The organism is Moraxella sp. E33BD (assembly GCF_041807865.1).
Lineage (GTDB): Bacteria > Pseudomonadota > Gammaproteobacteria > Pseudomonadales > Moraxellaceae > Moraxella > Moraxella haemolytica.
The window spans coordinates 57,672-115,342 of the sequence record NZ_JBGTZD010000010.1; the positions used below are offsets into that span (position 1 = coordinate 57,672).

The 57,671-nt window shown below is 41.8% G+C and carries 55 protein-coding genes and 1 tRNA gene (1 of these 56 only partly in view); 31 read left to right on the forward strand and 25 right to left on the reverse strand.

All coding sequences use genetic code 11. The features are described 5' to 3' along the window. Positions 1 to 109: 109 nt before the first annotated feature. From ACERC6_RS07405 to rpmA, 3 genes are all read left to right on the forward strand, one after another. Positions 110 to 628 carry a TPM domain-containing protein gene (locus tag ACERC6_RS07405; RefSeq protein WP_373628398.1) on the forward strand — a complete coding sequence of 173 codons (519 nt, stop codon included), beginning with the start codon at positions 110 to 112 and terminating at the stop codon, positions 626 to 628. 215 nt (positions 629 to 843) lie between these two features. Next, entirely contained in the window at positions 844 to 1,155 is a 312-nt protein-coding gene (gene rplU / locus ACERC6_RS07410; protein ID WP_036366243.1) for a 50S ribosomal protein L21, read from the forward strand. 53 nt (positions 1,156 to 1,208) lie between these two features. Next, positions 1,209 to 1,466, forward strand: a complete 258-nt coding sequence (gene rpmA, locus ACERC6_RS07415; protein WP_003659274.1) for a 50S ribosomal protein L27 — start codon at positions 1,209 to 1,211, stop codon at positions 1,464 to 1,466. 170 nt (positions 1,467 to 1,636) lie between these two features. Here the strand turns inward: rpmA and ACERC6_RS07420 are convergent, their stop codons facing one another. The 3 genes from ACERC6_RS07420 to ACERC6_RS07430 all read right to left on the reverse strand — a co-directional run bounded on the left by ACERC6_RS07420 (position 1,637) and on the right by ACERC6_RS07430 (position 4,330). Then, the gene (locus ACERC6_RS07420) at positions 1,637 to 2,257 is read right to left on the reverse strand and encodes a DUF2057 family protein (protein ID WP_373628399.1); all 621 of its coding nucleotides are present in this window, start codon (positions 2,255 to 2,257) and stop codon (positions 1,637 to 1,639) included. Positions 2,258 to 2,309: 52 nt separating this feature from the next. Next, positions 2,310 to 3,074 (reverse strand): DnaA ATPase domain-containing protein, encoded by a 765-nt coding sequence (locus ACERC6_RS07425; protein ID WP_373628401.1) that lies wholly within the window; start codon positions 3,072 to 3,074, stop codon positions 2,310 to 2,312. Positions 3,075 to 3,232: 158 nt separating this feature from the next. Continuing rightward, positions 3,233 to 4,330, reverse strand: coding sequence for an AI-2E family transporter (locus ACERC6_RS07430; RefSeq protein ID WP_284673013.1), 1,098 nt, complete (start codon positions 4,328 to 4,330; stop codon positions 3,233 to 3,235). A 190-nt stretch (positions 4,331 to 4,520) separates the two neighbouring features. Here ACERC6_RS07430 and purM point away from each other — a divergent pair, with 190 nt between their 5' ends. Both purM and purN read left to right on the forward strand, forming a co-directional pair. Then, the gene (gene purM / locus ACERC6_RS07435; protein ID WP_373628402.1) at positions 4,521 to 5,564 is read left to right on the forward strand and encodes a phosphoribosylformylglycinamidine cyclo-ligase; all 1,044 of its coding nucleotides are present in this window, start codon (positions 4,521 to 4,523) and stop codon (positions 5,562 to 5,564) included. A gap of 96 nt (positions 5,565 to 5,660) precedes the next feature. Continuing rightward, positions 5,661 to 6,308, forward strand: coding sequence for a phosphoribosylglycinamide formyltransferase (purN, locus tag ACERC6_RS07440; RefSeq protein ID WP_284673011.1), 648 nt, complete (start codon positions 5,661 to 5,663; stop codon positions 6,306 to 6,308). Between the two features lie 75 nt (positions 6,309 to 6,383). On the opposite strand, the gene fdx is transcribed toward purN, so the two are convergent. The 8 genes from fdx to ACERC6_RS07480 form a co-directional block, all read right to left on the reverse strand. Next, positions 6,384 to 6,722 carry an ISC system 2Fe-2S type ferredoxin gene (fdx, locus tag ACERC6_RS07445; RefSeq protein WP_284673010.1) on the reverse strand — a complete coding sequence of 113 codons (339 nt, stop codon included), beginning with the start codon at positions 6,720 to 6,722 and terminating at the stop codon, positions 6,384 to 6,386. Between the two features lie 68 nt (positions 6,723 to 6,790). Continuing rightward, on the reverse strand, positions 6,791 to 8,647 hold the full coding sequence (gene hscA, locus ACERC6_RS07450) for a Fe-S protein assembly chaperone HscA (RefSeq protein ID WP_373628404.1): 1,857 nt from the start codon (positions 8,645 to 8,647) through the stop codon (positions 6,791 to 6,793). Positions 8,648 to 8,804: 157 nt separating this feature from the next. Next, on the reverse strand, positions 8,805 to 9,320 hold the full coding sequence (hscB, locus tag ACERC6_RS07455; RefSeq protein WP_373628405.1) for a Fe-S protein assembly co-chaperone HscB: 516 nt from the start codon (positions 9,318 to 9,320) through the stop codon (positions 8,805 to 8,807). A gap of 2 nt (positions 9,321 to 9,322) precedes the next feature. Then, positions 9,323 to 9,643 (reverse strand): iron-sulfur cluster assembly protein IscA, encoded by a 321-nt coding sequence (gene iscA, locus ACERC6_RS07460; RefSeq protein ID WP_284673007.1) that lies wholly within the window; start codon positions 9,641 to 9,643, stop codon positions 9,323 to 9,325. Between the two features lie 46 nt (positions 9,644 to 9,689). Beyond that, a complete protein-coding gene (gene iscU / locus ACERC6_RS07465; RefSeq protein ID WP_284673006.1) occupies positions 9,690 to 10,073 on the reverse strand; it encodes a Fe-S cluster assembly scaffold IscU in 384 nt (127 codons plus the stop codon). A gap of 287 nt (positions 10,074 to 10,360) precedes the next feature. Then, on the reverse strand, positions 10,361 to 11,584 hold the full coding sequence (locus ACERC6_RS07470) for an IscS subfamily cysteine desulfurase (protein WP_284673005.1): 1,224 nt from the start codon (positions 11,582 to 11,584) through the stop codon (positions 10,361 to 10,363). Beyond that, complete coding sequence (locus ACERC6_RS07475) at positions 11,581 to 12,111, reverse strand: Rrf2 family transcriptional regulator (protein ID WP_373628406.1); 531 nt, start codon at positions 12,109 to 12,111, stop codon at positions 11,581 to 11,583. Before ACERC6_RS07475 ends, ACERC6_RS07470 begins: the two co-directional genes overlap by 4 nt. 278 nt (positions 12,112 to 12,389) lie before the next feature. After that, a complete protein-coding gene (locus ACERC6_RS07480; protein ID WP_373628407.1) occupies positions 12,390 to 13,070 on the reverse strand; it encodes a hypothetical protein in 681 nt (226 codons plus the stop codon). Between the two features lie 544 nt (positions 13,071 to 13,614). On the opposite strand from ACERC6_RS07480, the gene ACERC6_RS07485 reads away from it, so the two are divergent. Beyond that, positions 13,615 to 13,887 carry an HU family DNA-binding protein gene (locus tag ACERC6_RS07485; protein ID WP_373628408.1) on the forward strand — a complete coding sequence of 91 codons (273 nt, stop codon included), beginning with the start codon at positions 13,615 to 13,617 and terminating at the stop codon, positions 13,885 to 13,887. A 200-nt stretch (positions 13,888 to 14,087) separates the two neighbouring features. Next, positions 14,088 to 15,932, forward strand: a complete 1,845-nt coding sequence (locus ACERC6_RS07490) for a SurA N-terminal domain-containing protein (protein WP_373628409.1) — start codon at positions 14,088 to 14,090, stop codon at positions 15,930 to 15,932. A gap of 201 nt (positions 15,933 to 16,133) precedes the next feature. Here ACERC6_RS07490 and ACERC6_RS07495 read toward each other — a convergent pair whose 3' ends face one another. The 3 genes from ACERC6_RS07495 to ACERC6_RS07505 form a co-directional block, all read right to left on the reverse strand. After that, positions 16,134 to 17,342, reverse strand: a complete 1,209-nt coding sequence (locus ACERC6_RS07495; RefSeq protein WP_373628410.1) for an L-lactate dehydrogenase — start codon at positions 17,340 to 17,342, stop codon at positions 16,134 to 16,136. Between the two features lie 223 nt (positions 17,343 to 17,565). Then, positions 17,566 to 19,323 (reverse strand): L-lactate permease, encoded by a 1,758-nt coding sequence (locus ACERC6_RS07500; protein WP_373628411.1) that lies wholly within the window; start codon positions 19,321 to 19,323, stop codon positions 17,566 to 17,568. Between the two features lie 440 nt (positions 19,324 to 19,763). Next, entirely contained in the window at positions 19,764 to 20,144 is a 381-nt protein-coding gene (locus ACERC6_RS07505) for a hypothetical protein (RefSeq protein WP_284672998.1), read from the reverse strand. 96 nt (positions 20,145 to 20,240) lie between these two features. Here ACERC6_RS07505 and mtgA point away from each other — a divergent pair, with 96 nt between their 5' ends. The 5 genes from mtgA (at position 20,241) to apt (ending at position 25,813) form a co-directional block, all read left to right on the forward strand. Beyond that, a complete protein-coding gene (gene mtgA, locus ACERC6_RS07510; RefSeq protein WP_284672997.1) occupies positions 20,241 to 20,915 on the forward strand; it encodes a monofunctional biosynthetic peptidoglycan transglycosylase in 675 nt (224 codons plus the stop codon). 184 nt (positions 20,916 to 21,099) lie between these two features. After that, positions 21,100 to 23,235 carry a polyphosphate kinase 1 gene (gene ppk1 / locus ACERC6_RS07515; RefSeq protein WP_373628445.1) on the forward strand — a complete coding sequence of 712 codons (2,136 nt, stop codon included), beginning with the start codon at positions 21,100 to 21,102 and terminating at the stop codon, positions 23,233 to 23,235. Further along, positions 23,232 to 23,687 (forward strand): YchJ family protein, encoded by a 456-nt coding sequence (locus tag ACERC6_RS07520; protein ID WP_373628412.1) that lies wholly within the window; start codon positions 23,232 to 23,234, stop codon positions 23,685 to 23,687. The genes ppk1 and ACERC6_RS07520 overlap by 4 nt, the downstream gene beginning before the upstream one ends. Positions 23,688 to 23,782: 95 nt before the next feature. Beyond that, positions 23,783 to 25,228, forward strand: coding sequence for a tRNA uracil 4-sulfurtransferase ThiI (thiI, locus tag ACERC6_RS07525; protein WP_373628413.1), 1,446 nt, complete (start codon positions 23,783 to 23,785; stop codon positions 25,226 to 25,228). A gap of 51 nt (positions 25,229 to 25,279) precedes the next feature. Beyond that, positions 25,280 to 25,813, forward strand: coding sequence for an adenine phosphoribosyltransferase (gene apt / locus ACERC6_RS07530; RefSeq protein ID WP_284672994.1), 534 nt, complete (start codon positions 25,280 to 25,282; stop codon positions 25,811 to 25,813). Between the two features lie 85 nt (positions 25,814 to 25,898). Here the strand turns inward: apt and ACERC6_RS07535 are convergent, their stop codons facing one another. The 4 genes from ACERC6_RS07535 to ychF all read right to left on the reverse strand — a co-directional run bounded on the left by ACERC6_RS07535 (position 25,899) and on the right by ychF (position 29,534). Then, on the reverse strand, positions 25,899 to 26,735 hold the full coding sequence (locus tag ACERC6_RS07535; protein ID WP_284672993.1) for an exodeoxyribonuclease III: 837 nt from the start codon (positions 26,733 to 26,735) through the stop codon (positions 25,899 to 25,901). Positions 26,736 to 26,882: 147 nt separating this feature from the next. Beyond that, positions 26,883 to 27,590, reverse strand: coding sequence for a TetR family transcriptional regulator (locus ACERC6_RS07540; protein WP_284672992.1), 708 nt, complete (start codon positions 27,588 to 27,590; stop codon positions 26,883 to 26,885). A 167-nt stretch (positions 27,591 to 27,757) separates the two neighbouring features. Then, complete coding sequence (locus ACERC6_RS07545; RefSeq protein ID WP_373628414.1) at positions 27,758 to 28,222, reverse strand: hypothetical protein; 465 nt, start codon at positions 28,220 to 28,222, stop codon at positions 27,758 to 27,760. 220 nt (positions 28,223 to 28,442) lie between these two features. Next, complete coding sequence (ychF, locus tag ACERC6_RS07550) at positions 28,443 to 29,534, reverse strand: redox-regulated ATPase YchF (RefSeq protein WP_373628415.1); 1,092 nt, start codon at positions 29,532 to 29,534, stop codon at positions 28,443 to 28,445. 287 nt (positions 29,535 to 29,821) lie between these two features. Here ychF and ndk point away from each other — a divergent pair, with 287 nt between their 5' ends. From ndk to der, 8 genes are all read left to right on the forward strand, one after another. Beyond that, the gene (gene ndk / locus ACERC6_RS07555) at positions 29,822 to 30,253 is read left to right on the forward strand and encodes a nucleoside-diphosphate kinase (RefSeq protein WP_373628417.1); all 432 of its coding nucleotides are present in this window, start codon (positions 29,822 to 29,824) and stop codon (positions 30,251 to 30,253) included. 221 nt (positions 30,254 to 30,474) lie between these two features. Next, on the forward strand, positions 30,475 to 31,668 hold the full coding sequence (gene rlmN / locus ACERC6_RS07560; protein WP_373628418.1) for a 23S rRNA (adenine(2503)-C(2))-methyltransferase RlmN: 1,194 nt from the start codon (positions 30,475 to 30,477) through the stop codon (positions 31,666 to 31,668). A 28-nt stretch (positions 31,669 to 31,696) separates the two neighbouring features. Further along, positions 31,697 to 32,347 carry a hypothetical protein gene (locus tag ACERC6_RS07565; RefSeq protein WP_373628419.1) on the forward strand — a complete coding sequence of 217 codons (651 nt, stop codon included), beginning with the start codon at positions 31,697 to 31,699 and terminating at the stop codon, positions 32,345 to 32,347. Between the two features lie 54 nt (positions 32,348 to 32,401). Continuing rightward, on the forward strand, positions 32,402 to 33,520 hold the full coding sequence (gene ispG / locus ACERC6_RS07570; protein WP_284672986.1) for a flavodoxin-dependent (E)-4-hydroxy-3-methylbut-2-enyl-diphosphate synthase: 1,119 nt from the start codon (positions 32,402 to 32,404) through the stop codon (positions 33,518 to 33,520). Between the two features lie 291 nt (positions 33,521 to 33,811). Continuing rightward, complete coding sequence (gene hisS / locus ACERC6_RS07575; RefSeq protein ID WP_373628420.1) at positions 33,812 to 35,089, forward strand: histidine--tRNA ligase; 1,278 nt, start codon at positions 33,812 to 33,814, stop codon at positions 35,087 to 35,089. Positions 35,090 to 35,234: 145 nt separating this feature from the next. Beyond that, entirely contained in the window at positions 35,235 to 36,047 is an 813-nt protein-coding gene (locus tag ACERC6_RS07580; RefSeq protein ID WP_373628421.1) for a YfgM family protein, read from the forward strand. A gap of 108 nt (positions 36,048 to 36,155) precedes the next feature. Continuing rightward, positions 36,156 to 37,331, forward strand: a complete 1,176-nt coding sequence (gene bamB, locus ACERC6_RS07585; RefSeq protein WP_373628422.1) for an outer membrane protein assembly factor BamB — start codon at positions 36,156 to 36,158, stop codon at positions 37,329 to 37,331. 170 nt (positions 37,332 to 37,501) lie between these two features. Next, on the forward strand, positions 37,502 to 38,923 hold the full coding sequence (gene der / locus ACERC6_RS07590; RefSeq protein ID WP_284672982.1) for a ribosome biogenesis GTPase Der: 1,422 nt from the start codon (positions 37,502 to 37,504) through the stop codon (positions 38,921 to 38,923). 100 nt (positions 38,924 to 39,023) lie between these two features. Here der and ACERC6_RS07595 read toward each other — a convergent pair whose 3' ends face one another. Both ACERC6_RS07595 and lpxB read right to left on the reverse strand, forming a co-directional pair. Next, the gene (locus ACERC6_RS07595; RefSeq protein ID WP_373628423.1) at positions 39,024 to 39,770 is read right to left on the reverse strand and encodes a ribonuclease HII; all 747 of its coding nucleotides are present in this window, start codon (positions 39,768 to 39,770) and stop codon (positions 39,024 to 39,026) included. A gap of 21 nt (positions 39,771 to 39,791) precedes the next feature. Then, on the reverse strand, positions 39,792 to 40,964 hold the full coding sequence (gene lpxB, locus ACERC6_RS07600; protein WP_373628425.1) for a lipid-A-disaccharide synthase: 1,173 nt from the start codon (positions 40,962 to 40,964) through the stop codon (positions 39,792 to 39,794). Positions 40,965 to 41,187: 223 nt separating this feature from the next. Here lpxB and ACERC6_RS07605 point away from each other — a divergent pair, with 223 nt between their 5' ends. Together ACERC6_RS07605 and ACERC6_RS07610 are read left to right on the forward strand one after the other, a co-directional pair. Then, entirely contained in the window at positions 41,188 to 41,526 is a 339-nt protein-coding gene (locus ACERC6_RS07605) for a P-II family nitrogen regulator (RefSeq protein ID WP_284672979.1), read from the forward strand. A 22-nt stretch (positions 41,527 to 41,548) separates the two neighbouring features. Beyond that, positions 41,549 to 42,829 (forward strand): ammonium transporter, encoded by a 1,281-nt coding sequence (locus ACERC6_RS07610; RefSeq protein ID WP_373628427.1) that lies wholly within the window; start codon positions 41,549 to 41,551, stop codon positions 42,827 to 42,829. 56 nt (positions 42,830 to 42,885) lie between these two features. Here ACERC6_RS07610 and ACERC6_RS07615 read toward each other — a convergent pair whose 3' ends face one another. The 5 genes from ACERC6_RS07615 to ACERC6_RS07635 all read right to left on the reverse strand — a co-directional run bounded on the left by ACERC6_RS07615 (position 42,886) and on the right by ACERC6_RS07635 (position 47,943). After that, positions 42,886 to 43,596: a Smr/MutS family protein gene (locus ACERC6_RS07615; protein ID WP_373628428.1), complete on the reverse strand. Its 711-nt coding sequence runs from the start codon at positions 43,594 to 43,596 to the stop codon at positions 42,886 to 42,888. A gap of 18 nt (positions 43,597 to 43,614) precedes the next feature. Then, positions 43,615 to 44,253 carry a DedA family protein gene (locus ACERC6_RS07620; protein ID WP_373628429.1) on the reverse strand — a complete coding sequence of 213 codons (639 nt, stop codon included), beginning with the start codon at positions 44,251 to 44,253 and terminating at the stop codon, positions 43,615 to 43,617. 317 nt (positions 44,254 to 44,570) lie between these two features. Beyond that, on the reverse strand, positions 44,571 to 45,353 hold the full coding sequence (locus ACERC6_RS07625; RefSeq protein ID WP_373628430.1) for a hypothetical protein: 783 nt from the start codon (positions 45,351 to 45,353) through the stop codon (positions 44,571 to 44,573). A gap of 523 nt (positions 45,354 to 45,876) precedes the next feature. Then, the gene (locus ACERC6_RS07630; protein WP_373628431.1) at positions 45,877 to 46,746 is read right to left on the reverse strand and encodes a DMT family transporter; all 870 of its coding nucleotides are present in this window, start codon (positions 46,744 to 46,746) and stop codon (positions 45,877 to 45,879) included. Positions 46,747 to 46,863: 117 nt separating this feature from the next. Next, positions 46,864 to 47,943: a 3-deoxy-7-phosphoheptulonate synthase gene (locus tag ACERC6_RS07635; RefSeq protein ID WP_284672974.1), complete on the reverse strand. Its 1,080-nt coding sequence runs from the start codon at positions 47,941 to 47,943 to the stop codon at positions 46,864 to 46,866. A 310-nt stretch (positions 47,944 to 48,253) separates the two neighbouring features. On the opposite strand from ACERC6_RS07635, the gene ACERC6_RS07640 reads away from it, so the two are divergent. From ACERC6_RS07640 to ACERC6_RS07680, 9 genes are all read left to right on the forward strand, one after another. Continuing rightward, entirely contained in the window at positions 48,254 to 49,240 is a 987-nt protein-coding gene (locus tag ACERC6_RS07640; RefSeq protein ID WP_284672973.1) for a polyprenyl synthetase family protein, read from the forward strand. A 94-nt stretch (positions 49,241 to 49,334) separates the two neighbouring features. Further along, positions 49,335 to 49,628, forward strand: a complete 294-nt coding sequence (locus tag ACERC6_RS07645) for a hypothetical protein (protein WP_373628432.1) — start codon at positions 49,335 to 49,337, stop codon at positions 49,626 to 49,628. Next, a complete protein-coding gene (locus tag ACERC6_RS07650; RefSeq protein ID WP_373628433.1) occupies positions 49,615 to 49,833 on the forward strand; it encodes a hypothetical protein in 219 nt (72 codons plus the stop codon). Before ACERC6_RS07645 ends, ACERC6_RS07650 begins: the two co-directional genes overlap by 14 nt. Before the next feature lie 270 nt (positions 49,834 to 50,103). Beyond that, positions 50,104 to 52,137, forward strand: coding sequence for a UvrD-helicase domain-containing protein (locus ACERC6_RS07655; RefSeq protein WP_373628434.1), 2,034 nt, complete (start codon positions 50,104 to 50,106; stop codon positions 52,135 to 52,137). A 226-nt stretch (positions 52,138 to 52,363) separates the two neighbouring features. Then, positions 52,364 to 54,604: a site-specific recombinase gene (locus tag ACERC6_RS07660; protein ID WP_373628446.1), complete on the forward strand. Its 2,241-nt coding sequence runs from the start codon at positions 52,364 to 52,366 to the stop codon at positions 54,602 to 54,604. 144 nt (positions 54,605 to 54,748) lie between these two features. Further along, a tRNA-Pro gene (locus ACERC6_RS07665) sits at positions 54,749 to 54,825 on the forward strand. A gap of 186 nt (positions 54,826 to 55,011) precedes the next feature. Then, the gene (locus tag ACERC6_RS07670; protein ID WP_373628435.1) at positions 55,012 to 56,355 is read left to right on the forward strand and encodes a tyrosine-type recombinase/integrase; all 1,344 of its coding nucleotides are present in this window, start codon (positions 55,012 to 55,014) and stop codon (positions 56,353 to 56,355) included. A 901-nt stretch (positions 56,356 to 57,256) separates the two neighbouring features. Beyond that, positions 57,257 to 57,526 (forward strand): DUF1778 domain-containing protein, encoded by a 270-nt coding sequence (locus ACERC6_RS07675; RefSeq protein ID WP_373628436.1) that lies wholly within the window; start codon positions 57,257 to 57,259, stop codon positions 57,524 to 57,526. Then, on the forward strand, positions 57,513 to 57,671 hold the 5' portion of the coding sequence (locus tag ACERC6_RS07680) for a hypothetical protein (RefSeq protein ID WP_373628437.1). It continues 30 nt past the right edge of the window; only the first 159 of its 189 coding nucleotides appear in the window; the start codon lies at positions 57,513 to 57,515; its stop codon lies off the right edge, out of view. The genes ACERC6_RS07675 and ACERC6_RS07680 overlap by 14 nt, the downstream gene beginning before the upstream one ends.

Here is a 57,671-nt window from a genome sequence, read left to right on the forward strand (position 1 = left end):
TTGACCTTTGGTGCTAGACTTAAGACTGATTGACAATTCTACTTGTTGGCGTCATCATTGCATTAAATGATTTGTATTTGGTAGAGATTAAAAAAGGATGGTAAGTTAGATGCAGTATATTCATTCAATCAAAAGTTTATCTCGGCTTTGGCGACAGCTAAGTTTTGTTCCAATTTTGCATAATCAATGGTTAACTGATGAGCTGAAAGTCAGGCTTGCCCAAGCCATTACTCATGCCGAATCTGGGCATCGTGGTGAGATTTATTTGGTGATTGAAAACCACCTACCTATTAGTCAGGCTTATCGGGTGGATTGTCGTGAGCGTGCATTGGGGTTATTTGGTACACACCGAGTATGGGATACCGCTGAGAACACAGGTGTGATGATTTATGTTAATATCTGTGAACATAATCTTGAGATCATCGCCGATAGGGGGATTGATGATTGTGTGGGTGAAACAGTATGGACAAACCTTACTCAGACCGCCTTGCAATCTTGTCAATCAGGCGACTTCGCCACTGCTTTAATGACTTTGATCGCTCAAATTGGTGAACTGTTACGCCGGTATTATCCTGGCGATGATGTCAGTGGTAATGAGCTTGATAATGAAGTGGTGTTTTTAAAATAAATCATCATTATAAAGATGGAGAAATAATAAAACCGGCATGGTTAATATGTTTTAAGATGGATTTACTCAAAAATTTTTATATTTATGTGTTAATTTTATTGTATTTTAAATGAATTTTTGATAGAATACCGTTTCATTTTTATGTCCTAGTCGTGTTCGTTATCAAGTGCCACCAAGGGGTGGTCACGACACACAGGTTTTTATGGAGAATGTAGATGTACGCAGTAATCAAAAGTGGTGGTAAACAACACCGTGTTAGCGTTGGCGAGACTCTGAAAGTTGAGCTATTAAAAGCTGAAAAAGGCGAAACGCTAAAGATTGAAGATGTACTAATGGTTGTGAATGGTGCTGACATTAAAATTGGTCAGCCAGTTGTTGCTGGTGCCAGCGTTGAAGCAGAAGTGGTTGAGCATGGTCGTGGCAAAAAGGTGCGTATCGTTAAGCACCGCCGTCGTAAGCACTACCACAAAGAGCAAGGTCATCGTCAGTGGTTTACCGAGCTAAAAATCAAAGCAATCAACGCTTAATTACCATCATTGATGACTTTAGATTCTAAAGCATCCACATAGGAGATATTCTCATGGCACACAAAAAAGCCGCAGGTTCTACTCGTAACGGTCGTGATTCTAACCCAAAAATGCTTGGTGTAAAAGTATTTGGTGGTCAAGATGTTGTTGCAGGCAACATCATCGTTCGCCAGCGTGGCACCGAATTTCACGCAGGTGAAGGTGTAGGTATGGGTCGTGATCACACTTTATTCGCTCTAACTGAAGGCGTTGTAAAGTTTGAGACCAAAGGTCAATTTAACCGCCGTTATGTATCAGTATTAGCAAAATAATCTAATACCAACCATAACCAAAAACCATCACAAATTTTGTGATGGTTTTTTATTTTATGAGTTTTTGTTTCTACGCCATCTTGTTATTAAGCCTGTATTTACTGGTAATCAATACCCATAAAAAAGCAAACCTAATGATAGGCTTGCTTAAAAACGATGAAATTACGAAGTTACTTACCGATCCATTGGCGGATTTTTTCACGCTCTTCTTCACTAGAGTTTAGCCAAAGTTGCATAAAGCTATCTAGATTTTCCTTGTTATTAGAGTGTTGTGTGGTAGGAGTCCCTAATGCAGAAATGGCTTTTTGATTGGATATTATTGCACTGTCGCCACGACCAAATATACCACCGATGCTTTGGGTGATGGAGCTTAATATGCCTGTGCGTTCTTCTGCGATGCTTTCTTGAGAGAGTACTTGACCATTTTGTACGATGGCAAGCGTTGGGGATTTGATGAATTCTTTGGCGGCGGTATAGTTGTTTGGCTGATTTGGCATGATTAACTGATAGCTTTGCTTATCTTGTAAGTTGCCAACGACACTGATATTGCCAGATTTTAGATAGTCATGGTCGCCACGAGTTAGGTCAAATAGACGATCATAGCGAGCAGTGATGACATGACGACCCGCTTGTAAGGTGAATTCACGCTTTAAGGGCTGTAGGACGCTGTGGTGAATTTCTTGCCCATTGATGGCAGTAACTTTAATGTTGTCATCAACCAATAGATGCACCTCAGCATAAGCAGAGCTTGCTAATAAGGCAGTGATGATGCCTGCGGTCAAAACTTTCATAAAACATCCTTAAAAAATTAACCTCTTTTATGAAATATCTTAAATAAAAGGGTTATGAAGTGGTTTGTTTGTGTTCTGAGATTTCAAGCAAGAAGGTCTCTTTGTTAATGATTGTCTTTGCCTCATCAATGGTCTTTTTTGGCACTTGAATGCGAGATAAATGTGTTAATAAGGGTGAAATTTCATCTAAAACTTGGATCATGTCGCCTGCATTGCGTGGACCATTGGTGAGCATATAGTCAAATATTTGTTCAGGAAGTTTCCAGTGCTTTCGTTTCAGTACTGAACTTAATAGTGCTTGCCTGTCTTCAATATTCTCGTTGGTTGGCAGTCGAAAGGTTGGTGCTAAAGATAGGCGAGTAACCAAATCTAATAGTCCAATCTCAAGCTCTCTGGCAGGAGCGGTTGCCAAAAAGACCATCTGTTTGTTTTGTTCACGGATGCGATTGATGAGATGAAAGAGTCCTTCTTGCCATTCACGACTGCGATGAATAAAGTGTAAATCATCAATGATGACCAAATCAAACATTTCAAGCCCAACCAACGCACTGGCATTCTCATCGGTATCAATGATATCACCTAAGGCAAGTGTGATGGCGGTTTTTTTGTAGGTCTGAGTGTAGTTGCGATAAATGGCGGCAGCAAGATGTGTTTTGCCAAAGCCATAATCACCGATGATAAAAATTTCTCTTAGGTTGCCAAGTCCTAATTTTCGTATGGCATTGAGCACAGGGGTGAATCCCTGACTACTAAAATCAGATAGGCTAGCGTCCTGTTTGACATCTAGGTTCAGTGAAGGTTGCGTCAAATCATTCATCAATTAAAAATACCCATCAATGTGCGTTGTTATTATTCATGCCCTAAGTCGCCGTTTGCTATTGAACGGCTTTTTGATGTGTCTATATATAGCACATTTTTAGAAAAAATGCCAAGCGGATTTACTACTTTTTATTTTAAACTATGGTAATTGTTGTTTTACCATAGTTTAGATTGCTTATATCCTAAATACCAGTTGCTTTGTAGGTATGCAGCATAAGCATGGCGGAATAATACATTGATAAGTGCGGACACAGGCAGGGCAATGAGCATACCGATAAAGCCAAAGAGAGATGCTCCTGCCAGTACTGAGAAAATCACCCACAGTGCCGATAATCCGATTTTATTCCCCAGTAACAGTGGTTGTAAGACATAACCTTCCAAAATTTGTCCAATGCCAAAAGCACCAACAATCAATAATAGGTATTTCCAGTCAAGACCAAACTGAAAAAATCCTGCAATCAGTGTAGCAATAATACCAACACCAAAGCCTAAATAGGGTACAAAACTGGCAATACCTGCACCAATACCAATGATAAGTCCTAGCTCTAGACCAATCAGCTCAAGCTGTATGGCATAAATTGCCCCAAGTAGAATCATGACGCTAAATTGTCCTTTGGCAAAATTCATGAGTGCTTCATCACAGTCTTTGACGATGGCGGTGATTTTGTGTTCATAATCACGGGGAATGGCGGTTTGCCAAGTTTGTAGTCGCTCGTGCCAATTGGCTAAAAAGTAAAAAGTCAAAATCGGAATCATGATGATGAGTCCTAGATTGTTGGCGACATTCATGCCTGAGCTTAATACTCGTTTAATGACTACTTGTGCATCAGAGAATTGATAATTTGTTTGAACAAAGTTACTTAGTTCACTAGAGATTACCTCAAGGTCTATTTTTAAGAGCTTATTGGAAGTAAATTGACCCAACCAAGGTCTAACAACCTCATTATACCATTTCAATGAAGCGGGTAGAGACTCCCATATCAACTGAAGCTGTGCCCATAACAAAGGAGCAAGCCAAATCATTAAAGCAGTGAGTAAGACAATAATGGATAAGTACACTGCCATGATGGATGGGATTCTGGGCAAAAACCGATTGAAGATATTGACTAAAGGGTTTAAAAAATACGCCAAGATAAATGCTGCCAAAAATGGTGCAATGACAATTCTCATCAAATATAAAGCATAAAGAAGTAGGCATAGAGCAGCTGTAATGAATAAGCGGCGAAAAAATGGATCGATGGTACGGTGCATCATAAGAATATTTTGGTTTATTTAACAGTGGATATATGATAAACAAAAATAATAGATAAATACATACGGTTTTTGAAATTATTTTGAAAAAGTTTATATTTTTTAGGGGTGGTGTTTTTTGCAAGGTTTTTGGTGGAAATTTTTGGTATAATGGGGTATATTTAACAACTTCTCAACTTCAAAGGAAAGAGACATGACCGAGCAAATTTCACTTAGCTATAAAGATGCAGGCGTAGATATTGATGCAGGCGAGATGTTGGTACAACGCATCAAATCTGTAGCTAAAGCGACTTCACGCTCTGAGGTTGTTGGTGGTTTGGGTGGTTTTGGTGCGTTGTGCCGTATTCCACAGGGTTACAAATCACCACTTTTGGTGTCAGGGACGGACGGTGTAGGCACAAAATTAAAGTTAGCACTTGACCTAAATCGTCATGATACTATTGGTCAAGATTTGGTGGCGATGTGTGTCAATGACCTACTGGTGTGCGGTGCAGAGCCATTGTTTTTCTTGGATTATTATGCCACAGGCAAGCTAAATGTTGATACAGCAGAAGCGGTCATTAAGGGCATTGGCGATGGCTGTAAGTTGTCAAATTGTGCCCTAATTGGCGGTGAGACTGCCGAGATGCCCGGTATGTATCAAGATGAAGATTATGACTTGGCGGGTTTTTGTGTGGGTGTGGTTGAGGAGTCTGAGGTCATTACAGGTGAGCATGTGCAGTCAGGCGATGTGCTGATTGCTTTAGCATCTAGTGGTGTACATTCTAATGGTTATTCTCTTGTGCGTAAAGTCATTGAGGTAACGGGCGTTGATGTTGAAAATGAGCGGGTTGGCGATGTGTCGTTAGCAAGTGCCTTGATGGAGCCGACTCGTATTTATGTCAAGTCAGTGAATGCTTTGCAAAAGTCATTAGGCAACACCAATATTCACGCCATGGCACATATCACAGGTGGTGGCCTGACAGAGAACCTACCCCGTGTTTTGCCAGAGAGTTTGTCGGCTAGAATAGATACGAATAGCTGGCAGTTACCAGCAGTATTTGCATGGCTACAAAAGGGCGGTAATATTGATATGCTTGAGATGTATCGTACCTTTAACTGCGGTGTTGGCTTTATTTTGGTTGTTCCACAAAAGAAAGCGAATGAAGCATTAAAATTCCTACAAACTCAAGGGGAAGATGCTTGGGTTATTGGTGATATTGTCTCTCGTGAGCGTGATGCGGTGGTGTATGCCTAATAATTAAAACCGTCAATTATTTGGCGGTTTTATTTTATATTTGCTAAAAATATTCAAAGAGACTGTATAGGGTCGTATAAAAACAGGGTACAACAGATGAAAACCTTAAAAATCGCCGTCTTGGTATCAGGTAATGGCTCTAATCTACAAGTTGTGATTGATGCCATGCAAGCAGGTTGTTTGCCGATTGAGATTGTTGGTGTGATTAGTAATGTGGCAGATGCTTATGCGATTACTCGTGCCAAAAATGCCAACATTCGTACCGCTGTGTTATCACACACAGCTAATGGCAAAAAAATGGGCATTAAAACCTTTGAGAAGCACGCTTTGGAGCTACTAGGTGAATGGTCTCCTGATTTGGTGTTGCTTGCAGGATTCATGCGAGTGTTGTCAGCGGAATTTATTGATGGCGTGTCATGTCCAATGATTAATCTACACCCATCGCTACTACCCAATTATAAAGGCTTGGATACGCACAAAAGGGTGCTAAAGTCTGGCGATGTTGTGCATGGCTGTAGCGTGCATATGGTAACAACTGAGCTTGATGCAGGACAGGTGCTAACGCAGGCGGTGCTGTTTGTGTCGCCATCAGATACGATAGAATCTTTAAGGTTGCGTGTACAAAAATTAGAGCATTATGTTTTGCCTTTGACGATTGAGTTGATTGTTAAAGACTTGATAGGGCTTGGCAATGTAGGTGCTGTAAGCAGTTTGCCATTGCCATTTAAGTTTTATTTGGACTGATAAAGATGAATAAAAAACCCAGCCAGATTTTGGTTAGGTTCTTTTGATGACTGCCAAGTTTGGGCGGGTATCGCCTTAATGGTTTTCTTTAGCGTGATTGAGTGTGTATTTTGGGATTTCAATGGTAAGATTCTCATTGGCGATGATACACTGACAAGACAGGCGTGAATTTGGTTCAAGCCCCCATGCTCTGTCAAGCAAATCGCCTTCAATATCATCCATCTCTTCTAGGCTGTCAAAGCCCTGACGAACGACCACATGACAAGTGGTGCATGCTTTTGACATATCACAGGCGTGTTCAATTTTGATGCCATTTTTGTGCAGACCTTCGCATAGGTTTTCACCTTCGTTTAGTTCAACAGTAGCACCTTCTGGGCAGATTTCATGATGGGGTAGGACGGTTACGGTTACCATAAATTCTCTCAATTTGTGTTGATTTTTTAAATGTATTAAATTTTTAAACACCAATTTAAATTAACCCATTACCAATCGGCTGTATTTGTGCCTTTTAGAGCGGACTTGATGTTTTGATCCATGATGATGGCAGCCAGATTATCACTGAGTGGTTTTAGGTTGGCGTTAGCGGTATCAATGGCTTTTTTGTCATCGCCATTGATGGCGTCTTTAAGTGCTTGCATGGCAGATAGCAGGCAAGATTTTTCATCATCTGTCATCAAGCTAGAAAACTCAGTCAATGCTGAATCCAATGCAATCAGCTCACGCTCTGCTTCAACTTTTGCTTCAATTAGCATACGCAGGCGTTTATCTTCATTGGCATACAAGAATCCTGCTTGTAGTAGCTGTTCTTGTTGTTCAATACTAAGTCCATAGCTTGGGCTGACCTGAATCTGGCTGCGTGCCCCTGTCGTGGTCTCTTGGGCAGAGACGGTTAGTTGCCCATTGGCGTCAATCTGAAAACTGACTTCAATGCGTGCATGACCTGCTTTCATGGGTGGAATGCCGTGTAGCTCAAAGCGTGCCAAAGTGCGACAGTCTGCAACTGTTTCTCGCTCGCCTTGTACGACATGAACGACCATGCCTGTCTGACCGTCTTGATGTGTGGTGAATACCTGACGGCGTGCCACAGGAATTGGCGTATTTCTTGGGATAATAACTTCGGTCAAACCACCCATCGTTTCAAGTCCTAAGGACAGCGGTGTGACATCAAGCAGTAGTAGATTGTCTTCTTTTTTATTGATGAGTTGATCAGCGACACGAGCTGCACCCAGTGCCACGACTTCATCAGGGTTTAGCGTGCATAGGGGTTTTTTATGAAAGAATGCTTGGACGGCATCTTGAATGATTGGCATTCTGGTTGAACCGCCCACCAGTATTACCTCACAAACTTCTGACGGTTGGATCTTAGCATCTTGTAACACTTGTTGGCAAATTTGCAGTGTGCGTCGTGTAACAGGTTCTATGATTTGAACCAAAGTGTTGTTATTTAACATACTCTGAAATGGTGTGCCTGCGATCTCAATATCCACCATGGTGGCATGATTATTACTCAAGGCTTGCTTATAAGTTTTAGCCAATCTGGCAAGGCGAGCTTTTTCTTGACTGCTGATTTGAGCAGGGTCAAGATTGGCTGTTTTGATAAAATAGTTGGCAATCAGTCGGTCTATATCATCACCGCCTAAAGCACTATTACCACCTGTCGCCAAGACTTCAAACACACCATCAGACAATCTTAAAATGGATACATCAAAAGTACCACCGCCTAAGTCATATACTAAGTAGATGCCCTCTGATGTACTCTTATCCAAACCATAAGCGATGGCAGCAGCGGTAGGTTCGTTCAATAGGCGAAGCACAGTCAAGCCTGCAGCGGTTGCAGCATCTTTAGTGGCGGCACGCTGAGCATCATCAAAATATGCTGGCACGGTAATGACTGCCCCTGCAATGCTGTCAGGTGGCAATGTGGCTTCAGCATGGCGTTTTAGGTGTGATAAGATGTGTGCTGATGTTTCCACAGGAGACTTTTCACCTTGTGCGGTAACAAAAGCAGGCATGGTGTGTTTATTGCCAGACAGTGTGTAAGGATGGGAAAACTTAATATCTGCCTTGCTACGACCCATGAACCGTTTGGCGGAGATGATAGTATTTTTATCGTCATCATAAGTTAAGGCGGTCAGTCCAACCACAGGGCGTGGAGATTTGTCGCCATAGTATACGACTGATGGTAAAAGTGGTGTATCGCCAAAACGCAACACATCGGCTTTGCCAGAACGCACCACACCAATCAACGAATGGGTTGTGCCTAGATCAATTCCCAGTGCATAACGGTGTTGATGGGGGTTTTTGGATTGGTTGGGTTCGCTGATTTGCAATAAAGACATGATATCTCTTAAAAGCTGGCTAATTTGCCCAAAAATAGGCATAAATAAACAAGGTGGCTGACTTTTAGATGACCAATTTGTATCCGATGATCAAGCGCCACAATAAAATAGTTGTTGTCGCACCGATTGTAACTTTAGTATGATGTGGACAAGTGTATTATACATACAAATCACCATCATCGGTATGTGTATTTAGACTTTGGGCGAGTTTATGTTGCACATCGGTCGCTAATTTTTCTAAGAATTGAATTTTTTGTGCGGTATTTTGTGCATTTTGCCAATCGTGTGCTTGATAGCATTGACTAAACTGTGTATTGTATTGCACCTTTTGATTATTGATTGTGTCAAGTAGATTTTGGATTTCACTACTGCTTTGTAGGTCGTCTAGTGCCATGCGAAATTCCATCATCTCATCTAAAAACTCCCAATCGTTAATGGAGGCGTTTAGATTACACTCTATACCTGAAAGGCTAAGTAGATGTGCAGCTCGCTTATCATCATGATACAAGGTGTCATAGGCGTGATTGATTAAGGAAGCCAGCTTTGTGTCTTGACCTGTTTGGTCGGGGTGATATTGCTTTTGTAGAGATAGCAGCCCTTGTTTTAGGTTGTTCTTATCAATATCAAAGCTAATTGGCAACCCAAATAAAACAAAAAAGTTATTGGTATCCATGATCACACCGTGAAAGATTCACCACAACCGCATTCACCTGTTTGGTTGGGGTTGATGAATTTAAAACCAGAATTTAGACCTTCGGTCACATAGTCCATCTGCAAGCCATTTAAATACACCAAACTTTTTTGATCCACAAAGATGCTCACACCATCATTATCAAATCGTTGGTCAGTATCGTTTGGCTCATCAACAAACTCAAGCACATAGGCAAGACCCGAGCATCCGGCCGTTCGTACACCCACACGAATACCTTGACCACTTCCACGATTTTCTAAAAAATCTTTGACATGCTTGGTCGCTCGTTCGGTTAGTGTAATCATAACTTCTCCTGTGTGCTTGTTGTATCACAATGATTATAGTGATGTATTAGGCGTTGGATTTTGATTGATAATCTTCAATCGCTGCCTTGATGGCGTCTTCTGCCAATACAGAGCAGTGTACTTTTACAGGTGGTAATGCCAATTCTTCAGCAATGTCTTTATTTTTGATGGCGGCGGCTTCAGTTAGGTTTTTACCTTTTAGCCATTCGGTAACAAGCGAGCTTGATGCAATCGCAGAACCACAACCATAGGTTTTGAATTTGGCATCGGTAATGATACCATCATCGCCTACTTGGATTTGTAGACGCATCACATCACCACACGCAGGTGCACCCACCATACCTGTGCCAACATTTTTGGCGTTTTTGTCAAGATTGCCTACATTGCGAGGGTTTTCGTAATGATCAATGACTTTGTCTGAATATGCCATAGTTTTCTCTCTTTGTTGCTAGCAAATAATTTGCTTGGCTTAAATAAAAAAGTTGGTCTTTATCTTTAGCTAATCAGCGGTTGGATAGATGTTGCCATGCTGATCAATATAAAATCGGTTTGGTTAAATCACTTTTATATAGTGCTTAATACATTAACATGGGCTTTTGTACTAAGATAGATAGTGTTCATTTGCCAATACAACATTAGCAAATGAACATATCATTATCAATATAACCAATATTTGTTGCTTGTGGGCTAATGATCCACTGAATTTAACAGGTTAAATCAATGTTCTTGCCACTCTACCTTGCTAAAATCCACGCCTTCTTTAAACATATCCCATAGTGGCGATAGTTCACGCAGTTTGTTTACTGCATCAGTGATTTGAGCCAGTACACGGTCGATGTCTTCATCGGTAGTATAGCGACCAAAACTAAAGCGAATGCTTGAGTGTGCTAATTCATCAGGGCGACCGATGGCACGAAGGACATAAGATGGCTCAAGTGTGGCAGAGGTACAAGCAGAACCTGATGATACTGCCAAATCTTTTAGGCTCATCATCAAAGATTCGCCTTCGATAAAGTTGAAGCTAACATTTAAAATGTTTGGAATGCCATGCTCAAAGCTACCATTTAAATAAGTCTCTTCAATGCCTTGTAAGCCATTCCACAACTTATCTCTTAGGCGTGTGATGTGTGCAAGATCTTCATCAAATCGCTTGGCAGACAAGGCAAATGCTTCACCCATGCCGACAATTTGATGAGTTGCCAGTGTGCCAGAACGCATGCCACGCTCATGACCGCCACCGTGCTGTTCGGCTTTAATACGCACACGAGGCTTACGACCGACATACAAGGCACCAATGCCTTTTGGTCCATAAATCTTATGACCGCTAAAACTCATCAAATCTACTTTTAATTCAGCCAGATTGATTTTAATTTTACCGACTGCTTGTGCACCATCAACATGGAAAAGTATGCCTTTTTCACGAGTGATTCCACCAATGGCTGCGATATCAGTAACGGTGCCAAGCTCGTTATTTACTGCCATAAGGCTTACCAAGATGGTGTCTTCACGGATGGCATCAGCGACTTGTTCGGGCGTGATGATGCCTGTGCTTTCTTGTGGAGTTAGGTAGGTGATTTCAAAACCTTCTTGTTCTAGCTGGCGACAAGTGTCCAAAATGGCTTTATGCTCAATTTGACTGGTAATGATGTGTTTACCTTGAGTGTGGTAGAAGTGTGCCACGCCTTTTAAAGCTAGGTTGTCTGACTCGGTCGCACCGCTGGTAAAAACGATTTCACGAGGGTCTGCACCTACAGTTTCGGCAATCTGTAGGCGAGCGTTTTCAACTGCTTCTTCAGCCTGCCAACCAAAGCCGTGCGAGCGACTGGCAGGGTTGCCAAATATGCCATCAAAGGTCATGTATTTGACCATCTTGTCAGCCACTTCTTGTGCAATTGGTGTGGTGGCAGCGTAATCTAAATAAATTAAGGAATTTTGGCTCATACTGGTTTTACCCCAAGTAAGTTAATGGTATTGATTTGTTGGTCTTTTTTGTCACTTTTAATGCTTTGAAATTTATGTTCTTGGCGTTTATGTTCTTGACGATCGGCGATGTTTTGCGTATTTTTTGAGTGTAGTAAATCAGCAAGAGTTACTTGGCTCAGATAAGCTTCGATATGGGCAGATAGGTTATGCCACAAATCATGTGTTAAGCACATGGCACCATCTTGACAATCACCTTTACCCCCACATTGCATGGCATTCACGCTTTCATCGACTGCGGTGATGATACTCATGACATCAATTTCATTCAAGGGTTTAGCAAGGTGGTAACCGCCTGATGCACCACGAGTGCTATTTACTAAGCCTTTTTTGCGTAGCTTTGAAAATAGTTGCTCGAGATAAGAAATTGAGATGGATTGGCGTTTTGCGATGTCGGACAAAGAAATGGCACCTTGATGGCGATTTTCTTGTACTGCCAAATCAAGTAGGGCGGTAACTGCATATCTGCCGCGTGTGGTTAAGCGCATAAAAATACCTAAGAATGCCTAGTTCGCAAAATGAACATCAGTTATAAAATTTTTGCTTATTATAATAATTCCGAGTAAATAGGTCAAGATTATTTTATAAACTTTGTTGTTGTTATTTGTAAATCCTACGATTTAAAAAATCAATCAAAATAGAATTGAAGCGAATGATGATGGATGATAAAACATTGCTCCAATTCTATTTAAAATATCGAAACTTGCCCGATGACAAACGCAACGCAACATAACTCATGGATGATGAATGAAACGATGGCATAAAATCATACAAAAAAGTGAGAAATTAGGGCGACTATGGCAATTAAACTTGCGACAATAAAGCCTGTAAAGGTACTTTTTTGTTTGGTTTTGGCTTCGCCCAGTTGAGTGCTGAGTCTGGCATTTTGGGTAGTTAGCTCATTGATTTTTTGGGATTGTTCGGTGATTTTGTTTTTTAATTCATCTAGTTGTTCAGCTTTTTGCTCAGGCGCTGGCTTTTCTGCCTTTTTGGTTTTCCGAAGCAAATGATCAATGACGCCACCGATACCAAGTTGTACTAAAAATTCTTTGAATTGAGCCACTTGAATGGCATCGCCACGAATTTGTAGCTTATCTACAGTGTGAATGCTGTGATTGGTCAGAATATGGGCAAGCTGAAAGCTGTAGGCATTAACAGTAATGTTCGCCGATTCTTTATGGGCGGGCAGTTCGCTGTCCAATAGTACACCATGATGGCTAAAAGAAGCGTATATCTGCACATGGGGAAGGTAGGTGCGTATTGATACCAACACTTCTTCTTGTGCTAGTGGATATGTGAGTTGGCGTAATTTTGGGTTTAGTCTTAGCATGAGTGTGATAGCGGATTCTAAAAATACAAGTAAAACATTAAGTAAGCCATGCGAGATAGTACCTGTATTTTTTTGTTGACTGGGGGTGATGCGTTGCGAATGATTGATTTCTGCCATAAATCTATCCTAAGTTAATTTAAAAATTAAGATTGTGGTGCTGACGAATGCGATTTAACCCTATTGATGATTGGTGTGATTGATGCACTTCGTCTATGGACCTAATTGATGTGATTGTATCCTAAAATCATTAAAAACACAAAATCAATACTAAAAAACGCACAATCTTGTGGGCTTGTGTTGAATTTAAGGTTGTTTTGGGTAAAATTTTGACTGTGTTACATAAAATTATGTAAATTATCTTGCATATTGAGCCAAGTATTGTTATAAATGGTAAGTAATGTTTGTGCTAACAAACAACGAAATGTGCGTATATTGACTATAACTTGTGGGTATTTTGAGTGATTTTTTGCAAAATTTCTCACAATTTTGTAAAATTTTGAGAAATTTTGCATTTATCTACTTGTAAATGCTTGTTGATAGTCATACAATGCACACATCAACAATCGCCCTATACTAAGAGCATGACAATTAACAGGCTTGAAGTATTTTTAGGCGCTGTGATTGAATCATTTTTATTAACTCAACACATGAGGAACTTGATATGAATAAGTCAGAATTGGTAGATGCGATCGCAAGTGAAGCAGGTCTAACTAAAGATCAAGCCACTAAAGCACTAAATGCTTTTACTGCAAGCGTACAAGGTGCTCTTGAGCGTGGTGATGATGTGGTGTTGGTTGGTTTTGGTACTTTTAGTGTGAAAGAGCGTGCCGCTCGCACTGGACGCAACCCAAAAACTGGCGAATCATTACAAATTGCTGCCAGCAAAGTACCAGGATTTAAAGCAGGCAAGGGTCTAAAAGACGCAGTGAACTAATTTACCTTGCTTAGCTAGACGATTGGCTTGGCCAATCAAAACACCCTTTGTTCAGCAAAGGGTGTTTTTTGTGCAGGTATTGGTGAGTATTGTGAATATTTGGCAAAATTTTGCAAAACATTTTGAGTATTTTTGTGATTTAGCGTATTATAGTAAGGTTTTAGTTTTTTAATCAAAATTTAATCGGTAAGTGAAATTTTATGGATAAATTGCGTGATTTTCTACACGGCTGGCCTGGTCGCATCACGATGGGTCTAATCATGCTACCAATGGTGTTTCTAGGCGTGCAGGGCATAAATGGCGGGACGCACATTGGGACAAATGAGTTGGTAAAGGCAGGCGATAGCACTATTGATGTGAGCGTGTATCAATCGGAGCTAAATAACTACCGCCAACAGCTTTTACAAAACAATGACGCAAGCATGATTAACGAGCGTGCAATGGCAGATGAGGTGCTAGATGATCTCATTAATCGTGTTTTACTCCAAAACCAAACACAAGTGCTTGGTATGTCGGTGTCCGATGAGGTCATCAGCCAGATGATAGCCCAAGATGAGAGCTTTTGGCAAGATGGTAGATTTTCTAATGAGTTATTCGCTCAATTTTTAGATTATAGCGGATTGACCAAAGATGAGTTGTTCGCTAGATTTCGCACGCAGCTTAGCATAAGACAACTAACCGCAAGCATATTAGGTACGGCGATTTATCCTACTTCTCAAGTGGGTCGCCTGCTTGATTTGCAACTTGAGGCTCGTGAGGTTTGGGTGCATCGTTTTGCTTGGCAGGATTATGCCGACCAAGTAAGCGTTTCTCAATCTCAAATCGAAGCATACTTTAATGAACATAAAGAGTCTTTGATACGCCCAGAATCGGTGGATTTGACCTATATTGAGCTGACGATGGATGAGTTAAAAGTTGATGCACCGACCGAAGAGGAGATTGTGTCTCAATTTGCAAATTATCTACAAAAAAATGGCTTGAGTGATGGTCGTGAACTATCACAAATTCTACTATCAGGTTCAGATGCCAAAGCTAAAGCTAACGAGATTAGGGCAAAACTTGATAAGGGTGAGTCATTTGAGGTGCTTGCTAAGCAATATTCTGATGATCCAAGTGGTGAGTCAGGTGGCTATATCGGTAAATACAACCCTTCGGTATTTGGTAATGATGCTGGCAAGGTTAATGTTGCTTTAGCGGGGCTAAAAGTCGGTGGGGTGAGTCAACCTGTACAGACGAGTTTTGGTTACCAGATTTTTAAGGTGGTTAAAGCGGGCAGTATCACAGTTGATGGTGTGCGTGATGAGCTTTTGCAGATGGCACTAAAGCAAAAGCGTGAAGCAGCTTATCATGAGTTGATCACCAAGATTAACAACATGGCAAATGATGCCATGGGCATCAGTGATATCGCTGCTACAGTTTCATTGCCTGCCAAATCTATTAAATCTTATCCAAAAAATAATAATACCACCGAATTATCACAGCCTGTGGTGATTGATACCGCATTTGATGATTTTAATATTCAAGATCAAGCAGTGAGTGCAAATATCACTTTGGGTGATACCAAGACTGTCTGGGTGCAATCAACCAATCACCAAGAGGCCAGACCTTTAACATTGCCAGAAGCAACTCCACAGATTAAAGAGTTGCTTCACAAAAAAGCAGCGACCGAACTGGCATTGGCAGCTGCCAGTAAATTGGCGGAGCAGGCTAAAGTCTCTGGTGTTCAGTCACTGATGACATCTGGGGCAAATTTTGGTATCGCTACTCGCCAAAGCCCCAATCTTAGTATCCAAGAACGAGCCAGTTTATTTATTCATAAATCGGGTAAAAATGACATTTGGTCAGTGCAGACTGAGCAGGGTGCAAGTGTCATCATTGGTGGGCCTGTTAGCAACCAAGCCGTAGAACAGATTTCGGCAGTGGAGCGTATGCAGGCAGCGATGATAATTCGTGATAATATTGGTGATGACCAGTGGTCTGACTATTTGCATTATCTAAAAGACAATACGAAAGTTACTGTCAATCGTAGTATCTTGGATAGATGATGGCAAGGTTTTGGTATGCTTACGAAATCTGCAAAACCTTAGTCATAAAACAGCCCTTAATTGAAGGGCTGTTTTATTGGGTGGTGATTGGTGAACTGCCATTCATTTAAAAGCCACCATGATATCCGTTTGGTAGTTTGTTGTGTAATTGATGGCAATAAAAAAGACCTTATATTAATAAGGTCTTTTTTATTGGTTGGGTTACCAGCGAATTGGTGTGATGTGAGGGTTGGAGGCTTTTAAGTTCTCATAAGTACCCTTGACAAAGATGCCTTCATTCACGGTGTTGATGTTGGTATGACCACAGAACGCCATTGTGATGTCGCATTCTTTATAGATGATTTCCAGAGCTCGGCGAACACCATCTTCGCCATATGCCCCCAAACCATACAAGAATGAACGACCAATCATTGTGCCTTTTGCTCCCAATGCGATGGCTTTTAGTACATCTTGACCTGAGCGGATACCACTATCTAGCCATACTTCACAAGCACTGTTCTCGGCTTGTACTGCTTGTACGCAGTCGGCTAGGGTAGAGATGGAGCTAGGTGCACCGTCTAGCTGACGACCACCGTGGTTGGAGATGACCATTGCGTCTGCTCCTGACTTAGTTGCCAAGATGGCATCTTCTGGTTCCATAATGCCCTTGATGATGAGTGGACCACCCCATAGCTCTTTGATGCGAGCGACATCATCCCAGTTTAGACTAGGGTCAAACTGCTCGGCTGTCCATGATGACAGGCTAGATAGGTCGCCTACACCTTCAGCATGACCTACAATGTTACGGAAGGTATGGCGTTTGGTACCTAGCATATTAAAGCACCATTCAGGCTTAGTCATTAGGTTAAGAATGTTTTTTAGGGTTGGCTTGGGTGGGGCGGACAAGCCATTTTTGATGTCTTTATGGCGTTGACCTAGAACCTGTAAGTCTGCCGTTAGAATAAGCGCAGAGCATTTGGCTTCTTTAGCACGGCGAATAAGGTTTTCCATGAACTTTTTATCACGCATGACATACAGCTGAAACCAAAACGGCTTATTGGTATTTTCTGCCACATCTTCAATTGAACAGATACTCATGGTGGAGAGTGAAAAAGGAATGCCGAACTTCTCAGCAGCACGAGCGGCATGAATCTCGCCATCTGCCCACATCATGCCTGTAAATCCTGTTGGAGCGATTGCTACAGGCATATGTACATCTTGTCCAATCATCTTTGTGGCAAGTGAACGACCTTCCATATCCACTAGCACACGCTGGCGTAGTTTGATACGGTCGAAGTCGGTTTCGTTATTGCGATAGGTGGTTTGTGTCCATGAACCAGAGTCTACATAGTCATAAAACATACGAGGGACTTTACGCTCAGCAATACGGCGTAGGTCTTCAATTTCGGTAATTTTGCTTAAATCAGCCATAATTATACCCTTAAAGAGTTGTTAAAAATCGTGAATACAAAAATAATCAAATACCATTTATTTTACACCATTTTTCATTATTAACATATAGATAAATAAGCTACTATTATAAAAAGTGTTCAATAAGACATGAAAAATTGTGTTTTTCATTAACTTATTAACCAAAAAAGCACCCGTTTAACAAATGGATGCTTTTTTAAAATAATACAACAAAAGGCAAGTCTTAAGCGGTCTTTTTCTTATCTGTTAGGCTCATGGTGCCAAAGAACACCACAGGCCAGATAACCGCTCCAATCCACCAAATGGGGTTAAAGATGAATGCCATACCCACAAGACCTGCTTGGATGACATAATAAGTCATTGCAATGAGTGTTTTGCGAATAATAAAGCCTTCACGGTTTACCATGCCCACAACCGCACAGGCGGCAACAACATTGTGTACGCTAATCATATTACCAGCAGCACCGCCAACAGCTTGCAGAGCAACGACTTTGGCAGCTTCAATGGCGTTTAGGTCAATTTGGGCGGCAGTACTCCACTGGAAGTGAGAGAACATCATGTTTGAAACAGTGTTCGAACCTGCAATGAACGCACCAAGTGCTCCAATCCAAGGCGACACGATTGGCCACATTCCAGAAAATACATCAGCTGCACCGATTGCCAACACTCTTGGCATGGCAAGTATCGGCTGAGCAACATCGGCAGACGTGCCAGAGTTGATGAATACTTGTACCATTGGAATGGAAAAGAGCAAGGCAGGAGCGGCTGCTAACATCGTCTTAAATGACGCACCCCAACTTTTTTTCACCATATCGCCTTTCATGCCAAAGATGAAAATACATAAGATGGAGACAAGTAGCAGTGTTGTGCCTGGTGAATATAGAAGCTGAGTTTTGTTGGTGATGGAAGTGTCTAGAATATTACTAAAAGTGATTACAAGGTTTTCGTTCAACCATGCTTTTAGTGGTTTGATGGTGCGTGTGGCTATCAAGATGCCAATAACAAGTAGGTATGGCATGAAAGCACGCAACACAGAGTATTTGGCTTTTTCATTGACATCAATATTAGTGGCGGCAAGCGACCCTTTCCATTCTTCGTCCCATTGTTCATGAGTGCCAAAGTCAAAGGTGTTTTTTGGGGTTAAAAAGCCTGCTTTTGCCGCAGGAATGACAATCGCCATACCAACGATAGCACCAACTAATGATGGCAGTTCAGGACCGATGAATTTGGCGGTCAAGAAATAAGGAATGGTAAAGGCAAGACCGGCAAAAATAGCAAACGGTGCCGCCTCAAAACCTTGGCGGAAAGAACGCTTTTCACCAAAGAATTTGGTCAAGAAACAGCACAAAATGAGCGGAATTAAGAAGCCAACAACAGAGTGGATAAAGCCGACATTTGCACCGATTTGTACAATATAGTCGCCAAAGGCAATGCCTTTTTCAGCGATGGCAGTACCGACATCTTCTTTATTTTCAAGACCTGAATTAACACCGATTAGAATGGGTGTTCCGACTGCACCATAAGACACAGGCGTGGACTGAATGATGAGAATGGCCATCACGCACGCCATCGCAGGAAAACCGAGTGCCAGTAGTAGGGGTGCACCAACGGCTGATGGCGTACCCCAACCAGTTGAGCCTTCGATGAGTGAGCCAAACAACCAAGCAACGATAATCATCTGCACACGGCGATCAGGAGAGATACCCATAAAGCCTTGACGAATGGCGACAATGGCTTGGCTCTCTTTGATGGTGTTGAGCAACAAAATCGCCGAAAATACGATAAATAGTACATTGGCTGCGGTTAAAACACCATGAATGGTGGCAGCAGCAACTTGGTTGCCACTGGTTTGCCACACAAAAAAAGATAAGGTTGCTGTTGCCAAATAAGCGACCGCCATAGCTATCTTGGCGGGTAGTCGCAAGACAACCAGCAGTACAAAAACAATGATGATTGGCAGCATTGCCAAAAAGGTATACATATCAAACACTCCATGTAACCAAAAAAAACATAAAAATTACAGCACTCTAAATACAAGCTTTAGGCTTAAAGGTATTGTTAGTACTAAATAAGCGATAACAAAGGGCTGATATAAAAAGATGACTGTGTAATTTTTATTATTTGTAGTAAAAAAAAGAAAAGGTAAGATTGTTGTCAATCGGTTGCTATTGTACTTACTTTTTGATTAAAAATAAATATTTTGTATGAAAATTTCTAAGTTTTTTTTGCTAACGATATATGTTAATTGACACCCAAGTCATCAATAAAATTGGTGAACGGGGGTGTTTTTGTAAAAGTTTTAGGAAAATCTAGGTTTTGGTGGTTGTCTTTAAATCTTAAATGGGCAGTGATTGATGATTTTTTTTGAGAAAAAGGTTGTTTATTGATTGAATGTTGGCTGTTGGTTTGGGTTGTTATTGCTTATGGTATGGGTAGGCTTGCGATGTCCATCACTCCAAAAGGGTAGCATAAAAGGCGTGTGGGTGTCATCAGTATGGGAATCATCATGCCTAACACTTCAAATGCTTTATGATTTGGGTTGGTTATGTTTGCTAAGTCAAGCACCTGTAAGGTCGGTAATGCCCTAACTTGATTGGCATAATGATATAGGCGATGGGTATCATCGCACAGATGACAGCCGTCTGTGCCAAGTAAATACCATGTGGCATCTACATTGGTAATATCAAAGAGAGCTAGTAGCTGTTGACGAAATTGTTGATATTCATTGATGTTGACACTGTTTAGGGCAAATCGGTTGTGTGCAAGGTGGTTTAATTGCTTGATAAAATTGTCATTATTCATAAAGAATTCATACAGAAAAAAGTCAAAAATGGTGTAAAATAACGATGGTGTGGGTAAAAATCACAGCTGTCATTATAACTTAAAAAGGCTGATAAGGTGTTAAAGAAAATCATTCGTTGGGCGTTTGTATTGGTTCTTGCTATTTTTCTTGGCTTTCATGCTATGGTGGCAGTTTTACTGGGTGCAGGTAAATTCATGCCTGTTACAGAATCGGCATTTATGATGGCACACCGTGTGGGTGGGGGCAGTGTTCAGCAAACTTGGGTGGATTATGACAATATCGCTAAGTCTGTTAAGCAGGCAGCCATCGTCAGCGAAGATGCTAGATTTAGCCAACATCATGGTTTTGACTTTGAGAGTATCGAACGAGCCATCAAGACGAACGAAGCACGAGGGGCGATTTCAATCGGTGGTTCAACCATCAGTCAGCAACTTGCCAAAAATCTGTTTTTGACATCGCATCGGTCATACATCAGAAAGGCGGAAGAGGCCATCATTGTGGTGATGATGGAGGGTATCTGGGATAAAAGGCGAATTTTGGAGGTGTATTTGAATGTGGTGGAGTTTGGTGATGGCATCTATGGCATTGAAGCGGCGGCACGGCATTATTATGGTAAATCTGCCAAACAGCTGAGTCGTGAGCAGGCGGCACTACTGATTAGTATGCTTCCTAATCCAAAATACTTTCAAAAAAACAACAATGCCAAACGACTGCGTAGCAAACAGCGAATCATACTAGCTCGCATGAACTCGGCAATACTGCCTAATTAGCCTAAAATGACACAATTGGGCGTATCAATATACAGTCAAGATCATATTGTTGTAATGGGTCAATGAAGATTGGCATATCAGATAAAAACACTAAGATCAACAAAGTGAAAGATAGAACATGAAAACAAAAGCATCATCTGCTGAATACAGCATCGAACAGCAAGCAATGCAAAGTGTATTGGGTATGACTCCCCCGCCTGCACAGCTTACCGAGATTCAATCTCTTGTCAATGAGGTGGGTGGGTTTGCTCCTGAATGCTATATTAATCGTGATTTATCCACCCTAAGATTTCAGTTGAGGGTGTTGGCTCAGGCGGTGAACCCTCGCCACCCATTACTTGAACGAATGTTGTTTTTGACGATTTTTTCATCAAACATGGATGAGTTTTTTGAGATTCGTGTGGCAGGACTGCTACAAAAGATGAATAATGGAGATAAGTCAAGCAGTTTAGATGGTCGCAAGCCATCTGAGCTTTTGGCGGAGATTAGTCAGGTGGCTCATCGTGCAGTTGATGAGCAATATCGTATCTTAAATGAAGACATCCTTCCAGAGCTTGCTAAGTCTGATATTCGCTACCTTAAGCGTCATGAGCTGACAGATGCTCAAAAAGCATGGATGCGAGAATATTTTTTCAATCAAGTACTGCCAGTACTAACCCCAATTAGTATTGACCCTGCACACCCATTCCCCAGAGTGGTTAATAAGTCTTTAAACTTCATTGTCAGTCTAGAGGGCAAAGATGCCTTTGGTCGTGATATTAACCGTGCCATCGTGCCTGCTCCTCGCTCATTGCCTCGTGTGATTCGTCTGCCAGATGAATTAACAGGTGGTAAAGATCATCACATCATGCTGTCTGCCGTGATTCATGAACATGTGGGCGAGCTTTTTTTGGGCATGAAAGTAACTGGGTGTCATCAGTTCCGCTTAACTAGAAATGCTGATTTGGCGTTGTCTGATGATGTTGAAGACTTGGCGAAGGCACTAGAAGGCGAACTAGATAACCGCCGTTTTGGGCATAAAGTGCGTCTGGAGGTGACAACCAATTGCCCTAAAGAGATTTATGAATTCTTGCTTCAAGAGTTTGAGCTAGAAGAAAATCAATTATATCGAGTTAATGGACCTGTAAATTTAACTCGTATGCTGACAAGTTTTGATAAACCTGAACTTAAGTTCACACCGTTCGTACACACCGTTCCTAAGGCATTTCGTGGCATGGAGGCGGTGCGAGTTGCCAAAGATGATACATCAATGTTTAGTACCATCAAAAAACAAGATGTGTTGGTGCATCACCCATTTGAATCGTTCGTTCCGGTGGTCAATCTGCTTTGGCAAGCAGCAAACGATCCAAATGTACTTGCTATCAAGCAGACGATTTATCGTTCGGGTACAAACTCGGAGATTGTTCAAGCCTTAGCCGCTGCTGCCCGCAATGGCAAAGAGGTTACAGCTGTTATTGAGTTAAGAGCCCGTTTTGATGAAGCGAGTAACATTGCTGTTGCCAATATGCTTACCGATGCAGGGGCGGTGGTAGTATATGGCGTGGTTGGCTATAAGACTCACGCTAAGCTCATGCTGATTGTGCGTCGTGAGGGAGATAAAATCCGCCGTTACGCTCATCTAGGCACAGGTAACTATCATGCAGGCAATGCAAAGGCTTATACTGATTATGGGTTGTTTACCGCCAATAAGCAGATTTGTGAAGATGTGCATGGCGTATTTATTCAGCTGACAGGCATGGGCAGACCAATGCCTTCGCATCAGATTTTGCAGGCACCTTTTGCCCTGCATGATGGACTGATGCAAATGATAGATGATGAGATTCATCATGCTAAAAATGACAAAAAAGGACGCATTATTATGAAATGCAACGCCATCACAGAACGCCAAATCATCAATAAACTCTATGAGGCGAGTGCTGCTGGTGTTGAGATTGATTTGATTGTACGGTCTATTTGTTGCTTGCGTCCCCAAGTGAAAGGCTTGTCTGAGAACATTAGGGTGCGTTCGGTGGTCGGAAGGTTCTTGGAGCATACCCGAGTGTATTATTTTGGTAATGATAAGGATGGTGATGGTCAAGAACGCCTGTTTTGTGCAAGTGCTGATTTGATGGATAGAAACCTGCTACACCGTGTGGAGGTGGCATTTCCTATCTTGAACGCTAAGTTGTTTAAACGCATTTATGAAGATGGGCTAATCAATTATCTCAATGATAATGTGCAGGCGTGGGAGCTTGATGGGCGTGGCGAGTGGAATCAGGTACATCATGCAGAGTGTATCCATGACGCACAGCAGTTGCTTTTGGAGAAAATTTGTCTATGAACTGTCCTTGTGGTGGTGGGCTGTATGATGAGTGCTGTAAGCCCTTGCATGACGGCAGACCTGCTGATGATGCCAAGCAGCTCATGCAATCTCGGTATGCAGCATTGTATCTAAAAAATGTGGACTATATCATCAAGACGACCGCCCCCAATCAGCAGGGCTTGCTAGACAGGGCGGTGTTATTGGAGTGGGCAAATGAGATGAATTGGTTGGGTCTTGATATCATCAGCCATGCCCCTAAAGTTGGTAAACGCCATGCCCAAGTGCATTTTTATGCTTATTTTGATAATGGACAAGGTAAGCAAACTCATGATGAGTTATCTACCTTTGTGCAGATAGATGGTGCGTGGTATTTTCTTGATCCAACCGTGCCTATACCTACCAATAAGCAGCCTTGTTTGTGTGGCAGCGGTAAAAAATTTAAGGCGTGTTGCGGTCAGTTTTTTAGATAATTTGCTTAAAAGTGAGATTTGTTGATGGGTTGTGGCGTTTTTCTTATTAAAAAGGTGTATAATAATAGCTTTTTTGTGCAAGCCTAAACAACAGTATGAAGTTTATCGTTAAGTTATTTCCTGAAATCATCATGAAAAGCGATTCAATTCGCAAGCGTTTTGTGAAAGTATTGACAGGAAATATCAAAAATATTTTAACTCGTCATGATGAATGTATTCGCGTGATTCGCCATTGGGACTTTTTAGAAGTATGTTTTGATGATGACGATTTGCAAGAAGTTTTGCTTGATGAACTCATGCGTATTCCGGGTATTCATCACATTTTGACAGTGGAAGAATCACCATTTAGCGATTTGCATGATATTTTCTTGCAGACTTTGGCAAAGTTTGGCGATGATTTGCAAGATAAGACTTTTTGTGTGCGTGTTAAGCGTCGAGGTCGTCATGAATTTGACTCAATGGAAGTCATGCGATATGTGGGTGGCGGTCTTAATCAGCACATTGCAAGTGCTAAAGTGCAGTTAAAAAATCCTGATGTCGTGGTGCGACTTGAAATTGATAATGACAAGTTATTATTCATCAAAAGTCGCCATGAAGGGATTGGTGGCTTTCCCATTAGTACCCAAGAAGATGTATTGTCGCTCATCTCTGGCGGTTTTGATTCTGCGGTAGCAAGCCATCTGTTTACCAAGCGTGGCAGTCGTGTTCATTATGTGTTTTTTAATCTAGGTGGCAAGGCACATGAGATAGGAACAAAACAAATGGCGTACCAGCTGTGGCAACGCTATGGTAGCTCTCATAAGGTGCGTTTTATCACGGTGGACTTTGAGCCTGTGGTCGCTGAAATTTTGACCAAGATTGACGATGGTCAAATGGGCGTGGTGCTAAAACGCATGATGGTGCGTGTGGCCAGTGCCATTGCCAAGCATCATCGCATTGAGGCATTGGTAACAGGTGAAGCACTTGGGCAGGTTGCCAGTCAGACGCTAACCAATCTACATATGATTGATAAGGCAAGTGATGTGCTGATTTTAAGACCATTGATTACGCACAATAAACCTGACATCATCAGTATGACTGAACAAATCGGTGTGGCAGATATTGCTAAGTCCATGCCTGAGTTTTGTGGTGTCATCTCAAAAAGCCCAACCGTTAAGGCGGTGGAACATAAGGTGTTGGCAACGGAGGCGAATTTTGATTTTTCGGTACTTGACCGTGCCATTGATACAGCCATCTCTATTGATATTCGAGATATTGCCAATGATAGTCAGCAGGAATATGCGATTGAGACGGTGTCGTCTGTACGGTCTGATGAGATAGTGCTAGACATCCGCCCCACTGATGAGAGTGAGGATAATCCGCTGAATCTATCAGGTGTGATACGAATGCCATTTTATCGATTATCTAGCAGTTTTGGCGAGCTTGACCAAAGCAAAATTTATCTTTTGTACTGCCAGCGTGGTGTGATGAGCCGACTACAAGCCGTGCATCTGCAACAAAAAGGCTTTCATAACATCAAAGTGCTACAGTTAACCAATTAACCAACCATCAAAAATCAACAAGCCAATTTGGCAACTATTAAGGCGATAAACATGACTAATGAACTTATTAAATCATCCATCAAATCAATCCCCAACTACCCAAAAGCAGGTGTAACTTTTCGTGATATCACATCACTATTAGAAAATCCTGCTGCGTTTAAAGCGACCATTGATGCCATCGTGGTACAGTATCAAGATAAGGGGATTACCAAGATTGTTGGTACGGAATCTCGTGGTTTCATATTTGGTGCTCCCATCGCCCTAGTTTTGGGGGTCCCATTCGTACTGGTGCGTAAGCCAAATAAGCTACCTAGAGAGACCATCGCTCAATCCTACGCCCTAGAATACGGTGAGGATAAGCTAGAAATTCACACTGATGCCATTACAAGTGATGATCGTATTTTGATTATTGATGACTTGTTGGCAACAGGTGGTACGGTCGAGGCGACTGCCAAACTGATTCGTAAGCTGGGTGGTACAGTGCAACACGCCGCCTTTGTGATTTGGCTCAATGGATTGGGTGGTGATGTCAGACTAAAAGGTTTGGATATTCAGCCTTTCTCATTGGTGAGTTTTGAAGAATAACCAAGAACCTAAGTTTGTTGTAACATAAAAGGCGGTGATAATCCGCCTTTTAATTCGTCTTTTTTAAGATATTTGTACGGCTGGCTTAACCAATCAAATAATCAATCACTACAGGAGCATGGTCGGAAAACCAAGTGTCTTTATATACCCACGCACCAACCGTTCGGTCTTTCCAGTCTGGTGAGCAGGCTTGATAGTCAATACGCCAGCCTACATTTTTGGCACGAGCTTGCCCACGATTTGACCACCATGAATAGACCTCGGACTCTTTACGAACCACACGAAAAGTATCAACATAACCAAGCCTATCATAGATATGATCAAGCCATGCTCGTTCGTGCGGTAGGCAGCCTGAAGCCTTTTGGTTGCCAGACCAGTTTTTGATATCAATGCGTTTATGTACAATGTTGTAATCGCCACAGATGATGACAGATTTATCCTCATCACGCCAGTTCTTTAAGATGGTTTTGTATTTATTTAAAAACAAGTCTTTGCGAGCTTGGGCGTCATCGCCTGATGAACCAGAAGGCAAATATAGTGATGAGATGAATACAGGTTTATCAAGTCCTAAATCAAACTCTGCTGTGATGAAGCGACCTTGCGAGTCTGCCAGCTCAAAGCCAAGCCCACGACTAATTGAGATAATAGGTAGGCGACTATAGATGGCGGTGCCTGCATAACCTGCACGCTCAGCAGGAAATAGGTGGGCATACCAACCGTCTGGTTTGAATTTATCCGTCCATTGTTCGTGTGTAATGCGTGTTTCTTGCATACATACCACATCTGCTTCGGACTGTGCTAGCCAGTCAAACAACCCTTTTTTCTCGGCTGCTCTTAGACCATTAACATTGATAGAGATGACACGAAGTAGTTGATTGCTCTTGAGATTGTGATGGGATTTAGGTCGGTGTAAATAGGGCATGGTAGGTAATTTATGCTAAAAATTGACTATTTTAGCATAAAATTAAGATGATTAAAGCGGTTTTGAACCTAAAATTTTCGGTTGCAACACGGTCATTTTTATGTACAAATCTATAAAAGAGTAGTCGGCGGTCGGGCTATTGGTTGATCAATCGCCGATAATCGTTTCTTCATGCGATTTCCAATTATACGCACCATATAGGAGTATTTGCATCTGACGAGTACAGCGGTGGAGCATGATGTTTTTTTGTTCTTCTAGGTTTATGGGGGTGAAAGTCTGTTCACCATCTTCGTCTAGGTTTGGTGTATAGGTAAGTTCAAGCCAATCAATAATCCAAGAAAAAGACAAATTGACACCAATCTCTGCCAACAGATAACGATCTTCTTTGCCGATGTGTTCAAAGGCAGGCTGTAACGCCAAATCATCGCCCATGATTTTGGCAAAGTATTTAATTTGCTCACTGATGGCATGACGAACCGCCTCTGAGCCACCAAATCGCTCGCTGGCGATGAATTGCCAGTATCTAGGTTGTGCATCTACTGCCTTAAAGAATAGCTGTACACTTTTGGCAATCTGTCTTTCAAAACTGCGTTTTTTCCCTAGCTGCATATGCTCACGCAGTAGTGCCATCGCTGAGCCAAGCTCATCTTCAACCAAAGCCTTGCCCAAACTTTCCATGTCATCAAAATGACGATAAAAAGCAGTTGGTACTACACCTACCTCACGGGTGACTTGGCGTAAGCTGATGGAGCTATAGCCTTGTCCCATCATGCACAAGTCTAATACAGCGTTAAAAAAGGCTTGGCGGGTTTGGCGTTTTTTTTGCTCTCGGGTTGCAGGTTTTTCTTGGTGCATGGGTATATCCATTAAAATTAGATAAAAAGCGATGGCTGTCTTTAAATCCTGTATTATGAATAAAATTGTGATAATTTTCAATCAATTTCATAGAATATTGCATTCTGCACACACATTAGACAATAAAAAACCAAGCCTAGCAAGTAGGCTTGGTGGTATGACAGTGATTAAGAGTGAATCTTGGTGCAGTCAAGCAGTGTGCTGTTGTCTGCTTTTAGTATTTGAGCTTTGTCGCCGTCTAGCACCAGTGTCATTGGTTTATTGTCGCCTTCGATACCCTCGTTGGTATTAAAGCGTTTTTTGTCTTTGTCGTCTTGATTAAGGTCATAGACGATGTCATCAGCAGTGAGATGAGCTTCCATCTCTCCTTCGTGTTCATGTACGACAATGTGTACAGTCTGATCGCCACATTGGAATTGATCGCCTTCGTGATGATGGTGGTCATGACCTGCATGGTCGTGAGAATGCTCATCATGAGCATGTTCATCGTGAGCGTGCTCATCATCAGAGTGGTCTTTATCATGGATATCGGTTACAGCAACTTCACTGTCTGTGACAGGCTCAGCAGGTTTTTGTTCGCAGGCAGTCAGAGCAAGGGCGAGCATCATGGTTGGTAGAATGATTTTTTTCATGTTTTTACCTTAATTGATTAAAAATAAGTGGTCGCCATCGCTCATTGATGGTTCATCACTGATAGCTATATTGTAACAAAATTTCCCAAAATGGCAACAGCTCTCAATGACAAATTAGCAATGATACTGGTCGTTTTTGTTGCCGATTCTACTATTAAATAAGGGGGTGTATCCAAATACCCCCCCTTATTTAATAACATTACTAATACATCAAGCCTGCTTACACATTAAAGCGAAAGTGCATCACATCGCCGTCTTGGACAACATAGGTTTTGCCCTCCAAGCGATTCTTACCAGCGGCACTCGCTCCTTTTTCGCCACCATACTCAATAAAGTCGGCATAGCTGATGACTTCAGCACGAATAAACCCTCGCTCAAAGTCGGTGTGAATGACGCCAGCTGCCTGCGGTGCAGTTGCTCCAATTGGTACTGTCCACGCACGCACTTCTTTAACCCCTGCGGTAAAGTAGGTTTGCATTTTGAGTAGTTCATAGCCTGCTCGAATCACACGGTCAAGCCCAGCTTCACTCATGCCCATGCCTTCTAAGAACTCTGCCTTTTCGTCTTCGTCTAGTTGGGCAATCTCTGCTTCGATTTGGTTGCATAGTGGCACGACTATTGCATTATCCGATTTGGCAAATTCTTTGACTTGGTCAAGATATGGGTTATTTTCAAAGCCGTCCTCGCTGACATTAGCGATATACATGACCGGTTTTAAGGTAATCAGTCCATAACTTCTAATCAGTTTCTTTTCATCATCATCAAGCCCTGCCATTCGTGCAGGTTTACCATCTGCTAGTAGTGGCTCAACTTTGTTGAAGACAACCAACATCGCTTGGGCGTCCTTGTCTCCACCTTTGGCTTTTTTGCTAAGGTTGGTGATGGCTCGTGTTACCGCTTCTAAGTCAGCAAGAGCAAGTTCGGTGTTGATGGTTTCAATGTCTGATAAGGGATTGACTCGTCCGTCCACATGAATGATATTGTCATCATCAAAGCACCGTACGACATGAGCGATGGCGTCTGTCTCACGGATATTGGCGAGAAACTGATTGCCCATACCTTCGCCTTTAGAAGCACCTGCCACAAGTCCTGCGATATCCACAAACTCCATAGAGGTTGGGATAACTCTTTCGGGGTTGACAATCTTGGATAATTCTTTTAAACGAGGGTCTGGCACAGGAACGATGCCTGTGTTTGGATCCTTGGTGCAAAAGGGGAAGTTCTCGGCAGCGATGCCTGCTTTGGTCAATGCGTTAAACAGCGTAGATTTGCCCACATTAGGCAGTCCGACAATACCACAATTAAAGCCCATAAAAAACTCTCTACAAATAAAAAAATTCTGCTTAGTTTAGCAGATTTTCATAAAAAATGCTTTGCTTTTTAAGTCTGGAGTTTAAGGATATTGTCATAATGGCTTATCGCAGACCCGCCAAAGGTATACCCATGCCTATAAGGTCGGCATCAATAAATTGCCGATACAAGGGGCGAATAAACTTGCATAAAAAAGATGCAAAATCTGATTTTGCTTGCTATAATATAATAAATTTTACAACTTTTCGTAAAATCTTTCCCCTTTTATCAATAGTAAGGAAGTTTATCATGGCAATCGAACGCACTTTATCTATCATCAAGCCAGACGCAGTTGGTAAAAACCACATCGGCGACATCATTGCTCGCTTTGAAAAAGCAGGTCTTAAGCCTGTTGCTGTGAAATACAAGCACCTAACTCGTGAAGAAGCAGAGGGGTTTTATGCAGAGCATAAAGAGCGTGGTTTCTTTAATGATTTAGTGGCATTCATGACTTCAGGTCCTGTGGTGGTATCTGTACTAGAAGGCGAAAACGCAGTTTTGGCTCATCGTGATATTCTAGGTGCAACCAACCCAGCCGAAGCTGCTGCTGGTACTATCCGTGCAGACTTTGCTGTAAGTATTGATGAGAATGCTGCTCACGGTTCTGATAGTATCGCTTCTGCTGAGCGTGAAATCGCTTACTTCTTTGGTGTGGATGAGATTTTCCCACGCACTCGTTAATCAATGTTGGGCAGTTTATCTGCCGATATACATTGCACAAAACAGCTTGCCGATTGGCAAGCTGTTTTTTGATTGCTTATAAATCGTATTTACAAACTGCTTTGCCATGAGTAGGTTGGTGAGGACTTGTTTGTATTGAAAGTTCATGACTTTATTAAAAAATTTTAGTATAATGTGCCATTTTTATGATTATTTTATAGCCAATGACGCCAGCACAGCCCATGAGTAAAATCCCTGTACATCAAGATGGTCCATTAGACATCACTTCCAATAAAATCAATCTGCTTGGTATGTCCAAAGAGGCATTGGGTGAGTTTTTTGTGTTGCTTGGCGAAAAGCCATTTCGTGCTACCCAAGTGATGAAGTGGATTTACCAATTTGGGGTGGTGGACTTTTTTGAAATGACTAATATTTCCAAGAAGTTACAAGAAAAGCTGAATGAAGTAGCGTGCATTGTGCCACCGAAGGTAAAATTTAAAGAATTTAGCAATGACGGCACTCGTAAATGGGTGTTTGAAGTGGCGGGCGGTTCGCTTGTTGAGACGGTGCTGATTCCTGCAGAAGACGGCAAGCAATTTGGACGAAAGACTTTGTGTATTTCATCACAGGTGGGCTGTGCACTTGATTGTTCTTTTTGTAGTACAGGAAAACAAGGTTTTGAGCGAGACTTAACAGCAAGTGAGATTATCGGTCAATTGTGGGTTGCTAATCAGTCTTATATGGAAGATGTTGCTCCTACCGAGCGTGAAAACCGAGTAACTAATGTCGTCATGATGGGAATGGGAGAGCCGCTGCTTAACTATGAACCTGTTGTAGCCAGTATGTCGCTTATGCTAGACGACCATGCATTTGGTTTGTCTAAGCGTCGTGTTACACTGTCAACATCAGGCGTTGTTCCAAAAATGTATGAACTTGCCAAAGACATCGATGTGGCACTTGCCATCAGTTTGCATGCCCCAAATGATTCGTTGCGTAATGAGCTTGTACCCATCAATAAAAAATATCCGTTATCTGAGCTGATCGCTGCCGCCAAAGCATATGTCTATGATGAAAATCCACGCCACAAAAAGCATGTAACCATTGAATATGTCATGTTGCAAGGCGTAAATGATACTGATCAGCACGCCCATGAATTGGTAGCATTGCTAAAGGATTTGCCAAGCAAAATCAACCTTATTCCCTTTAATCCATTTCCGCACGCTCCTTACGATCGTTCTAGTAATAACCGCATTCATGCGTTTAGCAACATTTTGAATAACGCAGGCTTTGTATGTACTATTCGTCAGACTCGTGGTGATGATATTGATGCAGCGTGTGGGCAGTTGGTGGGACAGGTTGCCGATCGCACTCGCCGTGCCAAAAAATGGCAAGAGAGTATTGAAAAACGACAGAATAAAACCAAAGTATCCAGATGATTTGCTAAAGTGTTTAAAGGCTGTTAGAATGAAACAAAGTATCCGCCATCACACGGCAGGCAGATTTGGTAAAATTGCCATTTTGTTCATGACCATGCTGATGGTCGCTTGTCAGCATACACAGCCAATGCAAAAAAGCATGGGAAGGGTTGTTGCTAAAAACCAAATTGCACATACTTATACACAGCTTGCCGAGCAGTATTTGCAACTAGGTAGAATAGATGATGCCAAAAGACAGCTGGATCTGGCGATACAAGCGAGCGATCGCCATGCAGCGGCTTATCGCACTTTAGCACGAGTGTATCAGACAACCAACGAGCATGAGCATAACAAACTTGCCAAAACTTATTACCAAAAGGCACTATCGCTTGATGATAAGGATATGCAGACGCATTATGATTATGGCGTGTATCTGACAGGTAATCAAGAATATTCATTGGCACTTAAGCATTTTGAGAGAGCGGCTAGAGAGATTGGTTTTGATGGACGGCTGGCAGCGATTGAAAACATTGCCTATATTCGTAATATCTTATGGGAAAATCTACCCACTAAGACAAATTTGGATTTGGCGGTATCGGCATTTAACCGAGCGGTTAAGGCGGGGAGCTTAAATGCGGATTTACTTACTCAAGCATTATACCTAAATATAGAAAAAGATAAACAAACTCAGGATAAGTAGCATCGGCTTAATGCCAGACTTATAATATAACAATATTGACTGTTGGAAAGTATCATGACTCATCATAGCCCCATCAAACGCCGTTTTACTCGTAAAATTATGGTTGGCAATGTTGCCATTGGTGGCGATGCCCCTATTAGTGTGCAGTCTATGACCAACACAGACACTTGCGATGTGATGGCAACCGTTGCTCAGATTCAGCGGTGTGTGGATGCAGGGGCTGACCTGATGCGTGTGTCCACACCGACGATGGAAAGTGTGCAAGCCTTTGGCGAAATCAAAAAGCGTGTCTCTGTGCCACTCATTGCCGATATTCATTTTGATTATAAAATCGCCTTGGCAGCAGCAGAAGCTGGGGCGGATTGTTTGCGAATCAATCCAGGGAATATCGGTAATGAAACCAAAATCCGTGAGGTCATCGCCTGTGCTAAGCATCATGGTCTGCCTATCCGAATTGGTGTTAACGCAGGTTCATTAGAAAAAGACTTGCAAAAAAAATATGGTGAGCCAACCGGTGAGGCGATGCTTGAGTCGGCAATGAGGCATATTGATATTTTGGACCACCATAATTTTCATGATTATAAAATTTCAGTCAAGGCGAGCAATGTCTTTTTGACGCTAGATGCTTATCGTTTGATTAGTCAGCAGGTGGATTGTCCATTGCATCTTGGTGTAACCGAAGCAGGCGTGTACCGCACAGGAACGGTTAAGTCAGCGATTGCACTTGGTGGACTGCTATTGGAAGGTATTGGCGATACGATGCGAATTTCTTTGGCGGCAGAGCCAGAAGAAGAGATTAAGATTGGTTTTGATATTTTAAAATCTTTAGGTATCCGTTCAAATGGCGTGAATTTTATCGCTTGTCCAAGTTGTAGTCGTCAAGAATTCAATGTCATTAAGGTGATGACTGAGCTGGAGGCACGACTAGAAGACATTCGTGAGCCAATGGATGTGTCAGTGATTGGTTGTAAAGTCAATGGTCCTGGCGAAGCTAAAGAAGCTGATATTGGTGTGGTGGGGGCAAATCCTAATTCATTGGTCTATAAAAATGGCGACAAAAGTCATTTGATTGATACCGCCAGATTGGTTGATGAAATTGAAGCGATGGTGCGTGAAAAAGCAAAAGCGTTGGCAGAAAAAAGGGCAAATGAGATTGTCAGGGTGGCTCAGTGAGTTGCTGAGTGTAAAATCAAGGCAAGCTGAGTTCAAATAAAAAACTATCAAACATCACTTGATAAGCAATGACTGATTTGCCAAAAAAGAACATTTGTAATCGGTAAAATAAGCCAAAAGAATATCCAAAAACCGTTATTGAGTTCGAGGTGCCAAATATCAAAAGGTTTTTGAATAAGTGAATAAAATCCGACCAATTGATGAATTTGGTGGATATTTTAAGTAGTGAGTACTTTAAGTAATAAGTATTGAAAGTAAATTGTTCAATTTGAATAATAAAGGATTTAAAAGATGAGTAAAATTACTGCCATTCGTGGCTTTAATGATATTTTGCCTGCCGAAACTGCCAAATGGCGTGAAGTGGAGGCGATTTTAACCCAAGTATTAGATGGTTATGGCTATAGCCAAGTTCGCTTGCCATTTGTTGAGCAAACGGAGTTGTTTGCTCGTGGGGTGGGCGAGGCGACCGACATTGTTGAAAAAGAAATGTTTGGTGTGGTGCATGGCAATCAAAACACAGGCAAAGAAGAAAAAGAGGTATCTTTTACCTTACGCCCAGAAGGAACAGCAGGGTGCGTGCGAGCGATTATTGAGCATAATCTGACTCGTGGCGACACGCCAAAGCTGTGGTATCTTGGGTCGATGTTTCGCTACGAACGACCACAAAAGGGGCGTTATCGTCAGTTCACTCAGCTTGGGGTAGAGAGTTTTGGTTCTGCTTTGGCTGATGCTGATGCCGAGCTGATTGCGATGACGGCGATGATGTGGAGACGACTTGGTATTGATCAGCATGTTGTTTTACAGCTAAATACACTTGGTGAAGCACATGAACGCTTAGCTTATAAAAATGCCCTTGTTGAGTATTTGACCAAGCATCTGGATAGGCTTGATGCCGATAGTCAGCGACGAGTAACTACGAATCCGTTGCGAGTGCTTGATAGTAAAGATGAACAAACACAGGCGATTTTGGTAGATGCACCCAAACTTTCTGACTTTCTAGGAGAGGAGAGTCGTACACACTTTGAGCAGGTGCAAAATTATCTGCGTGCGTTGGGGATTGAGTTTACGATTAATGAAAAACTTGTGCGTGGATTGGATTATTATAATAAGACCGTCTTTGAATGGGTAACGGACAAATTGGGTTCACAAGCAACTGTCTGCGGTGGCGGTCGCTATGATGGACTGGTGGGTATATTAAAAGGCAATCTTGAGCAATCCGAGCCTGCCGTTGGTTTTGCGATGGGGCTTGAACGCTTGATGTTGCTTATTGAAGCGGTGAATCCTATTGAGATAAAGGCTGACTGTGATGTCTTTGTTGTGGCTAGCGAAAGCGTGTATATGAATGCTGTGATGTACGCCAACGAGTTACGCACACAAAACCCTGATTTGCGTGTTAAAATGGCGTCCGCCACTAGCCTAAAATCACAAATGAAAAAAGCAGATAAATCGGGGGCAAAATATACCTTGATTATTGGTGAATCGGAAGTTGTCAGTCAAACTGTGTCAGTGAAAAATATGACCACAGGAGAGCAAAGCAGTCGTGCGATGACGGATTTTAATTTTGATTAGTTGGCATCATTAGTCTATAGGATTAAGATGGTTGGTGCTGTTTGACAATATAACTGCTTTGGTTAATTATTCGCCTGCGGTTTATGTTAAAATTCATTGAACAACACCATTTATTTAACACTAAAAATATTTTAAAGAGTTGATGATGAGCGATGAATTGGTAGTAAATGATAAACAAGCCATGAGTGCCTTAAAAAAGCATGGCGATAAAATCGTATGGGCGATTATCTTGGTGCTGGCTGGCTATTTTGGCTGGGAGTATTATCAAAAAAACTATGCTAAAATTGACACGGTGGCGGCAGATATGTACACCGCCATTGATGAGCGTAACAATGCTTTAAAATTAGCAATTCAAAATCCTGATTTGGGCAAGGACGCTAAAGCATCGCTGGCTAAGGATGAATCGGTCTTATTTGCCGAGATAGATAAGCTGGTTGCAGAGCATCCTAATACAGTCTATGCATGGCAAGCACTCATGCTAAAAGCACGCCATCAAGCAGATGCAGATAAGCCGTCTGATGCCATTGAAACACTAGAGCAGGCTCAAAAATTAAAACTTGATGATGTAGGGTTGTTGGCATTGACAGAGTTGAGATTGGCTCGTGTGTTGTTGGATAATAATGAGATAGATAAAGTATTAACCATAGCAAATAAAGAACTGCCAAAAGCCTTTGAAGCATCTCGCCAAGAGGTATTGGGTGATATTTATGTTGCCAAAAATGACTTTGAACAAGCCAAAACCGCCTATCTGACAGCATGGGAAGCATTGCGTGAGCGTCAAGAAAATCGTGCAGTTTTAAGTCTAAAGCTACAGTCTTTGGGCGTTCAGGTTGAGTCGATTACACCAAAAGAGCCCGTGATTGCCAACACGCTACCAAACGATGTTTCTGCTACTATGGATAATGCTACAGCTGAGCGTGTGAGTATAGAAACACAAACTACACAAAACGGCAATTAGGGGTTATTAAATTGGTTTTATAATAACCATGCAGATTGTTTAATTCATACATTAGTGATAAGATGGGCAGACTTTTAAGGGTTTGTCTGGACATAAGAAGGATAAAATATGCACGCTCGTTTTACAAAAACTGTTTTGGTATGTGCTTTGGGTGCGATTGCACTAACAGGCTGTGCCACAGGCATCAAAGGCGAAGATAAAAAACCTGCAAAACTCATTAAGATTGATGCACCTATAGGCGTGCTATCGCCTATCTTCCAAGCATCGCTTGAGCAGGGGCGTAGTTTATCAAAGGGCGAGCGTGTCAGCAAAAAAGATATTGTTGATTTGCAAGTATCTGAGGTGGACGATGTATTAGTAGCAGCAAGTCGTGGCGGTATTGTAAGTGCCATGAAAGAGGGTCGTCCACTTTGGTCGGCTGATTTAAAAGATGCCATCACAAGTGGTGTGGCGACCAGCAAGACAGGTAAAGTTGCTGTTATTGGTACTCGTTCTGGCAAGGTGGTGGCATTAGATATTGCTACAGGTGCAAGCCTTTGGGAAGTATCACTACAAACTTCAAGCCAAACCCCAGCACTCATCAGTGATGATCGTGTGTTGCTTTCTGCCAATAATGGCATTATCTATGGTCTAGACTTGCGTACAGGTCGGGTGGTTTGGCAGTTTGGTACGCAACAAGCCGATATCAGTGTCCGTGGTGCTGCCAAGCCACTTCATTTGGATGGGCAAACGGCTTTATTTGGCATGGCAGATGGTCGTATCCATGCAATCAATCCTGCTACAGGCTCTCCACTTTGGGCAAGACGAGTGGGCTTGCCGACTGGCGGTAGTGCGGTAGAACGCATGAGTGATGTTGATGGCACGCCATTGGTCGTAGGTCAATATCTATATGTTACTAGCTTTAGCGGGCAGTTAGTGGGCTTTGATATGTCTACAGGGCGAGCGATGTTCGCTGCTAAGATTGCCAGTACCAAGTCGCCAACCATCTTGGGTGATGCACTGATTACCACAGGGGTGAATGGCGATGTGAAGGCGTTCAACCGATTGACAGGCGAAGAGCTGTGGTTGAATGAAGAGCTAAAAAATCGTAAGCTAACCAACCCTATTGCTGTTGGCAACCATGTCGCTGTGGGCGATTACGAGGGGATTATTCATTTATTGGATGCAACTGGTAATATCGTTGATCGTGTCCAGACCAAAGGTGAGTTGACTAGCTTACAAGTTGTCGGTAATCGTCTATATACTCAAAGTGCTACAGGTGTGGTGAGTATTTGGCAGTTTTAATTGCTTATTTGACTCGCTTATGAAGATTCCTTTGTCATTTTGATGGCAAAGGAATCTTGGTGTTCTTATAATGCTAAAAAAACCGACAAAAAAACTTACCATCTGCACTTGATGTTTTTGTTTTTAATCGTTGTGTTATCAATTTTATCGTTAAAATTATTTGAGAAGTTATGAGTATTAAACCTGTGGTGGCCTTGATTGGTCGTCCTAATGTTGGAAAATCCACGCTATTTAACCAAATTACCAAATCTCGCCAAGCCCTAGTTGCTGACTTGGCAGGTCTAACCCGAGACCGTCAATATGGCGATGCACATTTTGAAAATAAGTCCTTTATCGTGGTTGATACGGGTGGCATTGGTGAAATGGATGATGGTAAGGGTAATATTGATGACTATATGGCAACACAGTCCTATACCGCCATTCATGAGGCAGATATTGTTGTCTTTGTTGTGGACGCACGAGTGGGTCTGATTGGGGCAGACAGCGAGATTGCCAGATTTTTACATACATTAGGCAAACCTGTGTATCTGGTGGCAAACAAGATGGATGGCGTGCATGATGCGTCATCAGCAGAGTTTTTTGCCCTAGGTTTTGGAGAGCCATTTCCAACTGCTGCCAGTCATGGTAAGGGCGTAACTAGTCTGCTTGAGGTATTAACTGCTGATATGCCAGAAGATGAGGTGGAGGATGAAGATGCTGAGCGGACGCTTAAACTTGCCATCATCGGTCGTCCTAATGTTGGAAAATCAACACTGGTGAACCGCCTACTTGGCGAGGAGCGTGTCGTGGTGTTTGATATGCCAGGTACGACAAGGGATAGTATCTATATTCCATTTGAGCGAGAAGGAGAAAAGTATACACTGATTGATACTGCAGGCGTGCGTCGTCGTGGTCGCATTGATGAAAAGGTAGAAAAATTCTCTGTTGTTAAGACCTTGCAGGCAATCAAAGATGCCAATGTGGTCGTGGTTGTGATTGACGCCAAAGAAGGGATTGTTGATCAAGATTTGCATATGCTAGGCTATGCCTTAGATGCAGGGCGTGCTATTGTTATCGCCATCAATAAATGGGATGGGCTAACCCAAGATCAAAAAGATTTTATCAAGCTAGAAATCGATCGTCGTTTTAATTTTGTCCCATGGGTAAAGATTCACCTTATCTCCGCCCTTTATGGCAATGGCGTGGGTAATCTATATCCATCTATCCATAAGGCGTATGACGCATCTATGTTTAAGGTGTCAACCAGTCGCCTTACTCAAATTCTACAAGATGCGGTAGAAAATCATCAACCGCCAATGGTAGGGGGTCGCCGTATCAAGCTACGATATGCTCACTTGGGTGGGCATAATCCACCAGTGATTGTTATCCATGGCAACCAGACGAGTGCATTACCCAAAAGTTACCAACGCTATCTTGAGAATATTTATCGTGATGTCTTTAAACTTGAAGGTACGCCGTTGCATGTGGAATTTAAGCAAAATGCCAACCCATACGAAGGCAAAAAAAATCCAAAAATTAAAAATAAAGCCAAAGTCATGCGTGAACGCAAACGCATCGCTGAGTTTAAAAAGCGTGACAAAAAACGCAAGTAATTAACCATCTGGCCATCAAAGAGCAAACCCTAATCAAATTTAGGGTTTATTTGTTTTTGGGTGGTATTGAGAATTAGGGGCTGATTGGCTCGGCGTTATGTTAGAGCAGTACGCCTTGCGAAGTTGCTAGTATTGTTCGCATGGGGTTAAAACTTTTCCTGTGTTCTGGTAGTATTCCATATTCAAAAATGGCTTGTGTGTGGGCTTTGCTAGCATAACCCTTGTGCCTGTTGATTTGATAGTTTGGATAAATCTTGGCAAAATCATTCATTACTGTATCACGGTGTACTTTGGCTAGAATACTGGCACAGGCAATGGATGTGTGAATGCTATCACCTTTGATGAGTGTATGGATGCATGGTTGAAATTCGGCAAATCCATCGGATAGTATCGGTGTGGCATTGCCATCTATGATGATGGTTAAATCATGGCTAGATGTGATGTGATTGATGTCAATCAACTTCTCAATGGCAAGTCGCATACCAAGCAAAGTGGCTTGATAAATGTCAATCTCATCAATAACAAATGCCGGTATGTCAATAATGGCATAGCTTTGGCAGGTATTTTTTATGGGTTCAACAACTAAATTTCGCTTTTTTTCTGATAGCTTTTTACTGTCGTTAATGAGCATGATTGGTGTGCTTGATAAATCCACTTGCCCAAATTTCCCTGTCAACGCATTATCTAAAATCACCGCCCCTACCGTCATCTGCCCAAATAGCGAACCACGACCAACTTCATCAATGCCAATGACGATGGTATCGGATGTCAGCTCGTGATTTTTATGGCTAATGGCTGTGCAATGCAATGTGTGAGTGTTTTGACTGTGTGCTTTTGAAGGTTGCATGGTTTTTAGGCTTAGGTGTATTTAGTTGTTCTTGGTGTAGTAACTTAGTACCGTATCGGCAGGGTTTTGGCTACTGGCTTGTTTGATGAGTTGTACTGTGTTGATGAGTTTGTTTTTTTGTTCGTTGGGGTTGGCAAGAATGCAGTTTGCTTCATGAGCGATATTTTGAGCGGTGGCGTTACCTTGTATTAGCTCTGGCACGATACTTTTGCCTGTGCGTTCAAATGCTAGGATATTGGGCAGGCAAACATAGGGGGTCTTAATCAAGCGTTTGGCAATGGCGTAGGTTAGGGCGTTAACCTTATACACGACCACCATCGGAGTGTTTAGCATGAGTGCTTCTAGGGTTGCTGTACCACTGGCTAAAATGGTTAATTTTGCCACCTGCATGGCATACTGACTGGCGGTGTAATTACTGTCGTACTCGCTACAATCTTGCCAGTCGCTTGGAGTAAAGGTCGTCAGTCGTGATGATAAATGAGGTGCTTGCTCATTGATGATTGCCCGCACCATCACTCGATGTTCATCTTTGGCAAGTGGCAAAATGGCAGTCAGTGCCGTATGAGTCTGGCATAACGCATCAAAACTTGCCAATAAAGTTGGTAAAATGGCACGAATCTCACTTAAGCGTGAACCTGCCATCAAGCATAGTGTATTGGTGGATTTGGTGAAGTTTTTGGGTTGTGTGTGATGGATTAGCGGATGTCCGATGCACACTGCAGGGTGATGATGTTTGGCATAGACAGGCAGTTCAAAGGGAAATAGGCACAATACCAAATTGGTCGCTGCCTTGATGCTGTGAATGCGATTTTCACGCCATGCCCAGATGCTTGGGCTGACCATCTGCACGCAGAATACGCCTTTGGGTTTTAGGGTCTTGCCCAATCTTAGATTAAAGTCTGGTGCGTCAATACCAATAAAGATATCAATCTGATTTTTATCAAAGGCACGAAGAATCTCTTTTTTGGCACGAAATAAGTCGGGCAAATGCTTAAGTACTTCAGCCAAACCCATGACGGATAAGCGTTCCATATCAATGATGGGCTTTAATCCCATTTGTATCATGCCATGACCACCCACGCCGACCCAGCAAATGTTTGGGTGTAGTTTATTCATTTGTTGCATAAAGTCTGCACCCAGTGCATCACCTGAGATTTCACCTGCAACGATGCCGATGGTCAGAGTGTCTGTCATAAACTATCCAAATAATTAAGAATAAAAGCTGTATTTTACGAATTTCTATGGATGCTTGTAAATAGATTGGTGATTTTTAAATATTTGAAAATATTATATTATCATAATAAAAAATAATAAATAGTCTTTTTTTTATTAAAATAAACCATTTTTTATTTTGAGTGTTTTTTGGCATACTACAACTAAATTATAAGTTTTACTTGTATAATCATAGGATTATATTATGAAATTAGTCATTGCAATCATCAAGCCATTTAAGCTAGATGATGTTAGAGAAGCGTTAATGGCGATGGGTATTCATGGCATGACAATCACGGAGGTTAAGGGTTTTGGGCGTCAAAAAGGTCATGCCGAAATGTATCGTGGTGCTGAATATGTGGTGGATTTTTTGCCCAAACTAAAGATAGAGGTGGCTGTGAGTGAGAGTTTGGTTGATGATGTGGTCAGTGCCATTGCAGGTGCTGCCAATACAAGAAAGATTGGCGATGGTAAAATTTTTGTGCAGTCGTTAGATGAGATTGTGCGTATTCGCACAGGCGAAATGGGTGAAGAGGCTTTATAAAAATCAGCAAAAGGTGGTAAAAATGAAAAAATTAATCAGCCAATTTGGCTTGGGGTTTGCGGGGGTGTTGCCTGTTGTGGTCATGGCGAGTGAGCCTATGCTTGATACCGGTGATACAGCTTGGGTATTGACAGCGACCGCCTTAGTTTTGATGATGACCATTCCAGGGCTTGCATTATTTTATGCAGGTATGGTGCGTAAGAAAAATATCTTATCTACCATGATGCACAGTCTAGGCTCGGCAGCGGTCGTTTCTGTTGTGTGGGTTGTGATAGGTTATTCGCTTGCATTCTCAGAAGACTCTATGAATGCTTTTATTGGTGGGCTTGATTATGTGATGCTGCATAACATTAGGTTGGAGGAATTAGATGGCAGTATCCCAAAATTACTAATGGTTATGTTTCAATTAACATTTGCAATCATCGCCATGGCAATTTTGGCAGGTTCGCTCGCTGAGCGCATTAAATTTGGCTCATTTATGGTGTTTGCTGGGGCTTGGACACTGCTGGTATATGTGCCTGTATGTTATTGGGTGTGGGGCGGTGGGTGGCTGACCGGCGATGCACTTGATTTTGCAGGTGGTACGGTGGTGCATATCAATGCTGGTGTGGGTGGTCTGGTGTTGGCCTATTTATTGGGCAGTCGCCGTGATTATGGCAAAAGCAATCTTGCTCCTGCAAACTTAACATTGACGCTCATTGGCACAGGTTTGATTTGGGTGGGTTGGTTTGGCTTTAATGGAGGTTCGGCATTGGGTGCTAATGGTCATGCTGTGATGGCTTTAATCACCACTCAGGTAGCTGCGGCAGTTGGTGCAATCACTTGGCTGATGGCAGAATACATGAAGCGTGGCAAGGCGTCTGCGTTAGGAGGGGCATCTGGTGCGGTAGCAGGTCTGGTTGGGGTTACACCTGCGGCAGGCTTTGTGGATGTATTTGGTGCGATGGCGATCGGTGTGCTGACCGCTTTGGGGTGTTTTGTGATGATTTATTATGTAAAAAAACGCCTAGGTGTAGATGATGCACTAGATGCTTTTGGGCTACATGGTATAGGTGGTGTCATTGGTGCAATTTTAACGGGTGTTTTTGTAAGTCCTACCTTGTATCCTGAGGTCGCTAATGTGCCGTTGTTGGAGCAACTTTGGCTACAGATTGAGGGGGTGATTGCCACCTTGATGTATGGTGCGGTGATGACATTTATTATTGGCGTGATTATTAAAAAAACCATGGGACTGCGTGTAGATGCCGAAGAAGAATATCAAGGTCTTGACCTTGCCATTCATGGTGAAAAAATTGCAGATTGATGACTGTAATAAAAAAACCAATCTTAATGATTGGTTTTTTTATTATGAATGACTTATTACATATTGATTTTATTGCGTTTTAGTAGTACAAGTACTGCCCCAGTACCACCATCATTAGCAGGAGCAGAGACGAACGCCATCACATCAGGGATTTGGCGCAACCAACCATTCACACAGGTTTTGATGATGGCATCTGTACCCTTGCCATGTACGATTTTAACGACTGTTTCGCCATTTTTTAGGGCGTTGGCGATGATGGTCTGGACAGCATTTCGAGCTTCATCAATGCTTGAGCCATGCAAATCAACTGCATCAAACCAGCGTAATTTACCTTGTTTTAGTTGCTCAAATACTTTGTTTTGTAATGTTGGGTTTTTGTAGCTTAAAAACGCTTCGCCTGCCACAGGATTTAACAAGGCTTGCATATCGGACAATTTAGCACCTGCTAGCTCTTCACCGCCTTCGGCATTGGCACGGCGAAGTAGGGTGGTGGGGTCTTTGGGGTTGGTTTTTTGGGCATGGCTGATGGACTGCTCATGTTTTAAGGGGCGGACACCGCTCATTGCTTGCATGAATAGCACCTTGTCTTCATTAATGCTCTCATGATTAAAGCGTTTAACTTGTTGAGAGACTTCTTTTTTGCTCATGACAGTGGCACTGGCGGGCTTTTTGTTGTTGTCGGTCTCAGGTTTGGTTGAGGATTTGCCACCCATTTCTTTGAGTTGAGCTTGGGTATCTTTTGAGAGTAAATCTTTAAATGTTGTCATGGTTTAACCTATTTTAAGTCATGGGTTTATTTTTTGTTGCAAAAAACTAATGATGATGGGTAGTATACTAAATCCAATAATACCAAAAATCACATAAGTAAAATTATCCTTGATGACAGGCTGATTGCCAAAAAAATAGCCAAGCAGAACAAAAGATGCAATCCATAAAAAACCACCGATGATATTATAGCTGATAAATCGCTTATAATTCATACTGCCTGCTCCCGCCACAAAAGGGGCAAAAGTGCGAATAAAAGGCAGAAATCTGGCAAAGATAATGGTTTTACCGCCATGCTTTTCAAAAAAAGTCTGAGTGGCGATGAGATGGTCTTTGTTAATCAAGCGGTAATTTTTTGCAAATACTTTAGGTCCGATATATTTTCCAATATGATAATTTAGTGTATCGCCAAGTACCGCTGCGATAAATAGCAAGGCGATGAGTAGGGCAGGGTTGAGCTTTCCTGTAAAGGCTGCTAACGCCCCTACTGCAAAGAGTAGGCTGTCACCTGGTAAAAATGGCATGACCACAAGACCTGTCTCAACAAAGATAATTAAGAATAAAATCCCATAAATCCACATGCCATAGTCTGCTAAAAATACCGTCAAATGCTTATCGATATTTACGATGAGATCAATGAGTTGTAAAATGATGTCCATGTCGTAAGACCATAAATATAAAATAAATCTGCGTATTATAGCATATTTGTTCAATGTTGGTTTTTTGCGACTAACAAAATCTAAAGTAGAGATTTTTGTACTTGGGGTGAGTAGTGCTTTGGAATAATCAGTAGGTTATGGTTTGTTAATAAAACCCCTTACTGATATTGAAATCAATAAGGGGGGGGGTGATGAGTGGCCATTTATTTTTTAAATTACATGGCTTAACTTGAGAGTTGGCTTTAAGGTAGATTAAAATGTGTATTGCAGTTTAAAGCCTATCTCTTTGGTTTTGTTTTCTGGTTCGCTGTAGCTTGCTATACCTCTTGGCTACCATCTTCGCCTGTTTCAATGCGTTCAAAAGTATTGGAAGTGGGGACATTCCAACCACGATAATAAGGGGTGTAACTAATTTTGATTTGGTTAGCAAGCTGCTTACTGATGGGTAATTCTATTTCAATACCACGAGCATTGTGCTGTTTGAGTGTGATGGTGCCGTCATCACCTAAGAAGGAGTACTGACGACCATAAATACCTTGATTGTAAGCAATTCGTGGTAAAAATTCAAATCCGTGAGCCAAAGCTATTTTTGCACCCAAGCCTACTTGTGTGTAAGCAGTTTTATTTTTTCTATCGTAATCCTCTGAATCTATGCGGGAGCTTAAATCTCTTAGGACTCGATATCCCAAGCCTGCTTCACCAATGATACTTAAGTTTGGACGAATTGATTTTTCATAAATATACAGTGAGCGGATGTCATAAGAGAGACGAGGTGCACCTTTTTGGTGTATTGAGCCATAAGGAGATCCTTCAGGATTTTCTTCGCTAGGATTTTCACCACCTGTATAATTAACTTTGCCTTTGGCGTATCTACCCTCTAATTTTATCGCATCTTTCTCATTAAAACGATACTTAATTGACCCATTAAGTGCATTCAAGCTACCTTGCTGTTGCATGAAACGCTCACCATTTGTGTATTCACGGTATGTTTCTTGATAGCGTTCAATACCTAAGTTGGTTTCTACTGCTTTTTTGGCGTGTGCTAGAGATATGTATAATAAACCACTTGTCATTAGCGATATGATAATAAATTTTTGCATAGGTACCTCAATTAAATCAATGTAAAATGCCATTGACTGATTGTTGATGTCTTGCAAGATTAGTGATATATACTAGAAGTAGAGTTATTTTGCTATCGTATTTATGTATTTGCCATAAAATGGATTGGATCCACATTTTTGTAAAAGCCCACTTGGTTAACATAAGTGCATAGCAGGGCTTGATGATAAAATCACCTAAATACTTAATTTGTGGGATTGAAGTTAATCAAAACCCATGGGATTAAGCGGTTGACGACTATTTTTCATATACAGTTGTACGATTTTTGCTCAGACCATCAATAAAGGTGCTATGGGAGTTAATATACTCTAGTATTTTTGCAAAATACAGCCGTGAAATGTAGCAGGGTTATCCCATTTACATGAAATAACCCTGCTATCAATAAAGCATTATTATAACATAAAAAATTAATCAATATAAGTGTATTGGTAGTTATGCTAAAAAATCTATGATTGGTGAATGCTTATTATACATTATATTGTTGAGATGGGCTGATAACCAATCTTATTTTTTTGTTCCAATCATACCACTGATGACGATGATGGCAATCCCAAGCAAGCTTAGCCAGTCAAGCCGTTCACCAAACAACACCGCCCCAAAAATGACCGAAAACACCACGCCTAAATAACCCAATACCGCCACGACAAATTTTTGTCCCACTTGATAGGCATAAGTCATGAGAAGCTGTCCACCTAAAGCAGTCACTCCAATGGCGATGATATAGGGTAGATTTGCCCAACTGATGGGCGTAAAACCAAAAAATGCCGCCAATATTCCTGAGATGATGGCAGATAAAAGTGAGAAATAAAACACAATCCGCCATGCAGGTTCGCCAAGCAAGCTAAGTTCTCGCACTTGTAAATAGGCATAACCACTAATTGCTCCGCTTGTCAATCCGATAAACATGGCAAAGATATCACCCCCTTGGCTAGGTTTTAATAAAATCACCACGCCCAAAAATCCTAAGATGAGCGATATCCAGCTGATAACAGATGGCTTTTGTTTTAAAATGATGATGGAAAGTAGCCCTAAAAAAATGGCAGAGGTGTTTTGTAGGGTGCTGGCAGTAGCAAGTGGCAGGTGCAGCACCACATAAAAATTCATCAGGAGGGCAACCAAACCTGCCAATGACCGCCAAAAGTGTTCCTTTGGATAAGCTGTGCGAAAATCCTGCCCTTTAACCCAAGACAAACCACCTAAAATAACCAATGAAGATAGTACTCGCCAAAAGGTAAGTTCATAAGTGTGCATGGCAAATTTTTGTCCTGCCATTTTAATGGAGACAAGCATAAGTGCAAAACACAAGCAAGCAAGGGCCATATAAAATGAGCCAAAGAATGAACCTTGATTGGGATTGGTGGGTGAAATTGGCATGGCGTATTATTGGGTAGTCAAAAAGCCGTTCGCCTTGAGTTTGTCGAAAAAGTGATGGTTTTATCATCATGATTTGACAGGTTCTCTACGAACGGCATAACCTAAATTTGTGGTCAATCAACGATTTGGTAAATGCTCTTTGACTGCCTTGGCGAACTGACGCAAGATATCAACGGTAGCGTCCCAGTCTAGACAACCATCGGTTACTGATTTGCCATATTCTAATTGACTTAGGTCAGCTGGGATATTTTGACGACCACCTTTGAGATGGCTTTCAATCATCAGTCCCATGATGGACTTGTTGCCGTTTTGGATTTGGCTTGCGATGTTTTGGATAACCATGGGTTGTAGGTAAGGGTCTTTGCCAGAGTTGGCGTGGCTTGCATCTACCATGATTTTTCCGTTGGTTTTGCCTTTGGCAAGTTCATTTTCTGCTAAGGCGATGGCCGTTTTATCATAGTTGGGCTGGTCATTGCCACCACGCAAGACAACATGGGCGTAACGGTTGCCTTTGGATTTGATGATAGAAACCTTACCATCTGACGATAAGCCTAAAAAGCTATGCCCTGATTTAACTGCTTGCATGGCATTGACAGCAACAGTCATTGAGCCGTCTGTACCATTTTTGAAGCCAACAGGGCAGGACAGACCAGAGGACATTTCACGGTGAGTTTGGCTCTCGGTGGTTCTTGCCCCAATGGCTGACCAACTGATTAAATCCTGCATATATTGAGGGGTGTTGGGATCTAATGCTTCGGTAGCACAAGGCAGACCTTTTTCGTTCAGTTCTAAAAGGAGCTTTCTTGCCATGCCAAGCCCTTTTTCAATATCAAAACTATCATCCATGTTAGGGTCATTGATAAGACCTTTCCAGCCTGTGGTGGTGCGAGGTTTTTCAAAATATACACGCATGACAATAAACAGCTCATCTTTTAACTCATCTGCCAGAACTTTTAATTTGTCGGCATATTCGTGAGCAGCGACGGTATCGTGAATGGAGCAAGGACCAACAACGACCAAAATGCGTTTATCAACACCATCTAAGATGTCTTGGATAACCTGACGACCATGTAGCACGGTGTTAAAGGCTTGGCTTGATAGGGGATAGGTGCGTTTTAGTTCTGTGGGGGTAATTAAAGGGGTGATTTTTTCAATATTCACATCATCAATTTCGGTATGGTGAGTTAAAAATGACATAAGGCTACCTTTAGGATGGCTTGGATTTATAATAGAAATAAAGATGGAAATAAGGATGCTACCAACTGAACGCAGTCGCATCAGATAAAAATACCAACATTATGCACACAATCCGCCCATTTTACAAGCGTATCACGCACAAAAATACCAAAAAATTAAGTATTGGTTTGTTAATAATAAAAAAACATAAGAGAAAGTTATACGAGGGTGTCAGATGAATGCAACTGTTGGTTGAATTTGACGAATGCTCTTTTAGAAATATATGGGCTATGATATGATAAATAAATTTTTTAAAAGTGTGAGAAAAATAATGATTACGCCCACTTATGCAGACATTCAAGCCATCGTTGCTGATGATTTTGCCATCATGGATAAGCAGGTTTTTGGCAGTTTAAATTCCAAAGTACGCTTAGTTATGCAGGTATCTAAGCATGTCATTGATGCAGGTGGTAAGCGGATGCGACCACTCATTACGCTGCTGACTGCACGAATGCTACATGATGAACAAAGTCAGCAGGCATTGGAGCTTGGGGCGATTACTGAGATGCTTCATACTGCCACACTGGTACATGATGATGTGATTGATGAATCAGGGCTTAGACGGGGAAGACCGACTGCTAACGCCACTTGGAATAATGCCACAGCTGTACTGGTGGGAGATTATCTGATTGCTCGTTCGTTTAATTTGCTTGTTGGATTTGGTAATTTGCCGTTGCTTCAGCTATTTTCTGATGGCACTTGCGATATTGCAGAAGGAGAGGTGTTGCAGTTACAGCATCAGCACAACCCAGAGACTACCGAGGAAGACTATCGTCAAATTATTGATGGAAAAACTTCAAGATTATTTATGATGGCAACGCAAGGGGCAGGGATTTTGGCAGGTCGTGATGATTTGCTTGAGCCTTTGGGTAAGTTTGCTTATCACTTTGGTAATGCCTTTCAGATGATTGATGATGTGCTTGACTTTACAGGCGATACAGCGATGATGGGTAAGAACCTAGGCGATGATTTGGCGGAGGGTAAGCCGACTTTACCGATTATCAAAACCCTAGAAATTCTAAAGGATACCGATGCCATCAATTATGACAAGTTACGCATCGCTGTGCAGACAGGGAAGGTTGATGATGTAGGCGAGCTGATTGCCTTGGTGCAACAATCTGGGGCATTGGACTACTGCAAGGCAAAAGCCTTAGACGAAACCAAACAGGCTCAACAATATTTAGAAGTATTGCCTGTCAATAAATATCGTGAAGGACTGTATCAGCTGACCGCATTGGCAAGCTCTCGTTTGGTGTAAAACTGTACACTAAAATTTTGACAATCATCCATTCATGGCTATAATATCACACATTTTGTAACAAAATATTTCAAATTGGTGTGATGGAATAACCATGATTTTTTTGATTCTTGCTATTTGTGCTAGCGTACTGGTGTCTGTATTTTTAAAGTTTGCTCGTCAACAACGCCTTGACATCATCCAATCTATCTTGGTGAATTATATGACCGCCATGGCACTGTGCATGGCGTTACTGAAACTGAGCTTTGATGGCATTGGTAATGTGGCGTTTGGTAAGGTGTTTGTTTTTGTGGCATTGGGTATTTTATTGCCTAGCTTATTTGCTTATCAAAAAAACCAAATGGCATGGTCAAAGTTTGGCAAGTGGGGTGATATTGGGCGGTCTTAATTTTGCTAATATCTTATTTTATATCAAAGCTTATCAAGCCTTTAAAGATGACCCCACCTTGGTGTTTGCAGGTATGAATATTGGGGTGATGTGTTTGGGTGCGATTGTGGGCTTATTGGCTTTTAAAGAAAAGATTTCAAAAATCAATGGCATGGGCATTGTACTGGGCATTTGTGCGGCGTGGTGTTTATTTTATTTAAAATAATTAAAAAATACTAGCTAAACAAGCGGTGTTTTTATGATGTTATTGGGCATTAAATATCAATCTTGCTTGGTCTTACCCACCTTACTTTTGGCAAAATTAACCTACAGCCAAAACTTTGCTGTAGGCAATCACAGAACTGTTCATGGGCAATGAAAAAAGGTAATATTGCAAAATACTACCTTTTTTCATTGCAAGTTTTGATACAAACTTTTGCCCAATTTACCAAAATCCTTTATAATGAGTCCCCATTTTTCCCAAAGAATTTAGAGTATGAGTCAGCTAAACCCCCGCCAACAAGAAGCTTTAGCCCATGTGTCAGGTCCTTTGCTCGTTCTGGCAGGGGCAGGGTCGGGTAAGACATCGGTCATCACCCAAAAAATCGCCCACTTGATTACCAACTGCCATATTCCTGCTGAGCGAATCACTGCCATGACCTTTACTAATAAGGCGGCACGAGAGATGAAGGCTCGTGTGAGCAAACTTTTGCCGAATGAAAAAACTCGTGGTTTGACGGTCTCTACCTTTCATCAGTTTGGCTTGCAGTTTTTGCGTTATGAGCTGATTCATACGCCCTTAAAAAGCAATTTTAGCATCATGGATGCAGATGACACAAAACGACTGCTGATGGAACTAATGATGCGTGATAATATGAGCGGTTCTGAGAGTCGTGAATTTGCAGGCAAGGCGATGAAGTTTATTTCAGATTGGAAGAATGATTTGATTGCTCCTGAAGATGCAGCGACCACTTTATCGGACCCAGAGGACATGATTTTTGCCCATCTTTATGGATTGTACGAACGCAATCTTAGGGCTTATAATGCGGTGGATTTTGATGATTTGATTGTTCTGCCTGTCCGTATTTTAAAAGAAAATGAGATGGTGCGTGAAAAATGGCAACGCCGTATTCGTTATTTACTCGTAGATGAGTATCAAGACACCAACACCGCTCAATATGAACTGGTTAAGCTCTTGGTTGGGCTAACTGCTCGTTTCACGGTAGTGGGTGATGATGATCAATCCATCTATACATGGCGTGGAGCAAAACCTGAAAATATGGCACTGCTCAAGCAGGATTTCCCCAATCTGCATGTGGTCAAACTTGAACAAAATTACCGCTCTACCAATCGCATCTTAAGTGCGGCAAATATCGTCATCGCCAATAATGAACATATCTTTGATAAGGCATTGTGGTCAAATAAAGGCGAGGGGGCTTATATCCGTGTGATTACTTGCCCAACAGATCTAGATGAAGCGGAGCGAGTTGTTAAAGAAATCGTCGCCCATCGTCTGCGTCATGGCAACCTATGGGAGCAGTATGCCGTACTATATCGTTCCAATTTTCAAGCACGAGTATTAGAGACTGAGCTGCGTCAGCTGAATGTGCCTTATAAGCTCTCAGGTGGTACATCCTTTTTTGCTCGCACGGAGATTAAGGATGTGATGAGTTATCTGCGTATCATTCTAAATCCTGATGATGATGCAGCTTTTTTACGCATCATTAATACCCCAAAGCGTGGTATGGGTTCTGCTACGCTAGAAAAGCTAGGCCTACTTGCCCAAGAGTATGGCATATCTTTACTATCCGCCTGTTCGCACGCAGGGCTAAAAGCAACGGTGGGAGCAAAAGCGAGCAACACGCTATATGCCTTTGCTGAGTTTATTGAATATTATACTCGTGAGCTGTATGACAACGCCGACCCCATGCCACTGGTGCGTCAGATGATTATTGAAACAGGCTATATTGATTATATCAAAGAAGATAGCAAAACCCCCCAGCAAGAAAAGAATCGACTTGATAACATTGAAACGCTGTATCAGAGTATCGCCACACTCATTAACCGTGCCGAAGATGACGAAGACACGACCATTGAAGCTGTGGTTCGTAAGATGATGCTATTAGATATGCTAGAGCAACAACAAGAAGAGGAAAATACCAATAAGGTCAACTTGATGACCTTACACGCTGCAAAGGGTCTGGAGTTTGATCATGTCTATATCATTGGTGTTGAAGAGGAAATCTTGCCACACCGCAATTCTTTGTTGCAAGATGATATTGAAGAAGAACGCCGTTTGATGTATGTGGGCATTACTCGTGCAAGGCTTGAGCTGACTTTAACTTTTGCTCAAAAACGCCGTATGGGTAAGGATTTTAAAACCACCACGCCATCACGGTTCTTAGATGAGTTACCAACCGATCATGTTGATTATCCTGCTAAGCGTCCAAGCAACAAAGACCCCAAGCAGATCTCTCAAGACTATCTGACCAATATTCAAGCGATGTTAAATGCTAAACGCAATGGTTAGGTTATACCAATGCCGTGCGTAAGCATAAATGGACAATGTGTATATTCTTATGAATACTTAGCTATTTTGCCAGACTTGGCATTGATGGTAAGATTTTTTTGAACTTTTGGACTGTTAAGCTAATTTTGCTGATTTTAATAAAATAAAAAACTTGGAGAAACTGTTGCAAAACCCTAATAATGCTGAGTTAAAAGATATTTTACAGCGTATCTTAGCACTAAAAGAAATGCCTGAAACCCAAGTGCTAAAGCAATTGGTTGATGAGTTGCGTGTCGACGAGGGTGATGAAGACGCTGCCAATGAAAAAATAAGTCAGCTGATTGCCTTGGTTGAGCAAAACCCTGAGTATGGCTCGGGGCTGGCGGCGTTTATTTTGCGATTGACGAATAAATATAATCAAGTAACGCTTTATACGGATACGGGTATCGCTTCTGACCAAAGTTTTTCTTATAGCGTTAACAGGCTAATTGGGCATCGCTTTTTACCACTGTTACCCGAAGAAGATTCGGTTGTTGAGCTTGCTAGTTTTTTATTCAACAAACGCAATGACTTGCGTTGGGTACGCATGATTGATGGTGCTAAATGGGATAGGCTAATTGAGCTGATTCATGTTGATGATGAAGACTTAGCCTTAGTGGCAACCGCTAAAAATAATATTCTAAATGCCATAGTTATCTTATCATACCGTATTAGTGGTATGGGTCTGCACCCTGATTTAATGTCAGCTTATCCGCAGATGCTGAATCATTCAGCAGCTTTTGTGGCACAAAACCAAGAAGCTGTATTGTATGTCAATCAATACCGAAAGACACATGAGCTAGATTTGATGACGGATATCACGCCTGATGAAGACATCAGTCCTGCACCACTGCTTGTCATGCTAGAGCAATGCCACGAGATAGTTACCAATGTGCGAAAACGCATCTATAAGACTGGTATTTCAATTCGTCTGACCAATATGCTTGTGCGACTTGAGCAAAGCTTGCATAGAATGCAGGTGCTTATTGAGCTGGTTTCGGACAACCAAAAAAACCGTGATAAGGCAATTGTTGAATTGACCGCACAGATTGTGCGTACAGCAAAGACTCGTTATAGCTTTAGTTATTTGATTGAAAATAATACAAAGCTGTTATCTCGCAAGGTTACTGAAAATGCTAGCCGAGTAGGGGAGCACTACATCAGCACTGACCGCACAGGCTATCGCAAGATGTATAAAAAAGCAGCGATTGGCGGATTGCTTATTGCATTTATGGCGACCATAAAAATTTTGGGTTCATCATTGGTGTTAGCTCCAGTCGGTAGGGCTTTTATCAATAGCATGATTTATGGTTTGGGCTTTGTTGCCATTCATATTGCAGGCGGTACGGTTGCAACCAAGCAGCCAGCCATGACAGCCGCCGCTATTGCATCAACCATTTCAGATGGCTCGGGCAATAAAAAAACCCAACAGCTGACCAAATTATCTGAGCTGATTGTAGATATTTTACGGACGCAGTTTGTAGCGATTTTGGGTAATATCTCGATTGCTATGCCAGTGGCTCTTTTAATTGCTTATGCATGGCTGTCAATCACAGGCACGCCCATGATTGATGGCTATAAGGCGGCACATCTATTGCATGAGCTTGATCCTATTCGTTCGCTCTCTTTGCCACATGCGGCAATTGCAGGTGTGTTTTTGTTCTTATCGGGGCTTATTGCAGGTTATTATGATAATCTATCAGCTTACAATAAGATTGGTGAGCGTATCCGTCGCCATCGCTTGTTGTCGCATATCTTACCAAGTGCTTGGCAAGAAAAGCTAGGTAACTTTATTGAAGCGAATCTTGGGGCAATCATGGGTAACTTTATCTTTGGTTGCTTCTTAGGCAGTACGGCAACCATTGGCTATATGCTTGGATTGCCACTAGATATTCGTCATATCGCTTTTGCTTCTGCCAACTTTGTGCATGGGCTATTTTATCTATCGCCACAGGACCTAAGTTGGGGGCTTGTGATACTATCTTTTATCGGTGTACTGCTCATTGGTGCGGTGAACTTAATGGTGAGCTTTTCTTTGGCGTTATTTGTTGCGTTGCGTTCTAAAGAAGTGGAATTCTTTGAATGGAAAAAATTATCTGGGTTGGTGTGGAGACATTTTTTGGTGACGCCATGGGATTTTTTCTTTCCACGAAGCGAGTCGGTTAAATACGCTAAGATTAACAGTGAAGGGCAGGTCATCTATGAAGACATTGCTGATGAAAAAGAGCCTAGTGTACGTGTCCTTACAGATAGTTATGTTGTGCGTCGCTTGGGTAGAAAGCCTAAGGATAATAAAGAAGGGGTGGTGACTGATGAATCGCAAGGTATTCAAGAAGTAGTTACTGAGCATCATAATGATGGTATGGAAGTTCGGCTTGAAGTGATAGAAGAGAATCAAAACACGACACCCCTACCCAAACCAGATAAACCTCCTAAGCTACCTAAGTAAGCCATTGATTATCATGATGAACCCTTGTTTTTAACAGGGGTTTTTTATGCAAATAGTGCTATGTTGAGTTGGGGTTGGTGATTGATGATAAAATAAGAAAAACGCTTGCAAAATTTAAAAAATTTAGTAAAATAGCAATTCAATCGGGGTGTAGCGCAGCTTGGTAGCGCACTTGCATGGGGTGCAAGGGGTCGCGAGTTCGAATCCCGCCACTCCGACCATATAACAATCTAGGGCTGTCCGCAATCGTGCGATAGCCCTTGGTTTTTCTAGCTTTTCAGTCTTTTTGTTGTCTTATGTAGTCCGTTATAGTCTATTGCTATCCATGAATTTTGTTGGTATTATTGTTGGTATTGTAGTTCACATTCTTTCAATACCAACAAATCACACCCAAAGGCTTATCAATTATGGCTTTAACAGATACCAAAATCAAAAAGCTAGTACCAACACAAAAGAGCATTGATACCAAAGTTCCTGACAAGTACAGCGACATGAACGGCTTGCAATTATGGGTTAGATATACAGGTGTTAAATCATGGGTTATTGCTTATCGCTATCAAGGAAAGCAAGCCAACCAATCCATAGGGCAATACCCACAAATCAGCTTAGCACAAGCAAGAGAGCAATTAGCAGAGCTTAAAAGACTGCTAGCACAAGGCATAGACCCCAAAGAACACGCCAAGCAGACCAAACAACAGCAAACCGATAATAGTTTTGATGTATTTGCTCAAAAGTGGTTAGAACACCATGAAACACGCACTAAGCCCCACACATTCAAACGAGACAAAGGGGCATATCATAACCACATTTACCCCATCATAGGCAATAAAGATATTTATGCTTTGCGACTGCCTGACATTATGGCAGTACATGACCGCCTAGCGTTGGCAGGCAAGACCAGCACCGCCCATAGAGTGATTGGCTGGATAACTGCTATTTATGATTATGCCATAGAAAAGGGATTGGCAGAAAATTTATACAACCCCATTCCAAGAAGTATCGGCAAAAGCCTAGTGGAACACAAAACCAAGCATTATCCACGCATTAAGATAACCGAACTTCCCCAGCTTCTAGCAGACATTGACAGTAGTAACAGCGAGCTATTAACCAAATATGGCTTTTATGTGATGTGTTATACCTTTGTTCGCACCAAAGAGCTTAGGGGCATGAGATGGGCTGAATTGGACTTTGAAAACAACCTTTGGCACATTCCAGCCGACCGCATGAAAAATAATTTACCGCACATTGTCCCACTTGCCCCACACGTGGTTAAGATTTTAAAAGACATTCAAGCCATGAAGCTACATGATGACTATGTTTTTTGTAGTAATCGCAGTCGCAAAGCTGACACGCTATCAGAAAACGCCTTTACCAAAGCACTAAAAACAATGGGCTATCAAGGGCGTATGACTGGACATGGCTTTCGTGGCTTGGCAAGTACCAGCCTTTATGAAATGCAATACCCACCACAAGCCATAGAATTGCAATTATCCCATGTGCAGGGTAATAAGACGGTAAGAGCGTACAATGAAGCCAATCTATTGCCAGCACGCACCAGAATGATGAACGACTGGGCAAATATCGTTGATGAAATCAAACACGGCAATTTTGACAGCTACAAAAACAAACGCATGACCGACCACAGCGAGCAGGCATTTATTAGCTTTTTAAAGGCGATTAAATATAAAGAACATGAGATTATGGACGAATTGGCGGTACATAGATTAGAGATGATGGAGCTTGTGCAATAAATAACACGCCTGCACGCCCAAAAATGATTAAAAATATAAATCAAAAGGGGATATTTATTTTAAATAATATATGTAATGTTATAATATAACAAAAAAAGTTCTAAAATTTGTGCCAGTCCAAAAAAATCACAGCAAGGCAAAAACCCAAAAAAGCCCTAAGAATAATAAAATATATATAAAAAAAGTATTTTTTATATATATTTTATTTTTTTATTTATTTTTTACCCTTGTTGTTTTTTTTTGCCCTTTGATGATTTTTTTTTGGCGGTTGGCGGTGCTGGTTTTTTATCAGCCATGCCACGCCTGCAATTTTTTTTATAGGTTATGATATAACTTTTCATTTCCCCAGCCGTTCCGATTTTTTCGCCCCAGTCCGACCAATCCGACCACGCCCACCAAACCCACCGCCACCGCCCACTTTCGCCCAAATCTGACCCATTTTTGACCTAATTGGCGTTTGTCATGGTTCGGTGCTAGGGCTTGCGTGCTTGTTTTTGATACTCATATATCTGCATTATTTGATGATAAAATTAAAAAACACACCCCAAAAGTCTGCTAAGTTTGCTAAGTTATTCAAAAAAAACCTTGTAAGCCTTACCTCATAAGGGTTAAAAACTTTCCACCCATTTGCTAAGTTTTGCTAAGTTATTATAAATTTTACCTCAAACACCATAAAAACCAGCACAACCACGACTACACCAAACACTATCAATCCCTTTATCTATAAGGCTTTGCGGTGTTTTACTATTAAGATTGAATAACTTAGCAGATATGGGAATAACTTAGCAGGGTTATCATCTTTAAATTTTCGGGTTTTTTAAAGATGATGGGTGTGTTATGTTGATGATATAAACATATCTATGCTATCATGTACACAACACAAACATACAAAGGATAAACCATGCAAGCCACCGAACGCATACAGCTTAGAACCACGCCACACACCAAAGCCATGCTAGAACAAGCCAGCCAAGCATTAGGGGTGAGTATGAGCTATTTCATCTTGGATAGTGCTTATCAAAGAGCCAGCCAAACCATCAAAGAAACCACGCAAATCACCCTAACCAGCGATGAATGGCAACAAGCCATAGACCGCCTAGACACGCCTGCCAAACCAGCCAAAGCCATGCAATCGCTATTTGATAGGGGTTTTGTCAATGTTGATAACTAAACTTGCCAAAAACCACGATAAAAGCGGTTTTGATTGCGGTGTAGAGCCATTAAACCGCTTTATCAGACAGCAGGCAAGCCAGTTATTAAAACGCCACGAAACTGTTATTTATGGTGCGATAGATGATGACCGACTGGCAGGGTTT

Bases quoted from the DNA above. Each gene is read 5' to 3' on its own strand.
- apt (WP_284672994.1), top strand. From the start codon at position 25,280: ATGACTAATGAACTTATTAAATCATCCATCAAATCAATCCCCAACTAC.
- ACERC6_RS07490 (WP_373628409.1), top strand. From the start codon at position 14,088: ATGGATAAATTGCGTGATTTTCTACACGGCTGGCCTGGTCGCATCACG.
- ACERC6_RS07485 (WP_373628408.1), top strand. From the start codon at position 13,615: ATGAATAAGTCAGAATTGGTAGATGCGATCGCAAGTGAAGCAGGTCTA.
- ACERC6_RS07645 (WP_373628432.1), top strand. From the start codon at position 49,335: ATGATTTTTTTGATTCTTGCTATTTGTGCTAGCGTACTGGTGTCTGTA.
- ACERC6_RS07405 (WP_373628398.1), top strand. From the start codon at position 110: ATGCAGTATATTCATTCAATCAAAAGTTTATCTCGGCTTTGGCGACAG.
- ychF (WP_373628415.1), bottom strand. From the start codon at position 29,534: ATGGGCTTTAATTGTGGTATTGTCGGACTGCCTAATGTGGGCAAATCT.
- ACERC6_RS07430 (WP_284673013.1), bottom strand. From the start codon at position 4,330: ATGATGCACCGTACCATCGATCCATTTTTTCGCCGCTTATTCATTACA.
- iscA (WP_284673007.1), bottom strand. From the start codon at position 9,643: ATGATTACACTAACCGAACGAGCGACCAAGCATGTCAAAGATTTTTTA.
- ACERC6_RS07475 (WP_373628406.1), bottom strand. From the start codon at position 12,111: ATGCGCTTAACCACACGCGGCAGATATGCAGTTACCGCCCTACTTGAT.
- rlmN (WP_373628418.1), top strand. From the start codon at position 30,475: ATGAGTAAAATCCCTGTACATCAAGATGGTCCATTAGACATCACTTCC.
- ACERC6_RS07605 (WP_284672979.1), top strand. From the start codon at position 41,188: ATGAAATTAGTCATTGCAATCATCAAGCCATTTAAGCTAGATGATGTT.
- ACERC6_RS07630 (WP_373628431.1), bottom strand. From the start codon at position 46,746: ATGCCAATTTCACCCACCAATCCCAATCAAGGTTCATTCTTTGGCTCA.
- ACERC6_RS07640 (WP_284672973.1), top strand. From the start codon at position 48,254: ATGATTACGCCCACTTATGCAGACATTCAAGCCATCGTTGCTGATGAT.
- rplU (WP_036366243.1), top strand. From the start codon at position 844: ATGTACGCAGTAATCAAAAGTGGTGGTAAACAACACCGTGTTAGCGTT.
- ACERC6_RS07675 (WP_373628436.1), top strand. From the start codon at position 57,257: ATGCAAGCCACCGAACGCATACAGCTTAGAACCACGCCACACACCAAA.
- ACERC6_RS07625 (WP_373628430.1), bottom strand. From the start codon at position 45,353: ATGCAAAAATTTATTATCATATCGCTAATGACAAGTGGTTTATTATAC.
- ppk1 (WP_373628445.1), top strand. From the start codon at position 21,100: ATGACTCCCCCGCCTGCACAGCTTACCGAGATTCAATCTCTTGTCAAT.
- ndk (WP_373628417.1), top strand. From the start codon at position 29,822: ATGGCAATCGAACGCACTTTATCTATCATCAAGCCAGACGCAGTTGGT.
- ACERC6_RS07535 (WP_284672993.1), bottom strand. From the start codon at position 26,735: ATGCCCTATTTACACCGACCTAAATCCCATCACAATCTCAAGAGCAAT.
- bamB (WP_373628422.1), top strand. From the start codon at position 36,156: ATGCACGCTCGTTTTACAAAAACTGTTTTGGTATGTGCTTTGGGTGCG.
- ACERC6_RS07610 (WP_373628427.1), top strand. From the start codon at position 41,549: ATGAAAAAATTAATCAGCCAATTTGGCTTGGGGTTTGCGGGGGTGTTG.
- ACERC6_RS07580 (WP_373628421.1), top strand. From the start codon at position 35,235: ATGAGCGATGAATTGGTAGTAAATGATAAACAAGCCATGAGTGCCTTA.
- ispG (WP_284672986.1), top strand. From the start codon at position 32,402: ATGACTCATCATAGCCCCATCAAACGCCGTTTTACTCGTAAAATTATG.
- fdx (WP_284673010.1), bottom strand. From the start codon at position 6,722: ATGGTAACCGTAACCGTCCTACCCCATCATGAAATCTGCCCAGAAGGT.
- iscU (WP_284673006.1), bottom strand. From the start codon at position 10,073: ATGGCATATTCAGACAAAGTCATTGATCATTACGAAAACCCTCGCAAT.
- ACERC6_RS07505 (WP_284672998.1), bottom strand. From the start codon at position 20,144: ATGAATAATGACAATTTTATCAAGCAATTAAACCACCTTGCACACAAC.
- ACERC6_RS07660 (WP_373628446.1), top strand. From the start codon at position 52,364: ATGCCTGAAACCCAAGTGCTAAAGCAATTGGTTGATGAGTTGCGTGTC.
- ACERC6_RS07635 (WP_284672974.1), bottom strand. From the start codon at position 47,943: ATGTCATTTTTAACTCACCATACCGAAATTGATGATGTGAATATTGAA.
- ACERC6_RS07670 (WP_373628435.1), top strand. From the start codon at position 55,012: ATGGCTTTAACAGATACCAAAATCAAAAAGCTAGTACCAACACAAAAG.
- ACERC6_RS07420 (WP_373628399.1), bottom strand. From the start codon at position 2,257: ATGAAAGTTTTGACCGCAGGCATCATCACTGCCTTATTAGCAAGCTCT.
- ACERC6_RS07565 (WP_373628419.1), top strand. From the start codon at position 31,697: ATGAAACAAAGTATCCGCCATCACACGGCAGGCAGATTTGGTAAAATT.
- ACERC6_RS07520 (WP_373628412.1), top strand. From the start codon at position 23,232: ATGAACTGTCCTTGTGGTGGTGGGCTGTATGATGAGTGCTGTAAGCCC.
- rpmA (WP_003659274.1), top strand. From the start codon at position 1,209: ATGGCACACAAAAAAGCCGCAGGTTCTACTCGTAACGGTCGTGATTCT.
- thiI (WP_373628413.1), top strand. From the start codon at position 23,783: ATGAAGTTTATCGTTAAGTTATTTCCTGAAATCATCATGAAAAGCGAT.
- ACERC6_RS07480 (WP_373628407.1), bottom strand. From the start codon at position 13,070: ATGGCAGAAATCAATCATTCGCAACGCATCACCCCCAGTCAACAAAAA.
- ACERC6_RS07655 (WP_373628434.1), top strand. From the start codon at position 50,104: ATGAGTCAGCTAAACCCCCGCCAACAAGAAGCTTTAGCCCATGTGTCA.
- purN (WP_284673011.1), top strand. From the start codon at position 5,661: ATGAAAACCTTAAAAATCGCCGTCTTGGTATCAGGTAATGGCTCTAAT.
- hscB (WP_373628405.1), bottom strand. From the start codon at position 9,320: ATGGATACCAATAACTTTTTTGTTTTATTTGGGTTGCCAATTAGCTTT.
- hisS (WP_373628420.1), top strand. From the start codon at position 33,812: ATGAGTAAAATTACTGCCATTCGTGGCTTTAATGATATTTTGCCTGCC.
- ACERC6_RS07595 (WP_373628423.1), bottom strand. From the start codon at position 39,770: ATGCAACCTTCAAAAGCACACAGTCAAAACACTCACACATTGCATTGC.
- ACERC6_RS07620 (WP_373628429.1), bottom strand. From the start codon at position 44,253: ATGGACATCATTTTACAACTCATTGATCTCATCGTAAATATCGATAAG.
- lpxB (WP_373628425.1), bottom strand. From the start codon at position 40,964: ATGACAGACACTCTGACCATCGGCATCGTTGCAGGTGAAATCTCAGGT.
- ACERC6_RS07615 (WP_373628428.1), bottom strand. From the start codon at position 43,596: ATGACAACATTTAAAGATTTACTCTCAAAAGATACCCAAGCTCAACTC.
- ACERC6_RS07545 (WP_373628414.1), bottom strand. From the start codon at position 28,222: ATGAAAAAAATCATTCTACCAACCATGATGCTCGCCCTTGCTCTGACT.
- ACERC6_RS07540 (WP_284672992.1), bottom strand. From the start codon at position 27,590: ATGCACCAAGAAAAACCTGCAACCCGAGAGCAAAAAAAACGCCAAACC.
- ACERC6_RS07425 (WP_373628401.1), bottom strand. From the start codon at position 3,074: ATGAATGATTTGACGCAACCTTCACTGAACCTAGATGTCAAACAGGAC.
- purM (WP_373628402.1), top strand. From the start codon at position 4,521: ATGACCGAGCAAATTTCACTTAGCTATAAAGATGCAGGCGTAGATATT.
- ACERC6_RS07495 (WP_373628410.1), bottom strand. From the start codon at position 17,342: ATGGCTGATTTAAGCAAAATTACCGAAATTGAAGACCTACGCCGTATT.
- der (WP_284672982.1), top strand. From the start codon at position 37,502: ATGAGTATTAAACCTGTGGTGGCCTTGATTGGTCGTCCTAATGTTGGA.
- ACERC6_RS07470 (WP_284673005.1), bottom strand. From the start codon at position 11,584: ATGAGCCAAAATTCCTTAATTTATTTAGATTACGCTGCCACCACACCA.
- ACERC6_RS07500 (WP_373628411.1), bottom strand. From the start codon at position 19,323: ATGTATACCTTTTTGGCAATGCTGCCAATCATCATTGTTTTTGTACTG.
- hscA (WP_373628404.1), bottom strand. From the start codon at position 8,647: ATGTCTTTATTGCAAATCAGCGAACCCAACCAATCCAAAAACCCCCAT.